Origin of the sequence: Butyrivibrio hungatei NK4A153, assembly GCF_000424465.1 — a bacterium.
GTDB lineage: Bacteria > Bacillota > Clostridia > Lachnospirales > Lachnospiraceae > Butyrivibrio > Butyrivibrio hungatei_A.
In genome coordinates this window covers 115,344-173,014 of sequence record NZ_AUJY01000011.1, presented here as the reverse complement: position 1 = coordinate 173,014, position 57,671 = coordinate 115,344, and the positions used below count along the sequence as shown (strand labels likewise).

Annotated in this window: 49 protein-coding genes and 1 tRNA gene (2 of these 50 cut by a window edge); 2 read left to right on the top strand and 48 right to left on the bottom strand. The window is 41.1% G+C overall.

The window, feature by feature from the left end:
* From G628_RS18105 to G628_RS0107485, 21 genes are all read right to left on the bottom strand, one after another.
* On the bottom strand, positions 1-2,553 hold the 5' portion of the coding sequence (locus tag G628_RS18105; RefSeq protein WP_051199085.1) for a flagellar hook-basal body complex protein. It extends 612 nt beyond the left edge of the window; the window shows 2,553 of its 3,165 coding nt (coding positions 1-2,553); the start codon lies at positions 2,551-2,553; its stop codon lies off the left edge, out of view.
* Positions 2,554-2,711: 158 nt separating this feature from the next.
* Positions 2,712-3,137, bottom strand: coding sequence for a TIGR02530 family flagellar biosynthesis protein (locus G628_RS0107580; protein WP_026654740.1), 426 nt, complete (start codon positions 3,135-3,137; stop codon positions 2,712-2,714).
* A gap of 24 nt (positions 3,138-3,161) precedes the next feature.
* Positions 3,162-3,845, bottom strand: coding sequence for a flagellar hook capping FlgD N-terminal domain-containing protein (locus G628_RS18100; protein ID WP_051199084.1), 684 nt, complete (start codon positions 3,843-3,845; stop codon positions 3,162-3,164).
* A 21-nt stretch (positions 3,846-3,866) separates the two neighbouring features.
* Positions 3,867-5,360 carry a flagellar hook-length control protein FliK gene (locus G628_RS18095; protein WP_051199083.1) on the bottom strand — a complete coding sequence of 498 codons (1,494 nt, stop codon included), beginning with the start codon at positions 5,358-5,360 and terminating at the stop codon, positions 3,867-3,869.
* A gap of 124 nt (positions 5,361-5,484) precedes the next feature.
* A complete protein-coding gene (locus G628_RS0107565) occupies positions 5,485-6,432 on the bottom strand; it encodes a magnesium transporter MgtE N-terminal domain-containing protein (RefSeq protein ID WP_026654739.1) in 948 nt (315 codons plus the stop codon).
* A 2-nt stretch (positions 6,433-6,434) separates the two neighbouring features.
* On the bottom strand, positions 6,435-6,893 hold the full coding sequence (locus G628_RS0107560) for a flagellar export protein FliJ (RefSeq protein WP_026654738.1): 459 nt from the start codon (positions 6,891-6,893) through the stop codon (positions 6,435-6,437).
* 18 nt (positions 6,894-6,911) lie between these two features.
* Positions 6,912-8,231 (bottom strand): flagellar protein export ATPase FliI, encoded by a 1,320-nt coding sequence (gene fliI / locus G628_RS0107555; RefSeq protein WP_420354237.1) that lies wholly within the window; start codon positions 8,229-8,231, stop codon positions 6,912-6,914.
* 56 nt (positions 8,232-8,287) lie between these two features.
* A complete protein-coding gene (locus G628_RS0107550) occupies positions 8,288-9,163 on the bottom strand; it encodes a FliH/SctL family protein (protein WP_026654736.1) in 876 nt (291 codons plus the stop codon).
* Positions 9,156-10,181 (bottom strand): flagellar motor switch protein FliG, encoded by a 1,026-nt coding sequence (gene fliG, locus G628_RS0107545; protein ID WP_051199082.1) that lies wholly within the window; start codon positions 10,179-10,181, stop codon positions 9,156-9,158. The genes G628_RS0107550 and fliG overlap by 8 nt, the downstream gene beginning before the upstream one ends.
* A 14-nt stretch (positions 10,182-10,195) precedes the next feature.
* A complete protein-coding gene (gene fliF / locus G628_RS0107540; RefSeq protein WP_026666843.1) occupies positions 10,196-11,812 on the bottom strand; it encodes a flagellar basal-body MS-ring/collar protein FliF in 1,617 nt (538 codons plus the stop codon).
* A gap of 46 nt (positions 11,813-11,858) precedes the next feature.
* Positions 11,859-12,200: a flagellar hook-basal body complex protein FliE gene (gene fliE / locus G628_RS0107535; RefSeq protein ID WP_026654732.1), complete on the bottom strand. Its 342-nt coding sequence runs from the start codon at positions 12,198-12,200 to the stop codon at positions 11,859-11,861.
* A 46-nt stretch (positions 12,201-12,246) separates the two neighbouring features.
* A complete protein-coding gene (gene flgC / locus G628_RS0107530) occupies positions 12,247-12,693 on the bottom strand; it encodes a flagellar basal body rod protein FlgC (protein ID WP_026654731.1) in 447 nt (148 codons plus the stop codon).
* Positions 12,694-12,738: 45 nt separating this feature from the next.
* The gene (flgB, locus tag G628_RS0107525; protein WP_026654730.1) at positions 12,739-13,134 is read right to left on the bottom strand and encodes a flagellar basal body rod protein FlgB; all 396 of its coding nucleotides are present in this window, start codon (positions 13,132-13,134) and stop codon (positions 12,739-12,741) included.
* Between the two features lie 313 nt (positions 13,135-13,447).
* The gene (gene codY, locus G628_RS0107520; protein WP_026654729.1) at positions 13,448-14,227 is read right to left on the bottom strand and encodes a GTP-sensing pleiotropic transcriptional regulator CodY; all 780 of its coding nucleotides are present in this window, start codon (positions 14,225-14,227) and stop codon (positions 13,448-13,450) included.
* Between the two features lie 138 nt (positions 14,228-14,365).
* Positions 14,366-16,480, bottom strand: a complete 2,115-nt coding sequence (gene topA / locus G628_RS0107515; RefSeq protein ID WP_051199081.1) for a type I DNA topoisomerase — start codon at positions 16,478-16,480, stop codon at positions 14,366-14,368.
* Positions 16,481-16,599: 119 nt separating this feature from the next.
* Positions 16,600-17,757 carry a GGDEF domain-containing protein gene (locus G628_RS0107510; protein ID WP_026654727.1) on the bottom strand — a complete coding sequence of 386 codons (1,158 nt, stop codon included), beginning with the start codon at positions 17,755-17,757 and terminating at the stop codon, positions 16,600-16,602.
* A 225-nt stretch (positions 17,758-17,982) separates the two neighbouring features.
* Complete coding sequence (gene hypB, locus G628_RS0107505) at positions 17,983-18,660, bottom strand: hydrogenase nickel incorporation protein HypB (RefSeq protein WP_026654726.1); 678 nt, start codon at positions 18,658-18,660, stop codon at positions 17,983-17,985.
* Between the two features lie 30 nt (positions 18,661-18,690).
* Positions 18,691-20,088 (bottom strand): coproporphyrinogen dehydrogenase HemZ, encoded by a 1,398-nt coding sequence (hemZ, locus tag G628_RS0107500; protein ID WP_026654725.1) that lies wholly within the window; start codon positions 20,086-20,088, stop codon positions 18,691-18,693.
* Between the two features lies 1 nt (position 20,089).
* A complete protein-coding gene (locus G628_RS0107495) occupies positions 20,090-20,743 on the bottom strand; it encodes an MBL fold metallo-hydrolase (RefSeq protein WP_034461953.1) in 654 nt (217 codons plus the stop codon).
* Positions 20,743-23,028 (bottom strand): RelA/SpoT family protein, encoded by a 2,286-nt coding sequence (locus G628_RS0107490; RefSeq protein ID WP_051199080.1) that lies wholly within the window; start codon positions 23,026-23,028, stop codon positions 20,743-20,745. Before G628_RS0107490 ends, G628_RS0107495 begins: the two co-directional genes overlap by 1 nt.
* 5 nt (positions 23,029-23,033) lie before the next feature.
* Positions 23,034-23,558 carry an adenine phosphoribosyltransferase gene (locus G628_RS0107485; RefSeq protein ID WP_026654721.1) on the bottom strand — a complete coding sequence of 175 codons (525 nt, stop codon included), beginning with the start codon at positions 23,556-23,558 and terminating at the stop codon, positions 23,034-23,036.
* Positions 23,559-24,028: 470 nt separating this feature from the next.
* Between G628_RS0107485 and G628_RS0107480 the strand changes: the two genes are divergently transcribed.
* A tRNA-Thr gene (locus G628_RS0107480) sits at positions 24,029-24,101 on the top strand.
* A gap of 224 nt (positions 24,102-24,325) precedes the next feature.
* Here the strand turns inward: G628_RS0107480 and G628_RS0107475 are convergent.
* The 19 genes from G628_RS0107475 to G628_RS18085 all read right to left on the bottom strand — a co-directional run bounded on the left by G628_RS0107475 (position 24,326) and on the right by G628_RS18085 (position 47,325).
* Positions 24,326-24,634 (bottom strand): hypothetical protein, encoded by a 309-nt coding sequence (locus G628_RS0107475; RefSeq protein WP_027208858.1) that lies wholly within the window; start codon positions 24,632-24,634, stop codon positions 24,326-24,328.
* Positions 24,635-24,832: 198 nt separating this feature from the next.
* On the bottom strand, positions 24,833-26,506 hold the full coding sequence (locus G628_RS18475; protein WP_081670599.1) for a pre-toxin TG domain-containing protein: 1,674 nt from the start codon (positions 26,504-26,506) through the stop codon (positions 24,833-24,835).
* 11 nt (positions 26,507-26,517) lie between these two features.
* The gene (locus G628_RS0107465) at positions 26,518-26,835 is read right to left on the bottom strand and encodes a hypothetical protein (protein ID WP_027208856.1); all 318 of its coding nucleotides are present in this window, start codon (positions 26,833-26,835) and stop codon (positions 26,518-26,520) included.
* Positions 26,828-27,475, bottom strand: a complete 648-nt coding sequence (locus G628_RS0107460; protein ID WP_027208855.1) for a DUF5081 family protein — start codon at positions 27,473-27,475, stop codon at positions 26,828-26,830. The genes G628_RS0107465 and G628_RS0107460 overlap by 8 nt, the downstream gene beginning before the upstream one ends.
* A complete protein-coding gene (locus G628_RS0107455) occupies positions 27,472-27,795 on the bottom strand; it encodes a hypothetical protein (protein ID WP_027208854.1) in 324 nt (107 codons plus the stop codon). Before G628_RS0107455 ends, G628_RS0107460 begins: the two co-directional genes overlap by 4 nt.
* 14 nt (positions 27,796-27,809) lie before the next feature.
* Positions 27,810-28,238: a hypothetical protein gene (locus G628_RS0107450; protein ID WP_027208853.1), complete on the bottom strand. Its 429-nt coding sequence runs from the start codon at positions 28,236-28,238 to the stop codon at positions 27,810-27,812.
* A gap of 298 nt (positions 28,239-28,536) precedes the next feature.
* On the bottom strand, positions 28,537-30,999 hold the full coding sequence (glgB, locus tag G628_RS16750) for a 1,4-alpha-glucan branching protein GlgB (RefSeq protein ID WP_051199079.1): 2,463 nt from the start codon (positions 30,997-30,999) through the stop codon (positions 28,537-28,539).
* A 128-nt stretch (positions 31,000-31,127) separates the two neighbouring features.
* Complete coding sequence (locus G628_RS0107440; RefSeq protein WP_027208852.1) at positions 31,128-32,369, bottom strand: DUF1015 domain-containing protein; 1,242 nt, start codon at positions 32,367-32,369, stop codon at positions 31,128-31,130.
* A gap of 2 nt (positions 32,370-32,371) precedes the next feature.
* Positions 32,372-33,541 (bottom strand): phosphoglycerate dehydrogenase, encoded by a 1,170-nt coding sequence (locus G628_RS0107435; protein ID WP_026666849.1) that lies wholly within the window; start codon positions 33,539-33,541, stop codon positions 32,372-32,374.
* Position 33,542: 1 nt separating this feature from the next.
* Entirely contained in the window at positions 33,543-34,625 is a 1,083-nt protein-coding gene (gene serC, locus G628_RS0107430) for a 3-phosphoserine/phosphohydroxythreonine transaminase (RefSeq protein ID WP_026654716.1), read from the bottom strand.
* 384 nt (positions 34,626-35,009) lie between these two features.
* Positions 35,010-36,599: a L,D-transpeptidase gene (locus tag G628_RS0107425; protein WP_026654715.1), complete on the bottom strand. Its 1,590-nt coding sequence runs from the start codon at positions 36,597-36,599 to the stop codon at positions 35,010-35,012.
* A 62-nt stretch (positions 36,600-36,661) separates the two neighbouring features.
* Positions 36,662-38,203 carry a L,D-transpeptidase gene (locus G628_RS18090; RefSeq protein ID WP_026654714.1) on the bottom strand — a complete coding sequence of 514 codons (1,542 nt, stop codon included), beginning with the start codon at positions 38,201-38,203 and terminating at the stop codon, positions 36,662-36,664.
* Between the two features lie 24 nt (positions 38,204-38,227).
* Positions 38,228-39,910: a biosynthetic-type acetolactate synthase large subunit gene (ilvB, locus tag G628_RS0107415; RefSeq protein WP_027208851.1), complete on the bottom strand. Its 1,683-nt coding sequence runs from the start codon at positions 39,908-39,910 to the stop codon at positions 38,228-38,230.
* Positions 39,911-39,943: 33 nt separating this feature from the next.
* Positions 39,944-41,620: a dihydroxy-acid dehydratase gene (ilvD, locus tag G628_RS0107410; protein ID WP_026666851.1), complete on the bottom strand. Its 1,677-nt coding sequence runs from the start codon at positions 41,618-41,620 to the stop codon at positions 39,944-39,946.
* Positions 41,621-41,640: 20 nt separating this feature from the next.
* On the bottom strand, positions 41,641-43,338 hold the full coding sequence (locus tag G628_RS0107405) for a glycosyltransferase family 39 protein (RefSeq protein WP_027208850.1): 1,698 nt from the start codon (positions 43,336-43,338) through the stop codon (positions 41,641-41,643).
* Positions 43,316-44,419, bottom strand: a complete 1,104-nt coding sequence (gene leuB / locus G628_RS0107400) for a 3-isopropylmalate dehydrogenase (protein ID WP_026654710.1) — start codon at positions 44,417-44,419, stop codon at positions 43,316-43,318. Before leuB ends, G628_RS0107405 begins: the two co-directional genes overlap by 23 nt.
* Before the next feature lie 122 nt (positions 44,420-44,541).
* Entirely contained in the window at positions 44,542-44,916 is a 375-nt protein-coding gene (gene yajC, locus G628_RS0107395) for a preprotein translocase subunit YajC (protein ID WP_026654709.1), read from the bottom strand.
* Between the two features lie 102 nt (positions 44,917-45,018).
* On the bottom strand, positions 45,019-46,200 hold the full coding sequence (gene tgt, locus G628_RS0107390; RefSeq protein ID WP_026666854.1) for a tRNA guanosine(34) transglycosylase Tgt: 1,182 nt from the start codon (positions 46,198-46,200) through the stop codon (positions 45,019-45,021).
* A 9-nt stretch (positions 46,201-46,209) separates the two neighbouring features.
* Positions 46,210-47,325: a M15 family metallopeptidase gene (locus tag G628_RS18085; protein ID WP_051199078.1), complete on the bottom strand. Its 1,116-nt coding sequence runs from the start codon at positions 47,323-47,325 to the stop codon at positions 46,210-46,212.
* A 227-nt stretch (positions 47,326-47,552) separates the two neighbouring features.
* Here G628_RS18085 and aroC point away from each other — a divergent pair, with 227 nt between their 5' ends.
* Positions 47,553-48,650 (top strand): chorismate synthase, encoded by a 1,098-nt coding sequence (gene aroC, locus G628_RS0107380; protein ID WP_026654706.1) that lies wholly within the window; start codon positions 47,553-47,555, stop codon positions 48,648-48,650.
* 42 nt (positions 48,651-48,692) lie between these two features.
* Here aroC and G628_RS0107375 read toward each other — a convergent pair whose 3' ends face one another.
* The 8 genes from G628_RS0107375 to G628_RS0107340 form a co-directional block, all read right to left on the bottom strand.
* Positions 48,693-49,757: a lactonase family protein gene (locus tag G628_RS0107375; protein WP_026654705.1), complete on the bottom strand. Its 1,065-nt coding sequence runs from the start codon at positions 49,755-49,757 to the stop codon at positions 48,693-48,695.
* A gap of 42 nt (positions 49,758-49,799) precedes the next feature.
* Positions 49,800-50,486 (bottom strand): hypothetical protein, encoded by a 687-nt coding sequence (locus G628_RS0107370; RefSeq protein WP_026666855.1) that lies wholly within the window; start codon positions 50,484-50,486, stop codon positions 49,800-49,802.
* Positions 50,487-50,557: 71 nt separating this feature from the next.
* Positions 50,558-51,610 carry a S66 family peptidase gene (locus G628_RS0107365; RefSeq protein ID WP_051199077.1) on the bottom strand — a complete coding sequence of 351 codons (1,053 nt, stop codon included), beginning with the start codon at positions 51,608-51,610 and terminating at the stop codon, positions 50,558-50,560.
* Positions 51,607-53,553: a class II aldolase/adducin family protein gene (locus G628_RS0107360; protein WP_027208849.1), complete on the bottom strand. Its 1,947-nt coding sequence runs from the start codon at positions 53,551-53,553 to the stop codon at positions 51,607-51,609. Before G628_RS0107360 ends, G628_RS0107365 begins: the two co-directional genes overlap by 4 nt.
* Positions 53,553-54,794, bottom strand: a complete 1,242-nt coding sequence (locus G628_RS0107355; protein ID WP_027208848.1) for a glutamate-5-semialdehyde dehydrogenase — start codon at positions 54,792-54,794, stop codon at positions 53,553-53,555. Before G628_RS0107355 ends, G628_RS0107360 begins: the two co-directional genes overlap by 1 nt.
* Positions 54,795-54,812: 18 nt before the next feature.
* Entirely contained in the window at positions 54,813-55,415 is a 603-nt protein-coding gene (locus tag G628_RS0107350; protein WP_027208847.1) for a 5-formyltetrahydrofolate cyclo-ligase, read from the bottom strand.
* A 23-nt stretch (positions 55,416-55,438) separates the two neighbouring features.
* On the bottom strand, positions 55,439-57,145 hold the full coding sequence (locus G628_RS0107345; RefSeq protein ID WP_027208846.1) for an NAD(P)/FAD-dependent oxidoreductase: 1,707 nt from the start codon (positions 57,143-57,145) through the stop codon (positions 55,439-55,441).
* A gap of 24 nt (positions 57,146-57,169) precedes the next feature.
* Positions 57,170-57,671, bottom strand: the end of a protein-coding gene (locus G628_RS0107340) for an aminoacetone oxidase family FAD-binding enzyme (protein WP_026654697.1). The gene runs 728 nt beyond the window's last position; 502 of the gene's 1,230 nt are visible here — the last part of the coding sequence; its start codon lies beyond the right edge, outside the window — the gene reads right to left on this strand; it ends in the stop codon at positions 57,170-57,172.

Here is a 57,671-nt window from a genome sequence, read left to right as displayed (position 1 = left end):
AGGATCAAATGCAATCTGGATTGTACGGTTACCTATTGTAAGGTTAATCTTACCTTTGTCAGTACCCTCTGCTGTGATAATCTCATATGTACCGTCAAGCCCGTATGCATCTGCGGCTTCATCACTGATTCCGTATACTTTAGAAAGAAGCTCTTTCTGAGGGCTATCCTCCGATACGGAAAGAAGATCTGAAATTTTCCCCTTTACAGGTACGTTCTTATATGCTGATGTTGATGTATACTTATATGTTCCATCATCATTTCTCTCTGCCTTAAATCCTGTCGCAGCTGTCTGAACCGGGAAATTTGTTGAATCTTTCACATCATGACTGAGCGTAAGCTCACCTTTTTGTGAAATACTCATTTTATATTCTGCATTAGAATCAAATGTCATATTCTGTGTATCATCAGGGAATACATTCTTTATAAAATCAATAACATCCTGATTGTTTCCTTTAAATGCTCTTGAAAGCAGATCATTGGCAACATAATATGACTTTCCGTAGTCATCTCTGTTCTTAAATACATATGCAGGTGCAGATCCGTTAATCGTATAGCCGTTTTTATAATCATTGGCAGAAAGAACTTCTTTTGCGTTGCGCTTATAATTAGTATTTCTGTTTGAATCGGCATTAGGGAAATTTCCGTCTTTTGTTTCTGCTGAAGTATATTTTACGATAAGTCCGCCATCGCCACTTATATCAACCAATTTAAATGAGTCTGGTTTAGCTTTAGCTTTATCATTAGTATCAATTGCGTCATATTGAGTATCAATTACACTCTTAATTGCTTTCGCAGCATCAATCTGATCCTGAGTAAATGTTCTTCCTTCTTCGTTTGCTGAATCTGCAGTTGAACCTGCAATTTCTTCAATAACTTTATAACCAATCTCACTTGAATACTGGGAGCCAAAGCTATAATTTGCCCCATCAAACTTAGCAAGCATATTTTCAATTGCATTTTTAAATGCAGTTTTTTTGTCTTCATCAAGCTCGCCAAATTGTGTATTTTGAGTATCTATTTCTTTTTCTTTATCGACATTTACGCTCTGAGTAATTGTAAGTGTTCCGTCAGATTTATATGTATATTTAAGCTTATCGTAAGATCCGCCACCGTTAATATAGTCAGTTACTGCGTCAGTAAGTCCGGCGAACTGCCCAAAATCTCTTGAAACCAGGTTGGGTGAAACTTTTCCTTTATCTTCGAATGACTCTGTCAAAACAGTTTCATCCTTAAGATATGTGAACTTCTCATATAACGAAAGATTACCGCCTGCATATTTAAAGCCACTATAGCTACTCAAATCAGTCTTTCCGAATACATCTTTGAGCAATCCTGAAATTCTCTGAACATTATCCTTCAAATTCTCATCAGGAACTTTGTAAGCTTCCTGTGTTTGCTCATTTATAAAATAATTATCACTGTTCGGTGTTGTAAAATCTATCTTATTATTATCAAAATCACCTGAATATATACCTTCCGCAACATCTACTGTGGGATATGTTACTGAAAGAACACCATTTGCACCAATCTGATATGTTGCATTCGCAAAGCCCTCTTTGGTATATCTATTCTCAAGTGAAGTTCTGCTAAGTCCATATGCACTTTCAAGAAGCCCATTATTATAAAGATCAATAAGATTTCCTGTTGCGCTTACACTTGGATACTTGACGTCCCCATCACTTTTAATAATATTGATAAAGTTTGAATCTGTAGTTGCCTCGATAGAGAATCCGCGAAGAGCATCATTTTTTATAGTTCTGCTGTTACCGGAAACATTACCGAATGTAATCTGGCTCATAAGATCCACTTTATCTTTGTTATCATTTATTGTTTTTCCGTTGGAATCAATAATATCTGTAAGTGACAATGCAAAGAGATCCGGATCATCTGTATTCTTAAGTGTAAACTTTCCTGTATACAGATATCCCTTATTGTCATAGAACTCAAGTGTAATTGTCTTTCCGTCTGCTGAATTTACATTTGAATCATTGTCATCAATATTTCCCTGGAAAACAGCAGCTGTAGTTGAAGCAGGTGCATATGTAAAGTTAGCGGGACTCATGATCTGAAGACTTGAAAGTCCGCCATTCCTATTTACTGTAATTTCACCGGTCTCTCTGTCTTCTTTTGCAGCCCATCCCTGAACGAGATATCCATTTGACTGCATTGCAAGGTTTCCCGCACCGTCAACATAAAATGATCCGTCTCTTGTATAGAGGTTCTCAACACCGTTATTTACAACAAAGAAAGACTTACCTGTGATCATGATATCAAAAGGGTTATTTGTAGTCTGTGTTGTTCCCTGAGATGTAATTGCTGTATTTATAGCTCCCGACTTAGTACCAAGACCAATCTGACGAGGGTTGATACCACCCTTTGTCTCTGTTGCTCCTGAAGCTGTCTGTGTTGTCTGATACATAAGATCAGAAAATGTGATTGACTGAGATTTGTAAGAAGTTGTGTTTACGTTAGCGATGTTGTTACCGATAACGTCCATTTTGGTCTGGTGTGTCTTAAGTCCGGCAACACCGGAGTAAAGAGATCTCATCATAAGGCAAAGTCCTCCATCATAAAAAAAGAAATAAAATAAATAGATTGATTTTGGACGGATGCGTCGTGATTTTCGTCAAAGAACTTCCTTCTGTCGGTCGGGAAGTTAAGATTTCCTGACGGCAGGGCACTTCGGGCCTGTCTGCCGCTTCGGTCCAATCATACGATCACTGCACCGTCTATGTTTGTGAAAACATTGTTTTTGTTTTCTGTCTGATCCATGGCTGTAACGACCATGTTATTGGGAACGTTCACTATAAAAGCAAGCTGGTCAACCAGAATAAGTGACTCTTTAATTCCCTTTTCACCGGCCTCAGCTTTTCCACGGTTAAGTCTCTGCATCTGTTCCTCAGAAAGCTCAATGTTTCTGTCGCTGAGTCTGTTTACGGCATGCTTAGAAAATCTAAGATTCTCCGTGCTGATATTATTATCGGCAGACTCTTGGATTTTGTTTAGAACAGATGCAAAAGAATTTTCACCTGTTGGAATATTTTGTTTGTTCTTATCCGTTTTTGGTACAGTACCGTTTAAATATTGGTCCTGCACCTGCCCGATGGACATAAACTGACGACCATCCATTGTCATAGCTTATACCTCCTATGCATTTGTTTACTTATCTTTATTAAATGTTCGATGTTCACTATTATTAAGATCATCAATTCTATTTACATACTGAAGAAGCGAAGTTACATAGTCTTTATCCATAAGCCTTTTCGCTTTTTCATCCATGTTCATGTAATAGTCATACATAGAATCGATTGTCTTTTCGTGCTCCTCAAGAGTCACAAGCGAAATATTATCAGGAAGCTTATCAATATTCTCCTGGAAATCCTTCACTGTATTAAGTGCATTCTCATAGTCTTCACCAAGTATCTGAGTAACATCGTCAACATTATAGTTAGTTCCGTTAATGTTAAGAAATGCCTTATTTCCGCTGTAGGTAACAAAGTCTACAACACCCTGAACCTCAGATTTAGTTCCGGTTTCAGGATTGGTCTGAGTTATTGTAACAGTCTTTCCAACCATCTCAGATGCTCTTGAAAGGCTCATAGCGTTAGCCATGTTGTTCATCTGCTCAACCTGAGTGAATGTAGCGTACTGTGAAATGTACTCAGTATTTGAAGTAGGCTCCATGGGATCCTGATATTTCATCTGGGCGACAAGGATCTTAAGAAAAGAATCCTTGTCGTAGCCCTTAGCCTGTGTATTTTTTTCTTTCGACTCGGTTTTATTTGAAGCGTTCTCAATCTTGCCGTCTTTAACTATTGCAGTAACAGAATTTACATCTGCCATAATAACCTCTTTCCGGCCGGCTTACGCACTGAAATCAACAGTGTTTCCGCTCATAGCCATCATCTGTGCCGATAATCTCTCGGCTTCGTCCATATCCGTTTCGCTTGCAATATCATCTGCATCCATCAGATTGATCCTGCGAAGTCCTTTTCTGCCCTTTGAAGCCTGTTCGTTATTTCCTTCGCTTCCGCCCTGCTGCTGAAGATTCTCTTCAAACGCGTGACTGGAAACGGTAACTTCTATGGAATTAACTTTAATGCCCTGTGCTTCAAATTTCTGCTGAAGCTGGATCATCTGGCTTTCAACCGCTTCTTTTACAATCTCGTTCTGTGCCGTGAATCTTGCAATAATACCGTCCTTACCGCTTGTAAGAAGGATATTTACATTACCGAGACTTGCCGGATGAAGCTGAAGTTCCATCTTGGTCACATCTTCGCTTGCAGAAACTGTTATCTTTTCCGTGATCTGTCTCACGATGTTCTCCATCTGAGCTCTGTCGGTATATGCAAGCATCTCTTCAGCCGCCGTCGAACCGTTTATCGCATCCGTAACTCCGTTAAGGAATTGATTAAATACGGTTGTTCCCTGTGATCCGTGATCATAGTTTCCTGACTGATTGTTGTTTTTTGTTGTGTTGTTGGAATTTTCAACGGGTTTGAATTCATCCTTGAATACATCAGCTCTGTCTACAGAAACCTCTTTTTGAACATCCTTGTGGATTTCCTTATCTATAGGTTCCCTTACTGCTTTTTCAGGTCTAAGATCGTTAATTTCGATCAAAGGCTCTGCTTCTGCCTTAGGCTGTGCATCTTTTTCCGTTACTTGAGAAAATTCCTCATGCATGTTGCTGACAACGGTTTCAAAATCTTCCTCAGTTAAGCCAAACTCATTCATAAGTTCGCTTCTCATACCATCCGCATCCTCCATGAGGTCCTGCAATGATGTATAGAGGTCTGAGTCTGTGATAAGATTTACTGCCTGTTCCTGTCCTCCTACAGTAGAAATAAGCTGTATAAGATTTTCAGGTTTAAACAGGTCCACCGCCGTAATTCCCAGTGCCTGCATAGCATTCACGATATCTTCCTCAGATACGTCAAGCTCTTCTGCAATCCTGGTGATCAACTTTTTGCCTTCTTCTGCAATGGCATCCTGCAGCTCTTCGCCGGCTTCCTTGCCATTTGTTTCTTCCGCAACCACTTTGTTGTCTGTATCAACGAGCTTATTTTCCGTGCCCGTGTTGTCGTTTGTTACATCCTTTGTAGCGACACTTGCAGTTTCCTTCTGCACCGATACATTCAAGTCTGTCTTTTCCTTCGACACAGCCACATCTTTTGCTGTATTTACAGAATTAAGCTGTGTAACCGCATCGTTTGCCTGATTCAAAATAGTGCCAAAGTTCATTGAAACATTCGCGCTATATCCTTCAGACATTGTTACGACTGAAACATTTGAGGCTGCAGTGCCGGTCGCCATAATATTCATGGCTGCACTAATTGGGTTTGCCGCACTGCTCATAGCTTCCTCCTTATGTATTTAATTTCCGAAATGCATGATCCCATAAAGATACCATGGCATCTCATACATTATATCGGCTTAATATCTTAAACCTTTATACATAATTCAAAAGATTTTTAGGAAATCATCCCGTAACTTTGGTTGATTTATTCTTAAGTGCATTAGGTTCCAACAGCTGAGTGAGTTTTGCGGCATTTTCTTCCTTCATCTGGGCAAGAATATCTCCGCGGTTTTCTACGCTCATCTGAGCCAGAATCTTTGAAACAAGTTCGATCTGATTTTCATTAACCATCTCATCAAAGATCTTGGCAGCCTGTTTAGCCTTCATTCCCGAATATGTCGTAGCAAAAGCCTTAATTGCAGCTTCTTCACCTTCATCGCGCTTGATCTTCTCATAGATCTTCTCAGCAGTATCGGGATCGATCTGCTCAAAATACTTAGCATATTCTTCAGGATCCGGCGCATTGTCGTTATAGACAATACTGTTGTAAAAAGCCGCTCTCTCTTCATAGAACTCTTTTTGCTGCTGTTCGAATGGCTCAAGTCTTTTCACTTCCGCTTCAAGCCTGTCTATCGTGGACGCATAGCTGCTGTTCTGGTTCATTTCATCCTGAAGAGCCTTCTCAAGCCTCTTTATATATGCATTAGCTTCATCGATAGTCTGAATTCCGCCGGCTTCGCTTCCTTCTGTGCTGAAGTCAATCGGCTCATCAATCTTTGCATCCGCATCATTTCTTGCTTCCTTGGGCAAAATGGCGTTAATTACAGGAATATCCTTAATAAGCGGAGCCATGATATCGGATCCGAAATTTCCTACGTTGAACTTTATAAGAAGTGCCATTATAGCAAGCCAAATAAGAACAATGAAAAAAGTGATCACGATGGTGGCAAGTCCGCCCGCATCGTCTCCGCTAAGTTCCGCCGACCTCTCGGCAAACTCATGCAGCTTTTCCTTATCAGCTTTCCTCTGTTCTTTAAGTTTCTTCCTATATTCTAATTTGTCAGCTTTTAGCTTTGCCTTCGCCGCCTTCTGATCCTCAAAAGGGGACATCGGCATATCCAGATCAGCCATATTTACTTCTTCTCCTGTTGTCTCTGTCCGTATGTGAAACTACTTCTCTGGTCGTTCTCTTTGGCTTCTTCCTGCTTTTCTTCCTCGAGATACTCCGCATAAGCCCTGTCGCGAAGGGTCTCCTGCATTTTTCTCTCCTGAATGGCTCTTGTAAGCTTTACTCTGACTTTTTCGACCTCAGCTTCATATTCCTTGATTACCCTCGACTGGGAAGCAATCATAACATCCATCTGAGCAGTGGCATACTGATTATCCAATATATCCTGAAGTCTCAGACTCGCTTCGTTTCTAAGCTCCTCAGCTTCGATAAGGTAATTCTCTTTTCTTTTTACATACTCATCCAGAATATCGTACTGCTTGTTAAGCTCCGCCTGGGCTGCGGCAAATTCCATCTTAACCTGCCCTTCGGTCTTTTCCTTGATATTCAGGATGCTCTGCATCTTATAGACAAATCTTGCCATAATAAAACCGCCGATTTATCAAAATCTGAACATATTGATAAGTTGATTCCTGATCTCTTCAAACGAGAATTTCTCATCAGTCTCCTGCAAAAGAAATTCATTTACCATTTCAATCTTGGATATCGCATAGTCTATGTTCTTGTTTGCCCCCATTCTGTACGCGCCTATATTTATAAGATCCTCGGCGTCATTATAGGTGGCAAGGACATTTTTAAGCTTTCCTGCAGCCTTCTTGTGCTCCGGATCAGCGATTGCGGACATACATCTTGAAATACTCGCAAGAACATCTATAGCCGGATAATGATTCTTCTGTGCAAGTTTTCTGTTAAGCACTATATGCCCGTCCAGAATACCTCTCGCGGTATCCGTTATAGGTTCGTTCATGTCATCACCGTCAACAAGAACGGTATAAAGACCTGTTATCGAGCCTTTCTTTGACTTTCCGGCCCTCTCAAGAAGCTTAGGCATCTCAGCATATACACTGGGCGGATACCCCCTTGAAACAGGCGGTTCGCCGCTCGCAAGTCCTATTTCTCTCTGAGCCATTGAAAAACGGGTAAGAGAATCCATCATGAGAAGGACATCCTTACCTTTATCCCTGAAATATTCAGCTATCGAAGTAGCCGTCTTGGCTGCCTTAAGTCTCTCAAGAGCAGGCCTGTCGGAAGTCGCGCAGACAACAATCGAGCGCTTCATACCTTCTTCACCCATATCTCTTTCGATGAACTCTCTAACCTCCCTGCCACGCTCTCCGATAAGCGCGATAACATTTATATCCGCCTGGGTATTTCTCGCAAACATACCAAGGAGTGTACTCTTACCAACACCTGAGCCCGCAAAGATTCCGATTCTTTGTCCTTTCCCGACTGTCAAAAGGCCGTCAACCGCCTTAACGCCAAGCGGAAGAACATCCGAAATCGGGTCTCTTGTCATGGGATCCGGCGGTTCATTCTCAACCGAATATGCAACTCCGCCTTCAAGTGCGGTTCCATGTCCGTAAGAAATACCGTCAATCCTTCCAAGTCCGTCAAGTGTCTTTCCAAGAAGTCCTTCGCCCACATTTACTCTGAGCGGTGAGTCCGTATTCTCAACGATACTTCCGTTTCCTATGCCACTTACATTCTCATAAGGCATAAGCTGAACGTGATTGTCCTTAAATCCCACAACTTCAGCCATTGCAGGCTTAGCATCAATGTTAATCGCAAATTCGCTGTCTTTTTTCTTTGGGTAAATAAGGCAGATATCGCCGAGTTTCGCATCGGGTCCCGCCGATTCGATAGTAAGACCGATAACATTGACAACCTTGCCCCTCATGCGATAATAAGGAGCATTTTGCATTTTCTTGTATTTAGATATATCAATTGAAGATGTGAGCATAATTTATAACCTACTCTTTATCTTTTCTTTCTGTCAAAAGAAAGAAGTCTGAGTTTTCTTGTGAGCTCAGAAAGCTCAACTCCGAGACTGCAATCAAAAACACCGCTGTCCGATTCTATCATGCATTCATTTTTCTTAAGAAGCGGATCTTCGATAATCTCCATAGTCGTACTCGGAGAAGAAATACATGCGTCGATAGAATCTTTTTCATCCATAACATCGTCGTAATCATCGGGGGAAATATGCACGATAAGGTCGTTACCGGGCTCGATTCTGGAAAGCGTATTCTTAAGAAGATGAAGTATGATTCCTTTATCTTCCCTGAGATCAACACCGAAAACATGCTCATAAATCTGAGTCAGCACATCAACCATCTCAGGTTCAAGTTCATCGACGATCTGCTGATACTCTTTGTCGAGTTCTTCCTGCTTTTGAAGCGTTTCCTGTTTTATCTGCTCAACAGCAGCAAGGCCTTCCTGATATCCGGCGTCATACCCTTCCTGTCTTCCCTGATCCATAGCCTGATTTCTGATATTCTCAGCCTGTTGCTGTGCATCATTTATAATCATCTCGGCCTGTTCCTGAGCCTGCTGGAGTTTAAGGTCTATCTCAGCCTGCATGGCTTCCATATCAAACTGAGGGTCCGGAAATGATCCCAGCATATTCTGGTCCTGAGTAAGCTGATCGATCTGTTCAAGTCCTATCCCCGGAACAAAATCTTCAACACCCTCGCCCTCTTCGTAGCCTTCCTCCTGCATCATTCTGGTTCTCTGACGCTTAAGTTCTCTTTCCTGATATGCCTCAATCTTTCTGTTTGAAAGATCGTTATTATCTATTATTCTTGCATCGCTCTGATCAAAACTCACAAAGCCGGCTTTAAAAAGATTAGACAATTAGCTCATCACCTCCGCCTCTGGAGATTACAATTTCACCGGAATCCTCAAGCTTTCTGATGACATTGACGATCTTCTGCTGAGCCTCTTCAACATCCTTCATACGAACAGGTCCCATGAAATCCATATCCTCACGGATCATAGCTGCAAGACGCTTTGAAAGGTTGTTGAAAATAGCGTTCTGAACCTGCTCCGTAGCACCTTTACATGCAAGAGCAAGATCGCTGTTCTCAACTTCACGCAGCACTCTCTGAATGGATCTGTCGTCCAAAAGAAGAACATCCTCGAACACAAACATCTTCTTTCTGATCTCGTCTGCAAGTTCGGGCTCTTCGATCTCGAGAGTCTCCATGATATGCTTTTCTGTAGCTCTGTCTACCGTATTCAGGATTTCTACAACAGCATCTACGCCGCCAATGATTGTGTAATCCTGGTTTACAAGAGAAGAAAGCTTTGATTCAAGCACTTTTTCCACTTCCTTTATGGTATCCGGACTTGTTCTGTCCATGGATGCGATACGCTTTGCAACATCAGCCTGCCTGTCAGGCGGAAGAGCTGACAATACCATTGCGCTCTGAGACGGTGACATATATGACAATATAAGTGCAATCGTCTGCGGATGCTCGTCCTGAATGAATGTAAGTATCTGAGAAGGTTCTGTCTTTCTGATAAACTCGAAGGGCTTAACCTGAAGCGAAGCTGTAAGTTTACTGATAACATCAAGAGCTTTATCTTCACCGAGAGCTTTCTCAAGAAGCTCCTTAGCATAATTGATACCGCCTTCTGCGATATACTGCTGAGCAAGGCAGACTCCGTAGAACTCTTCAAGGATTGCTTCCTTGATCTGCGAAGTAACGCTTCTTGTATTGGCGATCTCGAGGGTAAGTTCCTCGATCTCTTCCTCTTTCAGATGCTTAAATATGGCGGATGATTTCTCCGGTCCCAGTGCAATAAGGAGAATCGCCGCTTTTTGTGTGCCGGTAAAATCCGAAGTTAAAGGATTTGACCCTATATCCATATTATTTCACCCCATCATGTATAGTCTTCGTTCAACCAGTTTCGAAGAAGCGTTGCGGCCGCTTCGGGATTCTCGTCAACGAATTTCTCGATAAGTCTCTTTGTCTCTGATCCCGTATCCATCTCGATATCTTCGAGAAGCTCCTCGGGCTGTGACTCAAGCAGTGATTCAACAGACAAAGGCTCGGGTTCTTCCACTTCCTCCGTCTTCTTGGTCGTCCACATGCTCCTTATGATGATAAATGCAAGAAGCCCCAAGATCACAAGGATAAGAACTATCTGAAGGATGTCCGAAAGCGTTACCGAAGATCCTGTCTTATCAAAAAACATGTACTCCGTAGATGCCACTATAGCAACATTCTCAGCAGGAATTCCCGTAGCCTTGGAAACAACATTCACGATGTTTTCGGGAACTTCCTCTGTTGAAGGAGTTTTGTTCTGTGCCTTAAATTCAGCCCATGTAAGATTTTCATGATCTGCGCTGTTGTAATCTTCCTCATTCATAACAACGTAGTTGATCGCTGTAACGGATATCGAAGAAGATGCGTATTTAACAGCACCCGGCTGATTTGTAGTTGTTGTTATCTTCTCATTCGGAAGATAATCTCTCGACTCCTCGTTAATATTTGAACTTGAGTTATTATTGTCCTGAGTTACGTATGTAGTCTCATCATCGGCATTTGTATCCGTTCCCGGTATACCACTGATGCCGTTTACGTTTTCTGCGGTATAGATATCCTCATGACTGAGCACACCCTGAGTCTGATCTTCAGCCGGTGTATAGTCATGCTGAACAACCTCTTCATGAGAAAAATCCATGTCAAGATTACTTGCAACCTCAACTGCGTCATACAACTTGGTTCCAAGTATAACTTTTTTGACTTCGTTTTTTACAATCTGTTCAGCCTTGGACTTAAGCGAAAGCTGTGTGCTTGCAAGTCCCGTAACGGTAGAATCTTCATCTCCCGAAAAAAGAAGGTTACTTTGGTTGTCTACGATTACAATATTCTTTGTATCCGAATTACCCAAAGCCTTCGCTACCGCTTTTGCAAGGAATGCGGCATTATCCTCGGTAAACTCTGCTCCCTCTGCAATCTCAAGCATAATGGTTGCGGAAGCTTCCTCTTTATTTCCGATAAGGGTTCCGTCATTATCCGGTATATGCAACTGAACATGCGCAGCGTCAATCGTTGTAAAATTCTGGATGAAGTCAGACTCCAGCTGCTTCTCCAGATAAACCACATACTTTTTTTGCTTGTCTGATTCTGTCGTGGAAAAACTTCCGTTAGTTACGTTGTCGATACTGTATGCGTATGATTGTATATCATTAGCACCTAAAAGAAGATTGGCATTAGCCTGATCTTTTTTGAGAACCTTAAAGTCAAGACCGTCATCAGACATCTTGTAGTTGATGGCATTTGAGTCCAAAAGGTCCTTGATCTCCGATGCCTCTTTTGTAGAATTGGCACTCGCCAAAAGAACATATTGAGGCTGATTCAAAGCAGATAACAAGATGATAAGTGTGAGAAGAACTACTGTCCCCGCTCCAACAACCAGCGTTTTTTGTTTCGCTGTAAACTTGTTCCACCAATCGAGAATTTTCTGCCACAGCTCTTTAAACCTGTCAGCCATTTATTCTCCCTCCCAAAAAAACTAAAAAAATATTAAAAATGAGCGATCAGATCTGCATTTGTGTCAGCTCTCTGTATGCAGCCAGGGCCTTGTCACGCACAGCGATAGTATACTGAAGCGCAGTCTGAGCCTTCTGAAGCGCGATGGTAAGGTCATGCGTATTGTCAGTCTTGCCAAGAGCCCATCTTATCTCTTCATTCTCGGCATCTGAAAGATATGCATTTGTTGTATTTATGTTCTGCACAGCCTGATCAAAGATCGAAGAAAAAGAGTTTGCCGAGTCATCATTGTTCCCCAAAACGTTATAGACTCTGCTGTTTGTCTTCTCTGCATTCTTGATTGCCTGTGAAGTTACATTCCTAAGTTGTGATATATCAAGTGAAGCCATTAAATACTACCTCCAAAATTAACGGTTTAGTTTAAACCATACCGTATCAGCCGTTTCCTATCTCAAGACCTCTGGTAGCAAGATTCTTGCTTGCATTGAAAGCTGTAGCATTTGCTTCGTAAGATCTGCTTGCATCAATAAGGTTTGTCATCTCTGTAACCGTATTGACATTTGGATAAGTCACATATCCGTTTTCATCGGCATCGGGATGTGAAGGATCGTAGACAATATTCATCTGTGTCCATGTGTCATCCTGAACCTTAGTAACCTTGACACCTCTTCCCGAATAGTGGTCAAGTCTTTCGTTCAATATCCTTGAAAAAGGAGTCTGTGAGCCTTTCTCTGCAAATGTAACTACCTTTCTGACATAAGGAGTTCCATCCTGTGTTCTTGTTGTATTTGCGTTGGCAATGTTTTCAGAGATAATGTCCATTCTGAATCTCTGAGCAGTCATTCCTGATGAGTTGATGTTGAAAGAATCGAAAATACTCATACCGGTTACCTCCTATGAAATAAATAAAAAATAATGTATGAATGATTACGAAGACTTAGTAACAGCAAGAAGATTCTTGAACTCAGAATTAAGTCCTGCCATAAGTCCCTGATATTTAATCTGATTAGCTGCAAGTGTGACATTCTCAGTATCTATGTCAACATTATTTCTGTCGGTCCTGTAAGAGAAACTCGAGTAGTCGTTGACAACTCTTGCTTTTAAATGCTTATCCTTTAAATCCGAAACTTTCTGGTCCATGGTCCTGTATCTTGAATGCCCGAGTGCTCTCTCAAGCTCATCCTCAAAATTCAGGTCCTGTCTCTTGTACCCCGGAGTGTCTACATTCGCTATATTGTTCGCGATAATCTCATTTCTTGTCCAAGACGCGTCAGAAGCCTTATCCAAGACATTGATATAATCAAAAACACTGCTATTGATCATCTTCTTCCTCCTTAAATCATAAAGATGGGTACACTTTATGTATCATACTTATATTTATAATAGAATTTTTTTAGCTAAAATACAAGTAAAATATACTTTATATTGTGCCTAATTTCAAAATTAACTACTAAATGAAGTACGAAAACTTATTTTAAACACAACTTAATTAAACATAAAAATTAATATTAATATTAAACAAACGTTTTTCTATGTTATTTTTTATCCAAATAAAAGAAGGGGTCTACCTTTCGATAAATCCCTTCATCACTGATACTATCCGTATTTTATGCTGTTCTATATATATATCGGACAATTACATCTCTTGTTTTAGTTTCTTGATCTCGCTGAAGACAACATCGTTAATTACTTTGATATATGTTCCCTTCATTCCCGAAGATCTGGATTCGATAACGCCGGCACTCTCAAATTTTCTGAGGGCATTGACGATAACGCTTCTTGTGATTCCGACTCTGTCCGCGATCTTACTTGCTACAAGCACACCTTCCATTCCGTCAAGTTCATCAAAGATATGGATGATTGCCTGCATCTCGGAGAATGACAATGTTCCGATCGCTGATTTTACAACCGCAAGCTTTCTGCTCTCTTCCGCATTCTCTTCATTTACTGCGCGGAGCATTTCAAGTCCTACAACCGTCGTTCCGTATTCACACAGAATAATATCATCGATATCATAAGGTTTATCCGTCTTATAGATAAAAAGAGTACCGAGTCTTTCTCCGGCAATCTCTATGGGAGTAATAATCGCCTGAAATTTACTGCTGTCAATCCCTTCGAAACCAAGAGTCTCGAGATTGACATTCTCCTTTGTTGAAAGAATGGTAAGAAGTCTCTCATTGAGCATCGGGTCGATAAAAGAACCTACGCTGTCAACGAGCAATCCGCTTAACGATTCAACGCTGGCACTCTCTCCGATTCCAAGAACCTTTCCCTTCTTACTGATGACAAACATGTTTGATGAGAGAATATCACATAAAACCCTGCAGATATCATTAAATACCACTTTACCCAAGTTACTGTTATGAAGCAGTTTTCCGATTTTTCGGGTTTTATCCAGTAGTTGAACACTACTCATAAGAATCTCCTTCTATTATCAAAAAGAAATGTTTACACGGTGTCTTAACGTAATCTTAGCATAAAAATATAGGCGCTTCAAACAATAAAGCGCCTACAATTATGAAAAAAATCTAAATTTTTCTAAATATTCAATCAACTAGTTTTTCTTCTCGAGTTCGTCCTTGTTGCACACAAATCCGCAGTCTGTATTTGTGCATGCCAACTTGCTGCTCTTAGCAACCATAAGGCTTCCGCACTTAGGACATTTAGTTGCAACAGGTCTTGCCCAGGACATAAAGTCGCACTCGGGATTGTCGATACATCCGTAGAAAATACGTCCCTTTCTTGTGCGCTTCATTACGATATCTTTGCCGCACTTAGGACACTGTACACCTATCTTCTCATAGTAAGGCTTGGTATTCTTGCACTCGGGGAATCCGGGGCAAGCAAGGAACTTACCGTGAGGGCCGTACTTGATAACAAGATTTCTTCCGCAAACTTCGCAGATCTCATCTGTCACTTCATCCTGAACCTGGATCTTTTCCATTTCCTTCTCCGCATCGGCAACAGCCTTATCAAGATCGGGATAGAAGTTTCTGATAACAGTCTTCCACTTAACTTCTCCGTCGGCAATTCCGTCAAGGAGTGATTCCATGTTGGAAGTAAAGTTAACATCAACAATCTGAGGAAAAGCGTCATTCATCATCTTATTTACAGCCTGTCCAAGCTCTGTGATGTAAAGACTCTTATTTTCCTTTGTAATATAGTGTCTTGCAATGATCGTAGAGATTGTAGGCGCGTAAGTACTTGGTCTTCCGATACCGAGAGCCTCAAGATCATGAACAAGAGAAGCCTCTGTGTAATGAGGAGCCGGCTGTGTAAAGTGCTGGTCTTCATCGAATGACTCAAATGTAAGCTCAGAATCTACATTAAGATTGGAAGAAATAACATTCTTCTCAACCTGATCGTCCTCATCGGTATATACGTTAAGGAAACCGTCAAATACAGTCTTGGACGCAGCCATTGTAAATCTATGTTCTCCGGCATCTATCTTAACCGATGTTGTCTCATATTTAGCGGCAGCCATTCTGCTAGCCATGAATCTTTTCCATATGAGCTGATAGAGTCTGAACTGATCCTTTGAAAGATATTCTTTTACAGTAACAGGATGTCTGTCAATATAAGAAGGTCTGATCGCTTCGTGAGCATCCTGAATCTTAGTTTCCTGCTTCTTGGCACCTGCTCCCGAAGCAAGATACTCTTCTCCGAAATTCTCGGAGATATAGTTATTTGCAGCTGCAACAGCTTCATCAGATACACGTGTGGAATCTGTTCTGAGGTATGTGATAAGACCCACAGTGCCTTCTTTTCCAAGGTCGATTCCTTCGTAAAGTTGCTGTGCAACACGCATTGTCTTCTGTGTAGAGAAGTTGAGCGATTTGGAAGCTTCCTGCTGAAGTGTTGATGTTGTAAAAGGAAGCGGAGCCTTCTTGGTTCTCTCGCCCTTCTTTATATCCGTAACCTTGAACTTCTTGCCCTTAAGTGAAGCGCAGATAGCATCAAGGTCTGCCTTACTCTCAATTTCTTTTTTCTCTTCGGTTGTTCCGTAGTAATGAGCTACGATAGGCTTCTTTTCGCCTTTAATCTTGAGATTGACATCAAGTGTCCAATATTCCTTGGGAATAAAAGAATCAATCTCTTCTTCTCTGTCTGCTATGATCCTGAGCGCAACAGACTGCACTCTTCCGGCACTTAAGCCTCTTTTTATCTTAGACCAGAGAAGAGGTGAAATGCTGTAACCAACCATTCGATCAAGCACTCTTCTTGCCTGCTGTGCATCAACGAGATTCATATCAATGTCTCTTGGATGCTTCATTGCTTCCTTGACGGCATTCTTGGTGATCTCATTGAATGTCACTCTCTGTATCTTAACATCTGATTCGTTTAATTTAAGAGCCGAGATAAGGTGCCATGAAATTGCTTCACCCTCTCGGTCCGGGTCAGTTGCGAGATATACGCACTTGGCCTTCTTAACCTGCTTTCTGAGAGTAGCGAGAACATCGCCCTTTCCCCTGATGGTTATATATTTAGGCTCGAAGTCATTATTAATATCTACCCCCATCTGACTTCTCGGAAGATCTCTGACATGACCGTTACTTGCCGCAACTTCATATCCTGAGCCCAAAAACTTCTTTATAGCTTTAACCTTTGTGGGTGACTCAACAATAAGAAGCGAATTTTTCTTATCCGCTGTACGCTTGCTACTTGCCATTGTTTAAATTATGCCCCTTCATATATATTAATTGTTAATTATGTTAGTTCCGCTTAAAACTCACGTTCTTATTAATATACATTTTTAAAGTTTTCGTCAACCCCTTTAATAAATTATTATCAATTTGCTGCCACCTTAACCTGCTTGGACAGATGATGAAGCGCCTTTTCCTCATACATTCTGCTGTCAACAAATTCCATGAAATCTTTGCCGTGCATATCCATTTCCTTGCTGTAAATGGCAATTCCGGCACTCACTGAAAGATCCATTTTACCACGGTTGCTCCACTCAAAATCTTCAACAAGTTTTTTAACCTGATGAATTCTCTTTTCAATCTCGAGTTCATCGGTCATATGAGTTATAATGCAGAACTCGTCTCCGCCATATCTTCCGACTACATCCTTCTTGTCAAATGTGTTAAGAAGAATAGCCGCGATACCCTCAAGAACCTCATCTCCGACCTTATGTCCAAAATTATCGTTTATGAGCTTAAAGTAATCAATATCGATCATGACCGCACAGAAAGGATTCTCGGCACTGTCGGCCATAGCCCTTCGAAGCGCGGCATCTATTCCTCTCCTGTTCACCGTACCCGTCAGGTAATCCATATGGATATCTCTTCTCTGAACATAAATAAAGAGAACCATAAACGCGAACACAGAAGATGCGTAGGCGAAATTGATATACGGAATAAAATACTGCAGAAATTCTCCCGTGACTAAAATAACCGGAAGAGCCTGTATCGGAGCCACGTACCATTTGTGAATGTAGCTCTTATATACAGTTATAAACGCGAAAATTATCGCACATGACATGATCTGCATAAAAAGTCTTAACATATACAAACTTCCCTTCTCATAACCCGTCTTGTAGCTTATATAAAACCACCCTTTGGACAGATGCGCATCGAGAGCGACAAGTATGCAGTTAAAGATCGCATAGATCATAATAGGGTTAATATATGCGTTTCGGCCGTTCCTGTCATCGGCGGTAACGAAACTGTCAATATATTTAATTGCAAACAGGAAGCTGAACGGATCCAGGGCATATATCAGATAATTGGACAACTTCGAAAGGAATATGAAGTTTCCGTCTGAAAGACTTGCAACGTCTCTCAAAGCGGAAACCCCGACCAAGATGGCCAGTATTCCGATCAACCTGATATAAGCTACACTGGAATGTGACTTTCTGCCCCTCTCCTGGAAGAACAGTAACATAAGAGACAGAAACAATGTGTAGACATTAATCACTAAATCCCCTAAGAACGCCATATCCATAGCAAATCCCCCTATTAGTTTAAGAAAAAAACCATGAAACACATGCCACAATTTCCTAAACAAAACCCTTATACATTTTTACTACGGGGGTCTATTTTTTTCAAGACGTCTTAGTCATAATACACAAATGTCAGTGTAGGATTTGCGAGTATTGGTGCAGATTTATGCATATTTTATAAAAATTCTCTAAACAAAAACAGTAGATATTATAAAATTGCATCAATTCTAGTTCCGACCATCGATTGCATTGTCTATGTTTTCAGAAAGCCAGGAAATCCACTCATCAAAGCCCTCACCGGTCTTCGCACATATAGGAATTATCTTGGCTTTGGGATTTCTCATCCAAACGTATTCTTTGCATTTTTCGAGGTCAAAATTAAAATATGGCATGACATCGATCTTATTTATCAAAACCACGTCACATATAGAAAACATCAGTGGATACTTAAGAGGCTTATCATCTCCCTCAGGCACAGAGAGGATCATGGCGTTCTTGGTACTTCCGGTATCAAACTCCGCGGGACAAACAAGATTTCCGACATTCTCAAGTATAGCAAAATCAACGTCTTCTACTCCGAGAGCATTGATCCCCTGCCTTGTCATGTCGGCATCAAGATGACACATTCCGCCGGTATGGAGCTGGATTGCCTTTACGCCCGTCTCCTGTATCTTAAGTGCGTCAACGTCTGAATCTATATCGGCTTCCATAACGCCAATGCGGTATTTATCCTTAAGTTTGGATATTGTCTGTGAAAGAGTCGTTGTCTTTCCTGCTCCCGGGGATGACATTAGATTCAAAAGAAATGTCTTGCTTCTTTTTAACTCTTCTCTTAACTTGTTCGCATCCTCGTCGTTACTCTCAAAAATACTTCTTTTAAGATCTATAATTCTTACATTTCCCATAAAATAAAACCTCCGTTTTTTAATTTTAAATTATGAAAATAGATTTTTCTTTCTCTGAATCATTTCATCAATCTGCGACATGTAGAGTTTAACATCTTTAACATTATCACATCTCTCTATTCTGCCGTCATATCCGTACACTCTCTTTGTTACGGTTCCCGCACCAAGTGCAACAATTGACTGAACTTCTTCATTAATAAGTATATTGTAGATTCCCGCTTTTCCCGAACGCGCATAACCCGTATTTTCAAAATTACCGCTTATATTTTTCTGCCTGTACAGATAATACGGTGTAAGCCCCATGAAAAGTGCTCCCTCGGATGCAATCTTCATCATCTCTTCAGTATTTTGGATAGATGAAAAGACATCTCCTTTTAGTTCACCTTTTAATTCTTTTTGCTTCAGAACTTCGGCAAGCCTGGATCCTCTTTTGATCGCAAGAGAATGAACCGTAAGGTCGTCGGGATCAAGCTTTTTTATCTCATCCATGGTATATCTGACATCATCTGCAGTTTCATAAGGAAGTCCAAGGATAATATCCATGTTAATATTATCAAAACCTTCTTCTCTTGCCATATTATAGGCATCGATAAGTTGACTTACAGTGTGCCTTCTTCCGATGAGTTCAAGCGTCTTATCCCTCATAGTCTGGGGATTTACGGAAATTCTTGTAACGCCCATTTTTTTCATGGTCGCAAGCTTTTCTCTTGTGATCGAATCAGGACGTCCCGACTCAACCGTAAGCTCTTTTACCTTTGACACATCAAGCTTATCGTAAACATATCCAAGGAGCCTCTCTATCTGCTCCGGAAGAAGCGTTGTGGGTGTTCCCCCTCCGACATAGATCGTATCAAGTGTCTTGCCCTTGAAATTCTCAGCCACATAATCAATCTCTTTCATTATGCACTTAAGATAATCATCAACTATATTCGCATACGAGCAGATCGGATACGACGTAAACGAGCAGTAAAGACATGTTGTCGGGCAAAAAGGAATACCGATGTAAAGACTGTAACCGTTGTCATAATCGATATTTTTTAATATCTCTTTTTCCCTGTGTGCAATCGAAAGACTGAGCGCAGTTTTCTCATCACTCGTATAATAATTGTCTTTCATATACATAAATATATCCTCATCGCTCATATTCTGCTCGATGAGGTTCATAACAATTCTGGTCGGCCTTATACCCGTAAGATTCCCCCACGGGAGCTCTTTTTTGGTCTCAAGACTAAGGAGCCTGTATATATTCTTTTTAAGATCGTTTTTCGAAACGGAAACATCTATATTATAGATTTTATCGCCTTCTTCAGCCTCGTAATTTCCGTCGGGAGAAACAATGACTTTAACATTCTCCTCAGGAAAAAAAGCTTTAAAAAGCGAATGTATATCATATCCGTATTTATCTTCGGGAATAATTATCTTGATCATATTATGCATAAGGATTGTACTCTTTTTCATGTCCGATACTGGTCATCTCTCCGTGTCCCGGATAAACGATTGTTTCATCCGGAAGGATAAATAACTTTTCTCGTATAGACCTTACAAGCTCACTTGTAGAACTCGTAGGAAAATCGGTTCTTCCGACCGATTCTTCGAATAATGTATCTCCGCTAATAAGTACATTATCATCTTCAAAGTGATAGCAACATCCGCCCGATGTATGACCGGGTGTAGCGATAAGCTTGCAGGAAAGTCCCGCAGCTTCGATAACATCGCCATCTTTATATGTAATATCAGGCTTAACGCCAAAATTACTGCCAAAAGAAACAGAAAGGTTGAGATGAGGATCGCTGCATATAGCAGCTTCCTTCTCATAACATCCAACCTTTGCACCCGTAAGTTCTTTAAGCTCAGGAATTCCCATTATATGGTCAAAATGACCATGGGTTAAAAGAATCAGATCAACAACAATATCATTTTTCGAAAGTTCATCATAAATCTTCGCACCGGCGTCCGCAGGGTCAAAAACGATAGCATGCTTTTTGCCGTTTTCATCGGTATTATCCGCATCAAAAACAAAATAGCAGTTTGTAGCCACCATTCCCAGAGTCAAAACTCCGACTTGTATATTATGCTTACTCATCAACCCGTAGTCCTTTCGATGTCAATTACGCTTTCGATCATTCTGATCTTATCGACAATGCCGCGAAGCTGTCCTCTCGAAGAAACCTTGAAAGACATCTCCATTGTGGCAAGTCCCTGTTTACTTGTTCTTGTGTTCATTGAAATGATATCAATATCTTTTTCCGTAAGTGCCCTGGAAATATCGGCCAGAAGACCGTTTCTGTTATTGGCAAATATCTTGATAGTCGCAACATACTTTCCACCGCTCTGGGAATCGGACTGCCACTTTGCTTCAATAAGCCTTGTCTTGTCCTCTTCCTGCATCTTAATAACATTGACACAATCTCTTCTGTGAATCGACACTCCGCGGCCTCTTGTTACAAAACCGCATATCTCATCGCCGGGAACAGGATTGCAACACTTTGAAAATCTGACCGCAACATCATGAACGCCTTTAACGATGATGGCATTATCGGAACTTGAAACCTGAGGCGTGATATTTGACTCGGCAACTGCTGCAAGAACCTCTTCATCAGTCATGTTGCGCTTGTGATCCTTTTCACCAAGCTCAAGCATCTTGTTGATGATCTGGCCCTCTTTAAGTCCGCCGTGTCCAACAGCCGCAAGCACGGCATTCCAATCATGGAATCCGTATTTATTTATTACTATAGCCTGGAATTCAGGCTTGGATATTGCAAAAAGATCTATTCCCTTACTCTTACAATACTCGATGAGAAGGTCTCTTCCTTTTGCGATATTCTCTTCCTTAAGTTCATTTCTGAACCACTGATTGATCTTGTTTTTGGTTGAAGTAGCCTTCGCAATGGCGAGCCAGTCTCTGCTGGGCCCCCTTGAATTCTGGCTGGTGATAACCTCAACTCTGTCGCCGTTCTGAATCTTATAATCAATCGGAACGAGCTTGCCGTTGACCTTGGCACCGATCATCTTATTACCCACAGCGGAATGAACGCTGTACGCAAAGTCGATAGGTGTGGAGCCTGCCGGCAGATTCTTAACTTCTCCCGTAGGAGTAAAGCAATAAACATCCTCTGAAAAGAGATTAAGATCACTCTTCAAGAGATTCATAAACTCCTGGTTGTCAGACATGTCCTGTTGCCATTCCAAGATCTGACGAAGCCATGTGAGCTTCTCCTCTTCGCCGTTTTCAGCTTTTTTGCCATCCGAAGCTTCTTTATACTTCCAGTGCGCAGCGATACCGTATTCAGCAGCTCTGTGCATGTCATAAGTTCTTATCTGAATTTCGAAAGGCTGTCCTGTCTGACCGATAAGTGTCGTATGAAGTGACTGATACATGTTTGGCTTAGGCATTGCGATGTAATCTTTAAATCTTCCGGGAATCGGTTTATACATCTCATGAATAACACCAAGTGCCGCATAACAATCCTTAACGGTTCCGACAATGATCCTTATTGCGAAAAGATCGTATATCTGATCAAGAGTCTTGTTCTGATTGCGCATTTTCTTATAGATGCTGAAAAAATGCTTAACTCTTCCGTTTACTTCTCCGGAAATACCGGCGTCTGCAATAGCCTCTCTTACCTTAACGCAAATATCCTCAACATACTTTTCTCTCTCGTTTTTTCTGATCGCAACCTTTTCAACAAGATCGTAGTAAATGTCGGGCTTAAGATATTTAAGCGAAAGATCGTCAAGTTCAACCTTGATACGGCTGATACCAAGCCTTCCGGCTATAGGCGAATAAATATCAAGAGTCTCCTGCGCTATCCTCGACTGTTTCACGGGAGGCATATGCTCAAGCGTGCGCATATTGTGAAGTCTGTCCGCAAGCTTGATAAGAATAACTCTGATATCCTTTGCCATAGCAAGAAACATCTTACGCAGGTTCTGCGCCTGCATATCAATCTGTTCCTGAGTCTTGTTGCCCATATCGCTGTTGGCATGAAGCTGCAAAGCAGTCAGCTTTGTAACACCGTCAACCAAGAGCGCAACATCGGCTCCGAAACTCTCTTCTATCTGCTCTTTGGTAAGTATGGTATCTTCAACGACGTCATGAAGCAGGCCCGCAGCTATAGTCTCTTTGTCCATTTCAAGATCTGCCAAAATTATGGCAACACAAAGAGGGTGAATTATATATGGTTCACCCGATTTTCTAAGCTGCTCCTTATGAGCCTCAGCCGCTTCCTGATACGCCTTTTCAATTAGAGTAATGTCGTCGGACGGATGGTATTTTCTTACCCTCGCAATAAGTCCTTCATATAGTTTGTCAGGCGATTGGAATTCCTCAATGGCTTCAATTTTTCCATCATCGAAGTCCTGTGGCATGCAAATTACTTCCCTTCGTAGCTTATTGCAGAATCAAGTCTGTACTTACTGAGCCTCTCTCTGCCCTTTAATCCCTTAAGTTCCATGAGAACAAGGATTCCTGCAACTTCACCGCCAAGCTTCTCAACGAGCTTGATCATAGCCTCGATTGTTCCGCCTGTAGCCATAAGATCGTCTACCAAAAGAACCTTCTGTCCGGGCTTGATAGCATCCTTATGAAGTTCGAGTACAGCCTTTCCGTACTCAAGGTCATATTCAACTTCAATAGTCTCGCAAGGAAGTTTTCCCTTCTTACGAACAGGAACAAGTCCCTTTCCTCTTGCATATGCAATAGGTGCACTGAAAATGAATCCTCTTGACTCAGCGCCCAAAACAACATCAAAATCAAGATCCTTTACAAGGTCCATCATCTCATCGATGGCAAGCTTGAATCCGTCGGGATCCTGAAGTACCGATGTAATATCTCTGAACATAATACCTTCTTCAGGGAAATTGGGAATAGTTCTGACGTAATCTTTTAATTCTTTCATTGAATAGTCCTCTCTGAAATATGCACCAAACGTGCGTTATCACATAAAAATAATTTTTCAACTTAAAATTATATCACAAATTGCGGCTTTCCGCGAATATTGTTTATCTTGCACAGGCTGTTTGCGGTGTTATAGTCCTCCCAAATGGCAGGAAGGTATATATTTAAACTGTTCCATCGCTTGTTTTCATGGTTTTCCAAAAATGTCACAAAAATTCTATCGGCTCAAAACTCCGGTCGACTTCTACGAAGTCGGCCGTCAAACAGTGAGCCTCAAAGCAGAATTTTTGTGGCATTTTCGGAAACCTCATGAAAAGCTAAGCTCTCTCACAATGTTTAAAAATATGCCTTCCTGCCATTTGGGAGTTTAATGAACATATCAAAAGCTGTGCATACTAAGCATTTTCCACCTTGCAAAAAGCCATTAAGGATTGTATAATCTCTTTTGTGTGAATTTTATGACTCACATGTGCTGGAATAGCGCAGTTGGTAGCGCAACTGATTCGTAATCAGTAGGTCGAGGGTTCAAGTCCCTTTTCCAGCTCTAAAAAAAGATAGCAACCATGCCGGAAGTTTATTAAATGCTGCATGGCTGCTATTTTTTGATTGTTTTTTAATTCAAAAATCTGATTTCAAAGCATGAATAATTGTGTTTCCTAATACATCGTTACTTTAAATAACTATACCAAATCCATTACTACTTACTCGATAGCATTCAGCAAATTAATCCAGTTAATTTTGCTAACAATGTACTAGTATATTCAACTTCTAAGCACCATATTCTCTTACTATCTCCCATAAGCTATCATGGATTCTATCAAATGGTTCATTTATTTCCATTCTCTTTTCATAGTCATTATCCCAAACATAAAACTCCGAAAGCCCACCTTTTCCTGGATATAACTGATTATATCCTCGTATAAAGAAATCCTTTTTTTCTGATTCTGTCGCTTCTGAATTAAGTATTTCAATTAGATTTTGAACAATCCTATATGAATATATAATCGAATTATCCCCGTATTTTTTTAGCAATAATTCAAGCTCTTCAAGTAAAGTTACTATTTTTTTATATTCCATTTTCCCTTCCCTATTCTGTCGAGTTCTCAACAATAAGATTAAAAATCTATGACATCTTGAATCAAAGATTCAAGATGCTTGTAAACAGGCCATTCAAAGCGACTTCGTCGCAGGGCCTATTTGCCACCTGAATCATATTCTCACGAAATCCGCATCCAGTGCGGATTTCTGTAATTTCATCTAAGATATCATAACACTTTAATTCAAAGAATGTGCACTAATAATTTCAACTCCTTTAATTTTCCACGGTTCTTCAATAAATGTCTGATTAAAATCGTAACCTCCACAATACGTTCCACCTTGTGGTCCAACTGGCCCTGTATATACTTTAGTTCCTTTTGGAATCTTAACCGCATAAACAGTATCAACAACAGATTTTCCCTCTAGCTCTCCAGTTTTAATTGAAATCCATTGTTCTTTAACAGCAGTATCTATTCTTACCTTCGTGACAGATTCCGGCGGTAAAGATGTAAACCACTGTCCTAATGGTTTTCCATTTTGCCCTCCTCTATAATATATTCTATCTTCAGAAAGAATTTCCACATTATATCTTCCACCAAAAAAATTCTTAGCAGGATTATCCCTTATATCTGCTAATGGTCCGGGATTTTCAACCATATTATACAAATAATATGACATATCATTTGTTCCATATGAAATTTTTATACTCGTATCATCTTCAAGCTCCTGCAACTGTCTCAAGAAGTCTTCATACGCTATATTCACATCTCTTTGCTGATCATTAATGCAAACATACAGCGATGTGTCATACTCTTTGTCAATAGCTGTCGGCGCTATTCTACTGAACTTTTCATTCCTAAGCTCTGTCAGATCATCCAATTTTCTTACTTCTTCACCTGTAGTTGCAAGTATATCTAAACTTTCCTCAAAGAAAGCCTCCTGCAACACATCACTTGTGCCTTTACCTGCCATTATAGCGAAGAGCAATGTCAACGGCATTGGAACTTTCATCTCATTGCATGCATATCCTGTCCAGTACGACATCTGGTTTGATGCAACTTCAATTCCAATTTGCATACCGAATCTTTTTATGGCTAATTTTGCTGGAAGTTCGAATATTCCCGACTGTCCGAATGATACAACATCTACAACAGCACCTACACCTTTCATTCCTCGTTCAAAGTCCGAAAGATCTTCACCTGTAATGATGTCTTCGCCTATGCACACTTCAAAAAGCGGCTTTATGATAGTAAGGTCAAGAAGGTTTGAGAAAGCCTCCGCAAAAGGCTGATTCTTTTTGTGATTAAATTCGCCAGCAATTGTAAGCTGCTTAAGATATGCTTCAAATGGAATCGGTTTGCCGCTGTCATAAACTAATTTTTCTTTTATTTGATTATAGACATTCACATAAAACCTAGAAAAATCAATAAACTCCGAAGGAACATTTGAAAGCCCAGCTCCGCCATTTACGCTGTATGGTCCTATGAAATCAGAAAGTCGAAGATTCTCTTTAGGTCCAGTGAACTTCTGACCATCTTGATCATAATAGCTATTCATTATTCCGATAGTGTTTTTGGTCGAAAAATCCTCAACTTTTATTCTACTTATATCTTCAGTTGCACGCAAATTGAAATTTTTAAAAAGTGGTTTATCAATATGCTCTTTTGAATACGTCTCAAGAGTATCTGAAAACTTCAAAAGCTCTGCAAGCATGCCTACGCTATATTCAATATTGTCTGTCTGATCGATGTGCTGTATACTTTCTACTCCGGCATCAAACAAAAGCTCATCTATTATAGCCAACTCATTATTAATCGAATGCAGGGTATCAGCTAGATCACTCGGGCAAAAGCAGATAGCACTGTTACCGATAAATCCCCCGTCAACCTGCTTATTTTCTTCTCTATTCATTCATTACCCTCTTACACAAAATCATTTCTGTGTTCTCTTATCCACTGACTTATCGCAGCATCTTTTTCATCCATCTTGGAAAGTGTAACATCAATGTACGATAACAGGCTTGCATACATCGTATTTATCTTGTCGATATGCCTATATAAAGAGGAAGCATAACTTTGCATCTCAACCTGTGCACTTCCGATATACGCATCATTATTAAGGTATTCCTCCACCTTACTCACATGCGTAAGTGCATCCGTAAGATCATACATTATATTCTGGATTTCAGACTCATAGTCAAGAAGAGTAACGCCTACTTTAATTTCTTCTTTATCAGCCATTTGCATATTCCTCCATGTTTATATCGAGTTTTTCCATAAGATATTTTCTTGCTGACGAAGGGTTGACAATCCGTTCCGTCTTTGTATGCAGGTTGTAATGATAAATTGTTTTTTTATCATAATAAAAAAAACCTTCTTCGCCCGGCTTCCTTCCTTTAGGGAAAACACCGACGTTCATTGCATTTACGCCTAGTTCATGTATCTTTTTCACAATATCATCGTACTCAACATCTTCTTTTAAAAACTCTGGCACAGTCTTATCATCAGCCCGCCGCAAAAAATCATATTCTTTAAGGCATGCATAAATTATCTCCGCCTTGTCGCCACTTGCAATTTCATAACCGGCACCGTCTCTGTACACAACAATGCATCTACGTTCATCTATAAGTCCAATAAGTGTTCTATTTATCACAAGATATTTGTAGGCATTACAGTATTCGCCCCAAATTTTAATCATACCAAAGCCAAATGCGGTAATTCCCTTATCAGTAATAATTCCCTTCTTTATAAGTTCTGCCTTTGCAATTTCAGCCTTCTCTTTTCCATCTTCTTTTTTTATCTTGTTAAAGAATACACCAAACGGTGCAGATTCCTGCGTTATTGAATTAAGAAACAAAAGCTCGTCAGATGTAAACCTCATAGCTTTCTTGCCTCCAAATCTTGATACTCCTTCCAACTTTCATAATAATCATCAAGATTCTTATCAAGTTCGTTAAGCGCTTCAATAGCTTCTGCCTGAGGAGCGTCAGGACCGTGGAGCGCAGTCTGATACTGAATCAGTATATTAAGGAAAGCCTCGGCAACCATTTGTGTTTTACCTGTCCAGTATTGCTTTCCTACAATTTCTTCCTGAAGTTTTAGACCTGCAAAATATGCTTTCATCATGCTAACACGCGCATCAGCAAGTTCCTTCTTTACTGCATCCATGCTTGTTCCATCACATTTAAATACTGTCGACATATAACCTTCTCCTGTTATCTATATTCATTTTCTCGATGGGATTCTATTTCTTCCAGCTTATCATCAAGATCGTCTGCTTCATTATCACGAACTTCTCTCCAGTATCTAAGCTTACTTGCTACAATTGACCGCATTACAAAAGCAGCTTCAATTTCACTTGAAATCCTGCCGTAATAATCATCTTTATATGCCCACCACTGGTCTACTTTTTTTACATAGAAATCTAAAAGATGCCCTGCAGTTCCAGCATTGCATGAAGACAGAGTACAACGCACATTTGTGTAATAATCGTCAACGTTTTCTCTGTAGAACTTTATATAGCCCAAATGTTCATCAAGCTTATCAAGAAGTTTTTCAAATTTCTTAACATTTGCATCAGCCTCATCAAAATCAGATGTATCAAGCCCCACTCGTCTCCACTTCCATATATGATATCCCACCATTCTCTCCTCTGTAACATCTTATTTTGTAATAGCATGTATGAACAGTTGCCAAAACAGCACTATTAGGCAACATTATTAGATAATGCAATTTTGATTCCCCTAATTATTCGACTACTCCCATACGCTTTTACATTACATACAATGTAACATTTATTTGAACCACAGTCAATTAATTTTGAAGTTAAATTAAAGTGTTTTCATATGACACATCTACGCTATGGGGGTACATTTGGAGGTATAAAAAAGTCGGACAGACAAAAAAGAAATTTCAACTTTTTTATCTGTCCACTCACTTATTCTAATTCAATTTCTTTTTACTTTTCCCCGAACCCGAAGACTTCCCGCGTTTCGACTTTGACTTTGAAGAAGACGAAATACTCTTTATCGCCTCCTTAGAGACAATATCGCAGATTCGCTCTTCCTCTATCTTTTCGTACTTTTCTTCGATAGCCCGCTCCTGTTCCGCAAGTTCTTTTTCATACTTGAGCTTAAGCTCGTTCAAAAGCTTCCTCTCTTCTTCATTCTGTTTTTCCTTCAAAGCCTCAATCTTTTCTTTGCGCTCCTGTTCCTTCTTTATCTCTTCCTCTTCCTTTATCGCACGGATTTTCTTTTCCTGCTCGGAATAAGGAACGTAGCTGAAAATCGCAAGGGTAACAGCGGCAAGTCTAAGTTTCAAAGAATAATCTCTTCCGTCAACTTCTTTTCTGACAGCAGCAAGCTTGCCTTCGTTAAGCATTCCGCTTCCGCCGTAAGAAATATCATCACTGTTAAAGACCTCCGTATATCTTCCGTCAGCGGGAACACCGACCTCAATCTCTCTCTCGATTCCGGCCATATTGGCAACAACGATAAGCATCTCTTTTTCATCGGAACTCTTCCTTGCAAAAGAGACCATACATTCATCGGCCGCCATATTGTTGATCCATTCAAAGCCGTCGTTTGAGCTGTCCGCCTCGTGAAGCGCCGGCTTAGCCTTGTATATCTCATTCAGCTTACTGAGCATATTTTCAATATAAACCGCCTGGTCGATCGTAAGCGCATCAGGCTCCATGTAAATGTGCTTTCTGCCGGGATGCACCATCATATAACTGAGCGCAAGTCGCAAATTTGCAAGCTTCTGATAGGAATCTCCGGGCATCATATAATACAGCCCCTCAAGTCCTTTCTCAAGCTCCTCATGCGTAAATGCAAGAACAAATCGCTCAGTATAGCAATAGATCATGCTGAATGTCAGCTCATCGTGATGTCCCGCCCTAAACAGCGGATCGTTCCTCATATAGCTGAGGAAATCCCTTGTCCAGCCGTTGTTCCACTTATAATCAAAGCCAAGTCCGCCGTTCTCAACAGAATCGGTAACCTGAGGCCAGCACGCAGTCTCTTTTGTGATCAAAAGGACTCCCGGATTATTCTTATGCACATTCTCCGTCAGCTGCTTAAGAAACTCAAGCGCCTCCAGATTCTCGTTTCCGCCATAAATATTCGGCATCCACTCGCCGGGCTTTCTGTCATAATCAAGATAAAGAATCCTTGAGATATCCGACGTTCTGAGACCGTCCACATGATAGTTCTCAATCCAGAAAAGAGCATTCGAGATAAGGAAATTCGTAACTTCTTTCCTTCCGTAGTCAAAAATAAGATCTCCCGACTTAGGACGGATGCCCACTCTCGGATCCTCATATTCATATAAAGTTTTTCCGTCAAAATCACTAAGTCCAAACGATGCCTTAGGGAAGAATGTCGGAACCCAGTCAAGAATCACCCTGATACCTTCGTTGTGCATCGTATTTACAAAGTTCATAAAATCTTCCGCAGTTCCGTTCGACTCATCCAGCGCATAGAAATTAAGAATATGATAAAAATGCTCCGGCACATGCTTCATTACAGGCATAAGCTCAACCGTATCAAAGCCGTGATTTTTTACATATTCCAATATATCCGCCGTAATCTCTTTAAATCCGGTCTTGCCGTTATGCCTGTCCGCAAACGCCTCAATAGAGATCTCACAGATAGAAAGAGAACTCATATCCTTATCAAACTTTCTGCGCTGCGTCATCCACTTCTGGTCCGTCCACGCAATAGATCTCGGCTTATTAATTACAGAAATAATACCGTTTTCGCCCTTCGACTCAGTCGCATAAGGATCGGGTCTCTTAAACACAAGACCGCTTCTTGTCTTTATCTCGAACTGATAGCCGTCATTTTCTTTTGCTCCCGGGATAAATATCTCAAAAATACCGATAGGATCGAGCCTTCGCATCTGGCAAAGACGTCCGTCCCAATTATTGAAATCTCCGATAACACTCACCCTGGCTGCAGAAGGTGCCCAGACAGCAAACTGCGTTCCGTTCACACCTCCGCGCCTCATCGGATGAGCTCCGAGTTTTTCATAGATATGATAATGAATTCCGCTTCCAAACTTGATAAAATCTTCGCGCTCAAGAAGCGGTTCGAAAGAATAAGGATCTACAACGGTAGTCTCGCTACCGTCAACACCCTTAATAATAAATTTGTATTTTAACTTCTCAACATAAGGAACGATCGCAGCATAGAATCCCGCCTCATCGGCAAGTTCCATCTCATACGACTTCTTATGATTGTCGACATACACGCTTACAGATACAGCATCAGGAAAAAAAGCCTGAACAAGATAATTGGAACCCACCTTATGCGCTCCAAGTATTCTGTGAGGATTATCTCCGTCAGAGTAGATAATTTCCTCAATTTCCGGCCAATTCATCATCTTGTACAATTTACTGTTCACTGTGATGCCCTCCAAATCAAATACAATCTAAATACAATCTGAATATAACCTTTATTTAGTTAATTGTACCATTAATTGCATGATTTGCTCAGACAATTTTACATGATATCTGCATACATGCTTTGATTTTATATCAAAGCATGTATAAATAATCCGCTGAGAAGCTTTGGTTCAAACCATGTTGACTTGGGAGGCATGAGCCTTTCCGCGTCCGCAACATCAAACAGTTCAGCAATTGATGTCGGATACATCGAAAACGCAAGCTTCATATCCTTGTGGCACCTGTCCTCAAGCTCTTTAAGTCCTCTTATTCCGCCAACGAAATCAATTCTCTTATCCGTCCTCGGATCACCGATTCCAAGAATAGGAGAAAGGACCTCATTCTGCAAAAGAGATACATCAAGACCTTCAACCGCATCGCTCTTTTTTATATGCTCTTTTGCAACAAGCTTGTACCAGTTATCTTCAAGGAAAAGGCCAAACTCGCCCTTGCATGATGGCTTAACCGCGTCAGAAGCTTTTTCGATATCAAACATATCTTCAAGCTTACCAAGGAACTCACCGGCCGTAAGTCCGTTAAGATCTTTTACAACTCTGTTATAATCCATGATCATAAGCTCATTGTCAGGGAAAAGAACTGAGAGGAAATAATCATACTGCTGCTTTCCCTTTACCTTACCGGCGTTCTCTTCTCTCTTTTTAAGCCCAACTTTGACTGCAGAAGCACATCTGTGATGTCCGTCCGCAATATAGATACTGTCTATTGTTGCAAACACTCTGCAAATTGTCTCGGTTTCTTCAAGATCAGAAATGATCCACACTCTGTTTTTTACACCGTCATCAGATGTAAAATCATAAACAGGCTCATCAACCTCCTTGATCTTGTCTACAAGGTCGCTAAGCATCTTGTTATTTCTGTAGCACAAAAAGATAGGTCCCGTCTGTGCTTCACAGGTATAAACATGCTTTATCCTGTCTTCTTCTTTTTCAGCTCTGGTATTCTCGTGCTTCTTGATAACATTGTTCAGATAATCATCAATAGATGCACATGCAACAATACCTGTCTGTGTTCTGCCATTCATTGTCTGCTCATAAATGTAATAGCAGTTAGTTTCGTCCTGTTCAAAGACGCCGCTTTCAATCTGTCCCCAGAGCATATCATGTGCCTTCTGATACACTTCCGGAGCATACATATCGTAGTCCTCAGCGAACTGAGTTTCCGGTCTGTCTATAGCAAGAAATGAATCGGGATTCTTTTTTACCTCTTCATATGCTTCTTTCCTGCTAAAAACATCATAGGGAAGAGCCGAAACTCTTCCCACATTATCCTTTGTTGGTCTATACGCTTTAAAAGGTTTGATGTCTGCCATAATTATGCTTCCTTCTTTACAACTCTGACTCTGATAACACCGTCAATCTTTTCCATCTTCTTGATAAGTGTATCTGTTATCTTGTCTTCAAGGTCAATAAGAGTATAAGCAAAATCACCCTTTGACTTATTAGTCATATCTGAAATATTATAACCGGCCTCGCCGAGTACTGTTGTAAACTGGCTGATCATATTTGCTACATTCTTGTGGAAAATAGCAATTCTGGGCTTTGTTGCAATTCCCATATCACATCCGGGATAGTTAACAGAATTATTGATGTTACCGTTCTCAAGGTAATCCTTAAGCTCAAGTACAGCCTTAACCGCACAGTTATCCTCAGACTCCTCTGTAGATGCTCCAAGGTGAGGAATAACGATACATCCGTCGTGACCTGATGTTGTAGGGTTCGGGAAATCCGTTACATACTTGCGGATCTTACCTGAATTGATTCCTGCAAGAACATCAACTTCGTTGCAGAGGATATCTCTTGCAAGGTTGATAATGATAACTCCCTTCTTCATTTTAGCGATTGCTTCGGCATTGATCATTCCCTTTGTTGAATCAAGCGCAGGAACATGAACAGTGATGATGTCGCACTTTGAATAGATATCATCAACATTTGTTACGTGCTTAACGTCAGATGAAAGTCTCCAAGCAGCATCGATTGAAAGATAAGGATCGTATCCGTAAACATCCATACCAAGCTGTCTTGCAGCATTCGCAACTCTTACACCGATAGCTCCGAGTCCGATGATACCAAGCTTCTTACCAAAGATCTCAGTTCCTGCGAACTTCTTCTTTGACTTCTCTGTGAGCTTTGCAATGTCAGGATCGCCTGCATTGGCCTTAACCCACTCTGTTCCTCCGATGATGTCTCTTGATGCGATAAGCATTGCAGCAAGAACCATCTCCTTAACACCGTTAGCATTTGCACCGGGAGTGTTGAATACAACAATACCCTTCTCAGCACATCTGTCGAGAGGAATATTGTTTACACCTGCACCTGCTCTTGCGATAGCAAGAAGGTTATCTGAGAACTCCATCTCAAGCATGTTGGCACTTCTAACAAGAATGCCTTCTGCGTCATCAACATTATCTACTGTCTGGTACTCATCTGTGAAATTATTAAGACCGATCTTTGCAATCGGGTTCATGCATTTATATTTGTACATATCAGCTGTTCTCCTTTTCAAACTTAGCCATGAATTCTACGAGCTTCTGTACACCCTCGATAGGCATAGCGTTATAGATGCTGGCTCTCATTCCGCCAACAGTTCTGTGTCCCTTAAGGCTTACAAATCCGGCAGCTGTAGCTTCCTTGATGAACTTAGCGTTAAGCTCCTCGCTGTCTGTAACGAAAGGAACGTTCATAAGTGATCTGTCCTCAGGTCTTACTGTTCCCTTGAACATCTTGCTCTGATCGAGATAATCATAAAGAACCTTAGCCTTAGCTTCGTTTCTCTTCTTCATCTCCTCAAGACCGCCCTGTTCCTTGAGCCACTTGAATACGAGACCACACATGTAGATACTCCAGCAGTTAGGTGTGTTGTAAAGAGATCCGTTGTCAGCCTGAGTCTTCCACTTAAGCATTGTAGGTGTGTATGCGGGAACATCATCAGTAATGAGATCTTCTCTGATAATAGCGATAACAAGACCTGCAGGTCCAACGTTCTTCTGAACACCACCGTAGATAACGCCATACTTTGTTACATCAACAGGCTCTGAAAGGAAACATGATGATACGTCGGAAACAAGAATATGTCCCTTTGTGTTGGGAAGTGTCTTGAACTTTGTTCCGTAAATTGTATTATTCTCACAAATATAAACGTAGTCAGCATCCTCAGGAATATCAAGATCTGAGCAATCGGGAATGTATGAGAAAGTCTTATCGGCACTTGAAGCAACCTCAATAGCCTCTCCGTACTTCTGAGCCTCCTGATAAGCCTTCTTAGCCCACTGACCTGTTACAATATATGCAGCCTTGCCGTTCTTCATAAGGTTAAGAGGAACTGCTGCGAACTGCTGGCTTGCGCCTCCCTGTAAAAAGAGAACCTTATAATTGTCGGGGATGTTCATAAGATCCCTGATATCCTGCTCTGCAGTCTGAATAACTTCATCGAAAGTCTTTGATCTGTGGCTCATCTCGTTGATAGACATACCACATCCGTTGTAATCAAGCATCTCTGCTGCTGCTTTCTTAAGCACTTCCTCAGGAAGCACTGCCGGGCCGGCAGAAAAATTATAAACTCTAGACATTTCTTTTTGTCCTCCTATAGACGATTTAATAGTTTAACTTACTAAAATAACTCATAAATTTCATTCTATACTCAAATAAAAAAATGTCAAGAACGTCATTCCATAATGCGTGTTATTTTATTATTTTTAGTCGCATTATTAATACACACTTTTTTATTCATCCGTGAATCATTTTTCTGCAAGTGCATATATTAACTGCGTTTGAGCAAATATATTTTTATTATATCTCTCAAAAACGTCCTCTCAAAAAATTGAAATTTTTCTCAATTATTTTAAATTTTTTCTGCATATTTTTAAAAAAAATTCTCTCGACAACGTCCATAAACATCGTCGAGAGAATTTCATAAATACATTCTCATATAAAACTTATGAATAATTTATCGATCATCTGTAATAAACAATTACCGGTGTCTTATTTTTTACATTGTTCCACAACAGTTCCGCCATGTCCGGAGGACAGTTTATGCATCCGTGCGATCCGTTATGCAAATAGACATCGCCTCCGAATTCATGCTTCCAGTATGCGTCGTGAATTCCGATTCCCGCATTATTAAGTCTCATCCAATAATGAACAAGTGTCTCATAATCATCGCCTTTAAGTGTCTTCTCTCTCTGCTTATCGTAAGCATTATAGAATCCACTCGGAGTTCCGTGTCCCTTGGACATATCACCGGTAACAATATCTGTCTCGATACTTACCGCTCCGTTCACATAGTAATACAAATGCTGATTGGTAACATCCACTTCAATATATGTATCACCAAGATCTTTTTTGGCATCGATGCAATCGACCTTTTTCTCATTGGTAAGTTCCCTTACTTCTTCTCCGGTCTCATCGTTGTTTTCTTCTTTTTTATCGTCCTTCTTGTCATCTTTCTTTTCGTCAATCTTCGTATTGCCCGCTCCTGAAATAAATACCTTCTTCAGGTAATTATATTCAGCGACGTTATCAAAGATTTTCGGATTTCCGGCACGATTATTCTTGGGAACCATTATCTCAACATCCTCGCCGTTCTTGTAGCGTTCAAGAGCGTCTGCGGTATAACCGGCCTTAACCATCTTATAAAAGAAATCATAAATTCTCGCTTCGGAGATCAAAGGATCACCATTCTGAGTAACCGCGAATCCCTGAAGATTACGAACATCCGAAAGGCCCACTTCTGAGCTGCCCGCAATATAACGGCCGCGTCCCGGATTATCGTACTCATAATCTTCCGTGCCTTCCTTCATTTCCTCGTTCGTAAGCAAGAATTTACTTGCGGTTCCGTCTTTCAAAGGAATCTTTTTACTTCCATACACATAAGTAATATTGCAGTTAATGATCGGTTCAATCTTCGAATAAAGATCGATAACTTCCTGCTGCGTGGCATTAGGTTTGATAGGTCCGTAACAGTCCTTATACTCCTTTGCATTAAGATCTATATCTTCCGCAGCATTAAGCGCAGCGACATCTACAGCCTTAATAATATTGTCCTTATTCGGAACCGACAATAATTCGTTCTTAAGCTCGTACCCTTTATCGTTTTTAACAATGGACACATCCAGAGTATCCTGAGGTACAAATATTTCCCAATCCCCAACTATCTTTGCAAGTTTCTTCTCGTCACAGGTAATGTTGGGCTCAACCTGGCCGGCAAGTCCCTTAAAAATATATATTCCCCATGACAAAGCATTTTGATTCTTAATAAACTCTTTGAGCGCATCCGTATAATCTATATTAAAATCCATATCCTCAGCGCTTACAAAAAGTGTTGCACCGTTCTGATCCTTAATGGTTATTCCTTTATAATCAAATTTACTGCATAATTCGGAATTAACCTGTTCAACACTCTTTCCCGTGCAATACACCCCATTAACCCAGGTGCAGCAAGGGAAACCTTTGCTGTAAAAATATCCGATGATCAGATACAGCACAACCAATCCGGCAAAAGCCGGGGCTGCAATTCGCACGATTAGTTTAGTCTTATCTTTCATTCACTCTCTCGTATTCTTTAAGTGATCCGCCCGACTGACCGTCCGATCGCCCTGACAGAACACTAGTATGAGTAAGTCACCGAGCTTCTGTAATAAACAATAACCGGTGTCTGCTCTTTAACATTTTCATAGAGAAGACGAGCTATGTAAGGAGGGCAATTTATGCATCCGTGCGATCCTGATTCACGATATATCTCACCGCCAAACGATTCCTGCCACCAAGCATCATGAATGCCTACTCCAGTGTCGGTCAAACGCATCCAATATTCAACCGGACATTCATAGTCCTCTCCTACTAATACTTTGTTTCTTTGCTTATCATATACATGGAAAAGACCTGCAGGAGTACCGTGACCTCCAAGCATAGTACCGGATACTATCAAAGTATCTATATAGACTTCTCCATTCCTATAATAATACAGGTGTTGGTTCGCTATATCAAGTTCAATATATGTTCCACCAAGTGCTTTCTTGGCATTGAAGAAATCAACTTTCTTCGGATTCGTAAGATTTCTGGTCTCTTCCTGTTCAAACGATCCCGACATAAAAGCTTCCTTCAAGTGTTTATATTCGGCATTATGATCAAATACAAAAGTACTGCCGTTTCTGTCTTTCGGGCAAATTATATCGACATCTTCACCGTTCTGATACCTCCTAAGCATAGTCGGCACATCGCACAATTTCTGCTTCTGGTAAAAGAAATCGTAGAGTCTTGCCTCAGATATAAGCGGCTCATTGTCCGAAGTAACGGCAAAGCCTTCAAGGTCACGAACAGTGTCCGCCGAAATGCCAACTTCATTACTTCCGGAAATAAATCTTCCAAGCCCGGGATTCTCATAGTCATAAACATCTCCCGAGAGCTGATCATAAGTCAAAAGAAATCCATTAACAACTTCGCCCTTAAGCGGAATTGTATCATTTCCAAACTGATAAGTAATGCCGCAATTAAGGATTCGCTGTAACTTTCCGTAGAAATCAACAATTGTCTGCTGTTCTTCCGTAAGCGTAACGGGTTCATAGCAGTTTTCAAACTGTTCGGAAGAAAGATCCAGCTCACCTTGCATCTGCATAGCTGCATCGCCTACAACCTGAGCTATATTTTCCCTTATGGGAGTGCTCAAAAGAGTATTCTTAAGTTCATACCCGTTTTCTGTATTAACAATAGAGACATCCCTTGTTTCATCAGGAACAAATATATCCCATCCGGCGATTATATTATCAAGTTTTTCTTTATCATAACTGATACTGGGCTGTACAGAGCCTGTCAGTCCTTTAAAAACATATACTCCCCATGATAAAGCATTCTGCTCGGAAATAAACTTATTGAGTTCTTCGGTATAATCCACTGTAAACCCAAGGTCCTCAGCACTGATAAACAATGTTGAACCGTTTCTGTCAACAACATTTATTCCCGGATACTGAATTGTTTTACATAGTTCGGAATTCACCTCCGCTACGCTTTTTCCTGTGCATTTAATTCCGTTTACTTTAGCTGCACAAGGAAATCCTTTGCTGTAGTAGTACCCGATGATCAAATAGAGCACTAACAGCGCCGAAATAATCAGGAGCACAATGCGCCCGATTAATTTTGTCCGTACATTCATTTACTCTCTTTCCCCAAAACATAATTACTTCTCCCCTTCTATATCGCTTGCATCGAAAGCTTCACTAATTGAAGCGCCTGCAGGTACCATCGGAAATACCTTGTCATCCTCTTCAATAACACAGTCAAGGACGATCGGTACTTTTGAACTTAATGCCTTCTTAAGAGCAGGTTCAACTTCCTCCTTCTTGGTGATCCTGACAGCCTCACAACCAAGTGCTTTGGCTACCATACAATAGTCAACCTTATCCTCAAATACCGTCTGAGAATAATGCTTTTCATAAAACAGTGTCTGCCATTGTCTTACCATTCCCAGAACTTTGTTGTTTATTATGATCTCAACAATAGGAAGGCCGTAACCCGATGCAGTCGCAAGCTCCTGCATGTTCATCCTGAAGCATCCGTCTCCCGTAATATTTACGCAGACTTTATCAGGATTTCCTACTTTTGCACCAATACATGCTCCAAGTCCGTAACCCATAGTTCCAAGGCCACCTGATGTAAGGAACGTCCTTGGCTTTCTAAACTTATAATACTGGGCTGTCCACATCTGATGCTGTCCTACATCAGTTGAAACAATGGCATTACCCTCAGTAAGCTTATAAAGTGTCTCGATGATATACGGGCATGTGAGCTTATCCGTCTCATAGCTCAAAGGAAACTTTTCCTTGTATCCGTTTATCTTTTCCTTCCATTCGGTGTGATCCATCTGATCAAGCTTAGCGTTTATCTCAGAAAGAACCTCCTTCAGATCTCCGACTATGGAATAACTTGTTCTGATATTCTTATTGATCTCAGCAGCGTCGATATCTATCTGAAGAATCTTCGCTTTTGATGCAAAAGTCTTAGTGTTACCGGTTACTCTGTCAGAAAATCTTGCTCCTAAAGTAACCAGCAGGTCGCACTCACTTACGCCGTAATTGGAAGCTTTTGTGCCGTGCATACCGATCATGCCGGTATAAAGGGGATGTGTACCGTCGAAAGCCCCCTTGCCCATAAGTGTGTCGCAAACCGGACAATCAAATTTCTCGGCAAACTCCAATACCTCTTTGGAAGCGCCGGAGATAATAGCACCACCTCCCACATATATGAAAGGTCTTTTTGCTGCTTTTAACATTTTGATTGTTACATTAATGTTATCATCAGTATATGTCTTTATCGTCGATTTGTCAGCAACTTTTTTTATTTTTTTAAATTCACAGCTTTTTGCTGTTACATCTTTTGTAATATCTACAATAACAGGCCCCGGTCTTCCGGTGCTTGCAATCTTAAATGCTTTCCTCAAAGTATCAGCAAGTTCTTTTACGTCTTTTACGATAAAACCATGCTTTGTGATAGGCATAGTTATTCCCGCAATATCAGCTTCCTGGAAAGTATCTTTTCCCAAAAGAGGAAGATTTACGTTACACGTTATCGCTACCATAGGAACAGAATCCATATATGCCGTAGCAATACCTGTTACAAGATTCGTTGCTCCGGGGCCGCTTGTCGCAAAACATACGCCGACTTTACCCGTAGATCTTGCATATCCGTCTGCAGCATGGGCAGCTCCCTGCTCATGAGAAGTTCTGATATGAAGAAAATCATCACTCTGCTTGTAAAGTTCATCATAAATATTAAGAATACTTCCGCCGGGATAACCGAATATGGTATCAACTCCCTGCTCTTTAAGACACTCTAAAACTATCTGTGACCCGTTTAACTGCATTTTAAATGTACCATCCTATAAGATTTATTCGAATTATTTTGAAGTTCCGGGAATCTCAAGGATTGCTCCTCTGTTTCCGCTTGTAACAAGTTCTCTGTATCTTGCAAGATAACCTGTTGTGATCTTAGGCTCTCTAGGCTGCCATTTTTCTCTTCTCTTGGCAAGTTCTTCGTCAGAAACCTTAACATTAAGTGCATTGTTAGGAATATCGATGCTGATGATATCGCCTTCCTCAATAAGAGCGATCGGTCCGCCGACAGCAGCCTCAGGAGAAACATGTCCGATTGACGCTCCTCTGCTGGCTCCTGAGAATCTTCCATCCGTAATAAGAGCAACAGATGATCCGAGTCCTCTTCCGGCAATAGCTGATGTAGGATTGAGCATCTCTCTCATTCCGGGGCCGCCCTTAGGTCCTTCATATCTGATAACAACAACGTCACCTGCCACAATCTTACCTGTAAGAATTGCCTCGATAGCATCTTCCTCACAGTCGAATACTCTTGCAGGTCCTTCATGAACAAGCATCTCGGGAACAACAGCAGACTTCTTGACAACGCCTGTATCGGGAGCGATGTTACCCTTAAGAACGGCAATTCCGCCCGACTGCATGTATGGATTCTCAATAGGTCTGATAACTTCGGGATTGAGATTCTTTACACCCTCAAGGTTTTCTTTAATTGTCTTACCTGTAACCGTGATAAGATCTGTATTGATAAGGTTCTTTTTAACAAGCTCAGACATAACCGCAAGTACACCGCCTGCTTCGTTGAGGTCTTCCATATATGTGGGACCTGCAGGTGCAAGATGACAAAGGTTAGGTGTTCTGCTTGATACTTCATTAGCGATTTCCATATTAAGATCAACGCCTGCTTCATGCGCGATCGCAGGAAGGTGAAGCATTGTATTTGTTGAACATCCAAGAGCCATATCCATTGCCATGGCATTCATAAATGCCTCTTTTGTCATGATATCTCTTGGTCTGATATTCTTCTCGATAAGATTCATTACCGCGTAGCCGGCATGCTTGGCAAGTCTGATACGAGCCGAGTATACAGCGGGGATTGTTCCGTTTCCGGGAAGTCCCATACCGATTGCTTCTGTAAGACAGTTCATTGAATTTGCAGTATACATACCCGAACATGAACCGCAGGTAGGACAAGCCTTCTCTTCGTACTCACAAAGCTTCTCGTTTGTCATTTTTCCTGCAGAAACACTTCCTACAGCCTCAAACATTGAAGAAAGAGATGTTTTATGTCCATCAACTCTTCCTGCCATCATAGGGCCGCCTGATACAAATACTGTAGGGATATTAACCCTTGCAGCCGCCATAAGAAGACCGGGAACATTCTTGTCACAGTTTGGAATGCATACCATTCCGTCAAAAGCATGCGCTGTTGCAAGACACTCTGTGCTGTCCGCGATAAGGTCTCTTGTAACAAGAGAATACTTCATTCCGATGTGTCCCATTGCGATACCGTCACATACGGCAATAGCGGGAACAACAACAGGCATACCGCCCGCTTCTGCTACCGCAAGTTTTACAGCTTCCGTGATCTTATCAAGATTCATGTGTCCGGGAACTATTTCATTATAGGAACTAACGATTCCAATAAGAGGTCTTTTTCTCTCTTCTTCAGTAAATCCAAGAGCATTAAACAAACTTCTGTGAGGAGCCTGCTGAACGCCCTCCATAACTCTGTCACTGTTCATAGCCATAATCTTTTCTCCTTTTACTTGATATATAAAATAAATTTGTCATTCTCATATCTTACGTGCATTGAAGACAGGTAATCCCAATCAATCGTCCTGTATGTCTGATAAAACTTCCAAAGGTCGTCTCCGTTATAATTCGGATCAAACATATTCTTATCAAGCAGCACGCAATCGGCGCCTTCAACGTCTGTCTTGTCACAATCAATATCCCAGCCAAACTTTAGAAGATATTGCTGATCACAGTCTAACACTGCGATACTTTGTCTCTTTGTCACTTCAGCGACATAAAGCGTATTGAACACATTGTTTTCTCTTTCAGCTATCTGACAACTAAATCCGGGGTCAAAAAATCTGAAAATAAAAAGTATCACTATTACAATAACAGGTATATAAATTCCTATACCCGAATACCATTTATCGCCTTTTTCAACCGTCTCTATCTCTTCATGAGATTTTATTCCCTCATCACCTCTTGCGATGAATTTTCTGCGGTTATACAGTCTTATGCCCACATTTATTAGTCTTTCAAGCGCCGTGCAGACGCACAAGACAATAACAAATGCAACATAACCAAAAATGCGAAGATATGGCAATGTACGAAGTGAAAATAAAACAATGCCAAGAAACATCAGGTTTACGATAACAACAAGATTGATCACAGTCCTGCTGTATTCAAAATGTTTAAAGCATTCATAAAACAAGCATCCCAGGCTTATCAGCAGGAATAAAAGTGTCATGATGCTAAACTTCGGCACCAAAGAATTTAAAAGGCTCATAAACCATGACCATAACCCTTTCCCAAAAGCCGCCGAAGAAAGCCTTTGGATATAAGAATGAGACATCATATACCTCATTCCGGTCATGACTGATTTAAGAGGCGCTTTAATAATAACACTAAAATGAGATAATTCAAAAAATACAGAATCTTCTGAACTCACAAGTATGTTAGATCCGATCGCGAACCAAATTATCATATATAACAATATGACAATCGTCATAGAAACTACCGCTGTATCAAGCAGCTTACGAAGTTTCCCGTAATAGATATTTTCGGAGATTGAACTGTATACGTCCTTACTTCTCATCGCATTGATGAAAAGAAATATAGCGCCCGAAGCCCATACCGGCACAACCCAGTATATGCTGCTCGGAACAATATACATTCCAAGAACCAGCGTTCCTCCGAACAAATAGTAATACGACTTCTTATCGGCTCCCAGCCTGCAAATATAACCTATGTAATATATCGAAAGAAGAAAACATGTCGTAGCAAGTGTATATCCTCTTCCGAGCACGCTGTAATCATTCACTATCTGCATCGATGCATAGAGCACGACAGCTCCGAACGGAATAGCATGGGAATAATACTTCCTGCAGATCCTGTATACAAGGATCAGATTTACAATGGCTGCAACATATGACACACCCCTTAAAGCTATGTAAGAATTGCCGCAGCGATACAGCATCGCTGAAAGGATCGAATATCCCACATGATTGTTCGGAAGAGGCCAATGTATAGCTGAATACAAAGGGCCTCTCGAAACAAAATTATAATATGTGTAAAGCTCATCGTAATTCGGAGTTATCGCAAACATTCTCCACAGATAATAAGAAGCCATCGCGATCACAAAAAGAGTAACCGCCATTCCCTCTGGACTTTGCGGAAGAAGTTCATTTATTTTCTTTTCAGTTTTAGCAATTACCGATCCGTTCAACCAATAAGTCTCCCATCATGCGACAACCGACAAGTTTAAAGTTATCTTCCTGACCCTTAGGCAAAAGATCTGTTGTCCTGTAACCGTCTTCCAAAACCTTGCGAACGGCATTTTCTATAGCATCCGCTTCCTTATCAAGGTTAAAGGAATATCTGAGCATCATTGCCGCAGAAAGTACAGTGGCAATGGGATTTGCAATATCTTTTCCCGCAATGTCGGGAGCGCTTCCGTGACTGGGTTCATACAGTCCGAAGCTTGTATCGTTAAGTGAAGCACTCGGAAGCATTCCGATAGATCCTGTGATCATACTTGCTTCATCGGAAAGAATATCACCGAACATGTTCTCTGTAAGAACAACGTCAAACTGTGTAGGCTCTTTTACAAGCTGCATGGCACAGTTATCAACGAGCATGTGCTCAAGTGTCACATCGGGATAGTCTTTCTTTACCTCTTCAACAACTTTTCTCCAAAGTCTTGAAGAATCAAGAACGTTGGCCTTATCTACGCTAATAACGCTCTTTCTGCGCTTTCTTGCAACATCAAAAGCACGGATTGCAATTCTTCTGATCTCACTCTCTCTGTAAACAAGAGTATCTGTAGCTACAAGCTCTCCCTCTTCTTCCTTGGTAAATCTGTCACCAAAGTAAAGGCCGCCTGTAAGCTCTCTCATAATGAGCATGTCAAAACCTTTATCCGCAACAGCCTCTTTCAAAGGACATGCATCCTTGAGCTGAGGATACAGATATGCAGGTCTCAAATTTGCAAAAAGATTAAGAGCCTTTCTGAGTTTCAAAAGACCTGCCTCAGGTCTGAGTGAAGGCTCAAGTTTATACCAAGGAGATGTTGATGTATTACCGCCGATTGATCCCATAAGCACGGCATCGGCAGCCTTTGCATCTTCAATAGCCTCATCTGTAAGAGGCACCCCGTGAACATCGATTGAACAACCGCCCATCAGAATATCCTTATATTCTATGGAATGTCCAAATTCTGAAGCAACTTTATCAAGAACTTTCTTTGCTTCGGTAACAATTTCAGGTCCTATTCCGTCACCCGGAATACATGTAATATTAAGCTTCATACCCGTATCTCTTTTCTATAATGTATTTTTTAAGTCATAACTTAATGTTTTTCATCTCATTATGCAATAAAGCCCGATTGAGTGCGCAAGCACCAATCAGGCTTAACAGAATCAAAATTTAATTACTTTTTCTTTGAATTCTTTGAATCCTTGGTGCTATCGTTTGAAGAAGCGATTGCGTCCTCGGGCTTCTCAACTTCAACAATTGCATCCTTAACCATGGGGATACGACAATTCTTATTGTTACCAAACTCTACAATAACCATATCGTCGTTGATGTCAATGATAGTTCCGATAAAACCACCTGTGGTTCTTACGCTGTCACCTACAGCCAATGCAGCCAATACCTGCGCTTTCTGCTTACGCTCTTTACTGTTGGGACGAACAAGCAGGAAATAGAACACTGCCATTACCACAGCATAAAAAAGTAATGTCGGTACAATTGCAGAACCTGCAGAAACAGGCTCTGTTGCTGCTTCAGTAAAATATAATAACATAACATCCTCCAAAAACTTATTCTTTAATTATATACCAAACAATAATACTAGAAAGAAACGGCAAATTCAAGTAGTCAAAATTCATCCGGACACATTACAAATTTAACCTTTTCTCCAATTTCGGGCAATATTGTATGACTCACTTTTTGCCACAGAATCAAACTCCATCATTCCTTCTAAGGTTTTCTTCTTGTAAGCCTGATAATTGTTGTTTCTTATTGCCTCTCTGATCTCTTTTACCAGATTGTTGTAAAAGTACAGATTATGAAGAACACAAAGTCTCATTCCAAGCATCTCTCCAGCCTTAAGAAGGTGTCTGATATAAGCCTTGGAATAGTTCTTGCACGCAGGACAGTTACATCCTTCTTCAATAGGAGTGTCATCAAGTTCATATCTGGCATTTAATATGTTGATGTGACCTCTCTTGGTATAAAGATGTCCGTGTCTTCCGTTTCTGCTGGGATAAACGCAGTCAAAGAAGTCCACTCCTCTGTCAACAGCTTCAAGGATATTTGCGGGAGTTCCCACGCCCATAAGATATGTAGGCTTGTCCTCGGGAAGGAAAGGCACAACATTCTCAAGAACATCGTACATCTCCTCGTGGCTCTCGCCAACAGCAAGACCGCCGACCGCATATCCGTCAAGATCCATCTCTCTGATTCTCTTGGCATGCTCTATCCTGATGTCGTTAAAAATAGCTCCCTGATTGATTCCAAAAAGCATCTGATGCGGGTTAACCGTATACTGAAGGCCATTCAGCCTGTCCATTTCTTTTTTGCATCGCTCAAGCCATCTCGTCGTTCTATCCACAGACATCTGAACGTATTCGTGCTCAGCCTTTGCAGAAGGACACTCATCAAAAGCCATAGCGATCGTCGATCCCAGATGAGACTGAATTCTCATACTCTCCTCAGGTCCCATGAACAGCTTGTGTCCGTCGATATGCGAATGGAAGTATACTCCCTCTTCTTTTATCTTTCTCGTCTTAGCAAGAGAAAAGACCTGGAATCCGCCTGAATCTGTAAGAATAGGCTTGTTACATGACATAAACTTATGAAGTCCGCCCATTCTGTATATCAGATCATCTCCCGGTCTTAAGTGCAAATGATACGTGTTCGAAAGAACAACCTGAGTGTCGATTTCCTCAAGGTCTCTTGTGGATACACCTCCCTTTATTGCCGCAACGGTTGCAACATTCATAAATACGGGAGTCTGTACCTCACCGTGCACAGTGGAAAAAGTAGCACTCTTGGCGTTTCCGTCCTTATTTACAATTTTGTACATATAAATCCTCTAATTAACATAAGTATTCCAGAATTCTTCCAGACAGATACCATTTTCATGTATAACAGTCGCCGCGTCAACCCCTACATATCTAAAATGCCAGGGTTCGAATTCAATACTTGTAATATTCTCTTTTCCGGCAGGGTATCTTAAGATGAATCCGTACTTGTAACTGTTGTCTGCAAGCCACTTTCCAGCACGCGTATTGCCAAAGCCTTCATCAAGACTTGAATACCCTTCCGTGATAATGTCAATCGCAAGGCCTATCTGGTGCTCCGAAGATCCGGGAACAGTAACCGCCTGAGAAGCAAGATTATATGCTTCCATATAATTCATTCCGCCTTCCATGTACCTGCTGACCTTGTTGTTAAAAAGCATCGTCTGCCTGTCTCTGTCTCTGTAAGGAGAACAAATGATAAGTGCCACCCCGTCTTTATTTGCAGCTCTCATCATCTCAAGGAGCGGTGCAATAATTCGCTCATCGCATCTCATTGTTCCGCTGATTGTTCCAAGCGGAAAATCATAATCATCGGGAATCGGATGTTGCTTATTTACAAGCATTATCTTCCAATCGCTGCTGTCAAAGTTCGTAACCCCAAGATATGACAGATTAACACCGTCATCCGTATTTTCAGGCACTGCCGTGCCATCGTCCGTCGCTTCAAGAATCTGTGAAAGAGAAGCCTGCTTCTCGGGATCTAGGTGCTCAGCCTCCGCAACATCGGGATTCTCACTCTCCATAGCTTCTTTGATAAGCTCGGAATCAACATCCTGGCTTACCGCAAGCTCGGCATCGGACTCCGCAACTTCCTCACTTGAAAGCACTTCTTCCGTATCGGAAGAATACCCGTCTATACTCACATCCGAAGCGAAACTGATATTGAGTGACATCGCGGGATACGAAAAACTGCTGCTAAATACAAAAAACAGCAATCCGCACGCAAGACAAATATACCTCTTACTGCTTCTGTAGAAGTAAAAAAGAATATCGTAAAGTGCTATTGCCGTAAAAGCGTAAGCAATGCCCAAAAAGGTCAGTGCTTTGTGTTTTCTGTTAAAACTTTTCACCTTGGAAAAAATTTTATTTTTATAGGCAAGCTTCATCTGCAAGCTACTAGCGTTCATATCGGAAATCCCCTCTCATTTCGGATACTTGGCTTGTAATATGACAACGCATATAATATGATATGTTATGCGAATTGCTCCACGTTATACGCCATTTTTGTTATAACGTCTATATAATTATATAACAATTTAGCGTTTATTACATCATTTTTTATAGCAAATTACGCGCTGCAATGCGCTATATATAGTATATTCCAAAAATTCTCACACAATATGAAAGGATACCTATGTCAGGTTCAACACTCGGAAAAAACATAACAATATCAACCTGGGGAGAATCCCACGGCGAAGCACTCGGAGTCGTTGTTGACGGCTTCCCCGCAGGGCTTGATCTTTCAAAAGAAGATATTCAGAAGTTTCTCGACAGAAGAAAGCCCGGAACTTCATCTGCCACAACTTCAAGAAAAGAGGACGACGAAGTCCACATTCTTTCCGGAATATTTGAGGGAAAGACAACCGGAACTCCCATATCGATGATGGTAAAAAACACTTCTCAGAGATCCGCGGATTACAGCGAGATTGCAAGCTACTACCGCCCCGGACACGCAGACTATTGTTTTGATGAAAAATACGGTTTCAGAGACTACAGAGGAGGCGGTCGCTCATCCGGAAGAGAAACTATCGGAAGAGTCGCTGCAGGCGCTCTCTGTCAGAAAATGCTTGGCGAAATGGGAATCGATGTCTTTGCTTATACACGTTCTATCGGAGACGTAGAGATAAACGAAAGTAACTTTGACAGAAACACAATATACACAACTCCCACTTCTATGCCCGATGCGGACGCTGACAAAAAGGCAATGGATCTTATCATGAAATGTCGCGAAAACATGGATTCAATAGGCGGTGTTATTGAGTGTCGTATAAAAGGTGTTCCCGCAGGAATCGGTGAGCCCGTATTTGATAAACTGGATGCCCTCCTTGCAAGAGCCGTTATGAGTATCGGCGCAGTTAAAGCCGTTGAGATCGGATGCGGAACAAAAGCAGCACGACTCTACGGTTCAGAAAACAACGATGAATTCGTAATCGAAAATAATGAGATTAACAAAAAAACAAACAATTCAGGTGGAATACTCGGAGGAATGTCAGACGGAAGCGAAATTATACTCAGAGCTTACGTAAAACCTACTCCCAGCATTGCCCGTTCCCAGAACACGGTCAACAAATCCGGTGAAAACATCGAAATAAACATAAAAGGCCGTCACGACCCTGTTGTAGTTCCAAGAGCCGTCGTAGTAGTCGAAAGCATGTGTGCTTTCACTCTCCTCGATCTCCTTATCTCCAACATGTCCGCAAAGGCCCAAAACATAATCAATTTCTATAAGTAGTTAAAAACTGCCATATGCGTTCAGCATATGGCAGTTAGTTTCTTATCCCTCTAATTTGTGGAATACGATGCAGTTAGGTCTCTTTACGGGTTCTTCGGGTCCGTTCATAACAAGAGTTCCTGCCTCGGGATCCACTTTAAAGAATGTCATTGAATCCGACTCATGATTGAGTGATACAAGATGCTTATTGTCAGGGAACAACGCAGCATCCTTAGGATATTCACCCGCGATAGGAAGCTGGATCTTCTTTGTAAGAAGTCCCGTCTCTTTATCAACCTTGTAGATAATTACGTTATTCTCTCCCGCTGTTGAGCTTACAAGATAGTTGTAATCCTCAGAGAATGTAAGCGCACTGCTTGCAACACCGATAGAATCGGCTTCATCTGAATTTGATACAGTCTGAATCTTGTTAAACTCGGGATCTCCGTTGTTATCTACGTACTCATATACTTCTATGCCGCATTTCTGCTCAAGGCACACATAAAGAAATCTTCCGTCCTTAGAGAACTGCATATGTCTCGGTGATGACTCCTGATCGCAATGGATAACATCAACTTCTTTGATCTTGCCGGACTCTACATTGAGAGAATATACATTAACTCTATCCATTCCAAGATCAGCTGCAAGAAGATACTTATTATCCTTAGATACTTTAATACACTGAACGTGAGGCACGTGGTTTCTTCCGGCTGCCGTTCCAAGACCCTTGTGGTATCTCTCGTCGGTAATCTCACCGATACTTCCGTCTTTATTAAGCTTAAGGATTGTCACCTTGCCATCGTGATATCCGGCTGTCAAAAGGAAATTGTCTTCCTGATCCATATTAAGATAACATCCGCGCATTCCGTTGATAGAAGCCTCATTCAAAAACTCAAGGCCACCGTCGGGCAGAATATGATAAGCCTCAACGCCCGCATCCGTAATGGAATAAAGCGTCTTCTTATTGTGAGATATTCCAATATAAGATGAATTGGTTATCTCAACCTTCTGCTTCTCCTTAAATCTGCCGTTTTTCATATCAACGTCATAAATTTTAATTCCATATTTGGAACCAAGTCCGGAAGTGTAGCTAGATACATAAGCCACATACTTGTCTTTTCCAGCCATTTTACAACATGCCTCCTGAATGTTTATTGAAATATCTAAGAATTACCAATTCTTATACTTGCCGTTTACGCATACACCGGCAAATCCGTTTGCTGCCATAACAGCTTTGTCTGATTCTGAAATAACAGGTGTGGAATCTGTTGCAGAAACAACATCAAAGTACTTTGAACCCTCATTAACTGCAACGCCCTTTAATGAAAGTGTTGCCATCTGTCCGTTTCCGTTTGTAAGAGAGAATGATGCCATTGCAACATCCTTATCATTGTAAAGCATTGCAACGTTTCCGTTCTTCTTTACTGTTCCTGTTGCTTTCTTAGCAAGCTCAACCTGAACAGACTCAGAAACCTGAGCGGCATTTCCTACACGTACAAGAACCTCGTCATATGTGCCGTCTGACTGAACCTTTGCATCATCGATATAGAAATAGAAAGGTACGTCTTTAGCCTGTTCATCGGCGCCAACATGGAAAATAACATCCTGTGTTCCGCTCTTGAATGAGCACTCAAGGTACGTTCCTGCGCTTGTGTGAGGTCCGAGATGATATGTGTAGTTAAATTTGGACCTCATATGCATTGTGTGTTCGCTACCTGCGTTCATGTTAATTACAGTATCCCCAAAGTCAAAGTACATAGGGAGATCACTTTCCGCATGTGCATTAACCGACATGAGCGATCCCGCAACCAAAAATGTACTAAGCGCAGTAATAAGATTTTTTTTCATTCCAGTCATAAATTTTTCCTCCGTCTTATCTTAATCTTATTGTCTCTTCTCTTTTTGTTTTTATATTTATAATTATAACGTTATAAATATCCAATCTCAAGGTTATCGATATCTGCCGATACATTTGCTTTCGCACCCATTATAACGGGAAGCATCGGGTCGATATGTCCGATATCCGCATCAAAGATCATAGGAACACAGTATTCCTGCAAAAGATCCGTAACTGCATTGAACTTATCTACTCCCATGAGGTCACCTTCAAAGCATCCGTTTGATCTTCCCATGATAAAGCCCTTTGTATTTTCAAACCATCCGGCTTCTTTCATGTTCCAGATTGCCCTTCTGTAGCTCATTGGACTAAGCTCGCAGTTTTCAATAACCCAAAGTATTCCTTCATCGCATTTTTTTGCAAAATCTGCAACTCTGTCAAACCTTGTTCCTATCATATTAGCCATTACATCTATACAGCCGCCCAAAAGTATTCCCTGCATATTTATCTTTTCGCCTGTCTTCTCTGCTTTCTTTGAAGAGCAGTCGAAATTTGTCAGTACCTTCTTGGTATCACAGTTGTAAAAAAATGGCTTGGAATAATCAATTTCTTCTTTTCCTTCCTTGGGCTTTACAAACTTATCATATCCCTTGAAAGAAGTCTTTGTTCCCTCCAAAAGAGCAAAAGCATCACATTCCGTAGCTTCCCACTCCTTGGCATAGCCCGAAATGCACGGGCCGTAAATTCCACATGTATTTGCAATCGTAACAAGCGGCAGTAAAAAGCTTGTATTGTCGGAATATCCGACAAACCACTTGGGCTTACTGTTTTTTATAACCTCAAAATCAACATTTGAGATTGTCTCAACCATAAGCTCGCCGCCACCTGCAGATATTATCGCATCAATATCATCTCTTTTATAAAACTCCATAAGTTCTGCGCCGGTAACTTTCGGATCTGTGCTGATACCGAGTCCGTCTCCCAACCTGGCAGTCTTTCCCTCAATGATATTGTAGCCTCTTTCTTTTATTTTTTTCTCCGCAATATCTATCAGAAAACTGTATGGTTCTGTTGCCGCACCAAATGCCGGAGCCGTAATTCCTATGGTGTCACCTTTTTTTATGCTCTCAGGCTTTCTTATCATCTTCTCCTCGTTCTCTTGCTTGAATCATCTCCAAACAAGCCTCGTGAACCGCTTTTCCCTTTTGATCTCAATTTTGAGTAATCAGCTCTGAAATCATCGCCGAATTCTTCTCTGAATTCTTCTTCGAAATCGTCTCCGAAGCCCTCTTCAAAGTCGTCTTCGTACTCTTCTTCAAAGCCCTCTATATACTCTTCTTCGTAATCATCATGATCTTCGTCATCGTTAAAATCATTCTCGAAATCGTCTTCAAGCTCATCCTCGAAGTCATTTTCATATTCTTCCGAAAAACTCATTCTTGAAGCAGATCTTGTATTTTTTCTGAGACTCTTTATCGAATCATTGAAAGATTCTTTTTTTGAACTTCTCTTGGGCGTGAGCTCTTCTTCCTCAAAATCATCTTCGAAATCATCTTGCGATCTTCTGAATGATTCCCTCTTAGGTAGCTTTGAAAGCTCCCTTGTAGGTTCAGGCTTTCTGAGTGAGTTCTTTATTGAATCTCTTACAGCATTTCTTCTGGCGATTTTGCTTGAAGCTATTTCAGATTCCTCATCTAAATCAACATCTAAGTCAATATCTACGCTTCTCTTTGCCCTTCTGTCAGACTCTCTTCTTAACTCTATCTTGGGTTCCCTGACAGATTCTCTGGTTTTTTCTCTTAAAGAATCTTCATCTCTGAACGATCTTTTTCCGGTTTCTCTTGTCGTTTCTCTCTTTGACTCCCTCGATGATTCACGTGAATTTTCACGTGCGGATTTCCTTGAAGGTTTTCTTACGATATCTTCCTCTTCATCGTCTTCGTCATCTTCAAATTCATCTCTTTCATCTCTGTACTTCTCTTCAAGATAATCGGATGAAATTCTTGAATAAATCTTTTTATAGTACTTATTCATCTTAATGCAGTCAAAATATGATATGGGATGTCCCTCTCCATGACGAAGCGCCGCAAGATAAGCAATACATCCCTTATCGAGAACTATCGATGCGGCAACCGCATCTTCCAAAGTCTCACCAAGGCAATAAGCGCCGTCATTAAGCGCAAAAACTGCATTTGAATTTTTCTTGATATTATGATAACTGTGTCCGTCTTTTCCATGCTCGTTACTCGGAATCTTTACACTATATCCGACAAGCTCGGCAAAGTCGAACAAAAGAGGTCTTAAATGAGTTGCGGTTCTTGAAACCGTCATAACCGCATCAGACTTATTGTGGACGATATATTTTACATCCGGTCTTCTGTCATAGATTTCTCTGTGAATATGTTTAACACGCTCAGGTGTATCCTCGACATCATAAATAATCTCATCGTCTTCAATATGGCTTCCGAATCCCTCTTCAACACCATGATACATATCAGTCTTGCATACATCCATAAGGAAGTTATCACAGGCATCCTCTGTTCTCTCGATATTCTCGATTACTTCATCGGAAGTTGCCCCCATAAACAATGCACCGTGATTAGACAGGATAAAACTGTCAGACTCTCTGTTCTTCTTAACGGTCGCAGCAACATTTCCCGCAAGCTTGGCACTTCCGGGATAAGCATACGGAACACAAGGAATGACAACATCCTCGTCCTCAACATATGTGTATATTCTCTTAAGACCCAAAACTCCGGCACATGAAGCAAAAACCTGATGTGTAAGAGCGACAAACTCCACATCTTTTCTGGTTCTGTAGCAAGCTGCATGTACTCCCCTTTCAAAAGAGGGAGTAAACTCTCCCATAAAGTTCAGATTTTTGAGATTAACAAGACATATCATATCCGGCGTCATATCTTCATATCTGATCCCACTCGGAGTGATCACAAAGATTTCCTTGTTGACTCTGCAGCTCACGCTTCCCCATGTACGTGGTAAATAGCCCTTTTTGTGCAACTCATTTGCCACATCAATGACATGCTGTTTTGCCTCAAGCAATTCAGAATCTTCTTTTCTATTTTTCATTATCTGATCTGCCCCTCTCCGGTAATTTGATACTTGTATGATGTAAGCTCTTTAAGCCCCATAGGTCCGCGCGCATGAAGCTTCTGTGTGCTTATACCAATTTCGGCTCCGAATCCAAATTCAAATCCGTCTGTAAATCTTGTTGAAGCATTTACATATACGCAAGCCGAATCCACTCTGTCAAGAAATCTCTTTGCACTCTCTTCGTTCTCCGTGATAATGCAATCGGAGTGGCTTGTGTTGTACTTATTTATATGTTCAATGGCTTCATCGACGTTCTTAACCGTCTTTACAGAAATAATATAATCAAGGAACTCTTTTCCAAAGTCCTCTTCAGTAGCAGAAACAGCACTGTTCATAAGCTTGCGGCTCTCTTCGTCGCCTCTTATCTCAACGTTATGCTCGTTCATTGCTTTCTCAAAAAGAGGAAGGAATCTGTCCTTAATATCCTCATGGACAACCAGGGACTCAGCAGCGTTACATACGCCTATTCTCTGAGTTTTGGCATTGATAATGATAGGGATCGCTTTGTCAATATCGGCATCCTTATCGACATAGATGTGACAATTACCCGTTCCGGTCTCAATTACGGGAATCGTAGAATTTTCAACAACGGCATTTATAAGTCTTGCACTACCTCTGGGAATAAGAACATCTATGCACTCATTCATCTGCATAAACTTAGTTGTAACCGCTCTGTCCGTATCTTCAATGAGCTGTATCGCATCGGGATTGATGCCGCATTCCCCGAGCGCAGCTCTCATAACATTTGCAATTTGAATATTACTGTCTATCGCATCACTTCCGCCTTTTAAAACAACGGCATTACCCGCTTTAAAAGTAAGCGCAAAAGCATCCGCGGTAACGTTGGGCCTCGCCTCGTAAATTATACCGATAACGCCCATAGGAACCCTTACTTTTTTAATTTTAAGACCATTGGGACGCTCAAAGCTTTCGATTTCTTCTCCTACGGGATCGGGAAGGGCCGCAACCTGCCTAAGTCCCTCTGCCATGGCTTCAATTCTTTTTTTATCAAGAAGAAGTCTGTCCAAAAGGCCTTTATTCATTCCGTTTGAAACGCCTCTCTCATAATCCTTCGCATTTGCCGCGATAATGCTGTCCGCTTCCGCAACAAGCTTATCCGCAACCGCAATAAGAGCGTCATTTTTCTCTTTCGTAGTAAGACACTGAATCTCGTATTTTACTTTTTTAGCTTTTTTGCAAATCTCAATAAGTTCCATCTATGTTCTCCAGCTCCTTTATTTCTCGTGAATGATACTCTTTACGGGAATATCATGCTCACTCGGTATAATCTCATCAACAATCTGAATCTTATAGCAAAGTGCCACAGTATCGGCATAGTTTACTTTGGAGAGAAATCTGTCGTAGAAACCTCCCTTGTAACCTATCCTGTTGCCTTTCTCATCAAAAGCAACTCCCGGAACAATAACCATCGTCTTTCCGGCGTTCTCACCATCTATCCGGCGAACATTTGATTCATCGGCATAAAAATCCGGATCGAATATCTCGCTGTCCTCCTTAATCTCCGGTTCCATAAGACCATAATCACCGGGAACAAGGTTTTCTGGCTCATAAATTCTGACGAACTTCATTATGCCATTTTTCTTATCTGTAACCTTAGGGCAAAAAACTCTTTTCCCCAGCGCAAGCGCATCAAGGATAATCTCGTCCGTCTTAACTTCATTTCTGACAGAAGCATAAATAAGAATATTTGAGGCTTCGGCATACTCGGGTCTTGTGACAAGTTCCTCGAATATCTCCCTGCTTTTCACCTCAATCTTATATATACTGAGTTCATCTCTTTTTTGTAAGACATCTTTTCGTATTAAGTCTTTTTCCATCGGTACCTTCCATTGTATTTGAATCAGCGCAAAGTTTCTACTAATTTTTTTGCAATAAATTCGGCTATCTTGATACCATCCATCGCTGCAGACATGATTCCGCCTGCATATCCGGCTCCTTCACCGCACGGATAAAGTCCTTTAATATTTTCCGACTCACCGTTTTCTGTTCGATTAATCCTTACAGGAGACGAAGTTCTTGTTTCAACACCGACAATAAGAGCATCCGGTGAATCATATCCCTTTATCATTGTACCGAACTTCTCCATTCCTTCAACAAAGGATTTATTAAGATCGTCCGGTAATATCTCGTGAACATTTGAAAAAGTATACGCACCCTTCATACAAGGCTTGCACACATCCCTGAATCTCACAGGTTCTTTCAGATTTTTTTCTTCATGGTATCCATCACCGTCCGGTGCGACCGCCTTCTTAAAATCTTCGTAATACTCAACGGGAATCTTGCCTTTTCCAATCTCATACGCCTTTTCTTCAAGCCTTCTCTGAAACTCAACACCTGCAAGTATATCATCCGATCCGAAATCCTTGGGGTCGACCGTGATAATAATGGCGGAATTGGCATTCTCCGAATCTCTCTTGCTGTAACTCATTCCGTTTACCGCAAGTCTTCCCTCCTCGGATGAAGCATTTACGACATACCCTCCGGGGCACATGCAAAAAGAATAAACACCGCGTCCCTCTTTTGTATTCATAACAAGTTTGTATGAAGCTACGGGAAGAGACTTTGGTTCCTCAATTCCGTACTGGGAAAGATTTATCAGTTTCTGAGGATGCTCAACCCTAAATCCCACAGCAAAAGGCTTCTTCTGCATAGATACTTTTCTGTCTTTCAGCATTGAAAAAGTATCTCTCGCACTGTGTCCGATAGCAAGAACGGCTACGTCAAAAGGAATCTCTTCGCCGTTTGCAACGACCGCTTTTACGGCGCCGCTTTCATCCGTAAGGATATCAGTCACCTGCGTTTCAAACCTGAACTCACCGCCCAGAGAAACGATCTCATTTCTCATATTCTTAACGACGTTTCTAAGTACATCCGTTCCGATATGAGGCTTTGCGTCATACATTATCTTACTATCTGCGCCGAAAGTCGTAAACAAGGACAATGCTTTTCTTCCTCTTCCATCCTTGTCTTTTACCATCGTATTTAACTTGCCGTCCGAAAAAGTTCCCGCTCCGCCTTCTCCGAACTGGACATTCGTGCGGGTATCAAGCTTTCCCGTCTCCCAGAACTTTTCTACTATTTCCTGCCTTTTGTCGACATCTGCTCCTCTTTCAAACACAACAGGTTTAAAGCCGTTTGAAGCAAGCATATATGCGCAAAAAAGTCCCGCAGGCCCCGATCCGATAACGGCAATCTTTGCACCGGCTGCTCTTGAAGGTATCTCTCCCCCGATTCCCGCTTTTTCCAAAAAATTGTAAATAACGGGAGTCACAACCGAAATTCCTTTGTCTTTCGATCTCGAAACAATCTTTTCCTCAGATTTTTTATCCAAAGCTCTCTTTACGGAAACATCGACCATAAAGACATCCACTATCTGAGGTTTTTTCCTTGCATCAATCGACTGACGCATTATAACAAGATCTTCAATATCATTTTCCGTTATACGCAAAAGCTTTGCTGCCTTTTTCTTTAAGACATTGCAAAGCTCATTGTGACTACGTATATTATTACCGTCGTTAAGTATTTTTATCTGATTGATTCTTATCATATAATTCCTGATTTCTATGCTTTCTTACATCGAAGCGGCTGTACCGGCTATGCTTCCGCTCGTCCATGCAAACTGAAGATTATATCCTCCGCACCTTCCGTCAACATCAAGAAGCTCTCCGACACAGTATACTCCGGGATATCCCGCAACAGCCATATCATCGCCGATATCACCAAGGCTCATTCCGCCAGTCGTAACCTGCGACTGGATATATCCATAGCTATCCGTAAGATTAAAACGTATATCTCTGTACCTGTCCAGTATACAAGATACCATGCTGTCTGCAATATTCTTCATATGCATGGTCTGCGAAAGTTTCATCTTCTTAAGCACCATCGAATTTATATTGCTGTTTGCAAAACCAAGCAAAAACTCCTCAAGCGTCCTGTTATCACGAAGCTTATACATATCTCGTTTAAGAGCTTCGAAATCTTCTTCGTCATACTCGGGGAAAAAATCTGCAGAAGCAACCACAGGCTTTTTCTCGGTCACAAACTTTATTATCTCCCTGCTCGCCTGCATAACG

Bases quoted from the DNA above. Each gene is read 5' to 3' on its own strand.
- G628_RS0107580 (WP_026654740.1), bottom strand. From the start codon at position 3,137: ATGACAATGGATGGTCGTCAGTTTATGTCCATCGGGCAGGTGCAGGAC.
- G628_RS18100 (WP_051199084.1), bottom strand. From the start codon at position 3,845: ATGGCAGATGTAAATTCTGTTACTGCAATAGTTAAAGACGGCAAGATT.
- G628_RS18095 (WP_051199083.1), bottom strand. From the start codon at position 5,360: ATGAGCAGTGCGGCAAACCCAATTAGTGCAGCCATGAATATTATGGCG.
- G628_RS0107565 (WP_026654739.1), bottom strand. From the start codon at position 6,432: ATGGCTGATCTGGATATGCCGATGTCCCCTTTTGAGGATCAGAAGGCG.
- G628_RS0107560 (WP_026654738.1), bottom strand. From the start codon at position 6,893: ATGGCAAGATTTGTCTATAAGATGCAGAGCATCCTGAATATCAAGGAA.
- fliI (WP_420354237.1), bottom strand. From the start codon at position 8,231: ATGCAAAATGCTCCTTATTATCGCATGAGGGGCAAGGTTGTCAATGTT.
- fliG (WP_051199082.1), bottom strand. From the start codon at position 10,181: ATGGATATAGGGTCAAATCCTTTAACTTCGGATTTTACCGGCACACAA.
- fliF (WP_026666843.1), bottom strand. From the start codon at position 11,812: ATGGCTGACAGGTTTAAAGAGCTGTGGCAGAAAATTCTCGATTGGTGG.
- fliE (WP_026654732.1), bottom strand. From the start codon at position 12,200: ATGGCTTCACTTGATATATCACAACTTAGGAATGTAACTTCACAGGCA.
- flgC (WP_026654731.1), bottom strand. From the start codon at position 12,693: ATGAGTATTTTCGATTCTTTCAACATCAACTCATCAGGAATGACTGCT.
- flgB (WP_026654730.1), bottom strand. From the start codon at position 13,134: ATGATCAATAGCAGTGTTTTTGATTATATCAATGTCTTGGATAAGGCT.
- codY (WP_026654729.1), bottom strand. From the start codon at position 14,227: ATGAGTAGTGTTCAACTACTGGATAAAACCCGAAAAATCGGAAAACTG.
- topA (WP_051199081.1), bottom strand. From the start codon at position 16,480: ATGGCAAGTAGCAAGCGTACAGCGGATAAGAAAAATTCGCTTCTTATT.
- G628_RS0107510 (WP_026654727.1), bottom strand. From the start codon at position 17,757: ATGGATATGGCGTTCTTAGGGGATTTAGTGATTAATGTCTACACATTG.
- hypB (WP_026654726.1), bottom strand. From the start codon at position 18,660: ATGGGAAATGTAAGAATTATAGATCTTAAAAGAAGTATTTTTGAGAGT.
- hemZ (WP_026654725.1), bottom strand. From the start codon at position 20,088: ATGATCAAGATAATTATTCCCGAAGATAAATACGGATATGATATACAT.
- G628_RS0107495 (WP_034461953.1), bottom strand. From the start codon at position 20,743: ATGAGTAAGCATAATATACAAGTCGGAGTTTTGACTCTGGGAATGGTG.
- G628_RS0107490 (WP_051199080.1), bottom strand. From the start codon at position 23,028: ATGCCACAGGACTTCGATGATGGAAAAATTGAAGCCATTGAGGAATTC.
- G628_RS0107485 (WP_026654721.1), bottom strand. From the start codon at position 23,558: ATGAAAGAATTAAAAGATTACGTCAGAACTATTCCCAATTTCCCTGAA.
- G628_RS0107475 (WP_027208858.1), bottom strand. From the start codon at position 24,634: ATGGAATATAAAAAAATAGTAACTTTACTTGAAGAGCTTGAATTATTG.
- G628_RS18475 (WP_081670599.1), bottom strand. From the start codon at position 26,506: ATGAATAGAGAAGAAAATAAGCAGGTTGACGGGGGATTTATCGGTAAC.
- G628_RS0107465 (WP_027208856.1), bottom strand. From the start codon at position 26,835: ATGGCTGATAAAGAAGAAATTAAAGTAGGCGTTACTCTTCTTGACTAT.
- G628_RS0107460 (WP_027208855.1), bottom strand. From the start codon at position 27,475: ATGAGGTTTACATCTGACGAGCTTTTGTTTCTTAATTCAATAACGCAG.
- G628_RS0107455 (WP_027208854.1), bottom strand. From the start codon at position 27,795: ATGTCGACAGTATTTAAATGTGATGGAACAAGCATGGATGCAGTAAAG.
- G628_RS0107450 (WP_027208853.1), bottom strand. From the start codon at position 28,238: ATGGTGGGATATCATATATGGAAGTGGAGACGAGTGGGGCTTGATACA.
- G628_RS0107440 (WP_027208852.1), bottom strand. From the start codon at position 32,369: ATGGCAGACATCAAACCTTTTAAAGCGTATAGACCAACAAAGGATAAT.
- G628_RS0107435 (WP_026666849.1), bottom strand. From the start codon at position 33,541: ATGTACAAATATAAATGCATGAACCCGATTGCAAAGATCGGTCTTAAT.
- serC (WP_026654716.1), bottom strand. From the start codon at position 34,625: ATGTCTAGAGTTTATAATTTTTCTGCCGGCCCGGCAGTGCTTCCTGAG.
- G628_RS0107425 (WP_026654715.1), bottom strand. From the start codon at position 36,599: ATGAAAGATAAGACTAAACTAATCGTGCGAATTGCAGCCCCGGCTTTT.
- G628_RS18090 (WP_026654714.1), bottom strand. From the start codon at position 38,203: ATGAATGTACGGACAAAATTAATCGGGCGCATTGTGCTCCTGATTATT.
- ilvB (WP_027208851.1), bottom strand. From the start codon at position 39,910: ATGCAGTTAAACGGGTCACAGATAGTTTTAGAGTGTCTTAAAGAGCAG.
- ilvD (WP_026666851.1), bottom strand. From the start codon at position 41,620: ATGAACAGTGACAGAGTTATGGAGGGCGTTCAGCAGGCTCCTCACAGA.
- leuB (WP_026654710.1), bottom strand. From the start codon at position 44,419: ATGAAGCTTAATATTACATGTATTCCGGGTGACGGAATAGGACCTGAA.
- yajC (WP_026654709.1), bottom strand. From the start codon at position 44,916: ATGTTATTATATTTTACTGAAGCAGCAACAGAGCCTGTTTCTGCAGGT.
- tgt (WP_026666854.1), bottom strand. From the start codon at position 46,200: ATGTACAAAATTGTAAATAAGGACGGAAACGCCAAGAGTGCTACTTTT.
- G628_RS18085 (WP_051199078.1), bottom strand. From the start codon at position 47,325: ATGAACGCTAGTAGCTTGCAGATGAAGCTTGCCTATAAAAATAAAATT.
- aroC (WP_026654706.1), top strand. From the start codon at position 47,553: ATGTCAGGTTCAACACTCGGAAAAAACATAACAATATCAACCTGGGGA.
- G628_RS0107375 (WP_026654705.1), bottom strand. From the start codon at position 49,757: ATGGCTGGAAAAGACAAGTATGTGGCTTATGTATCTAGCTACACTTCC.
- G628_RS0107370 (WP_026666855.1), bottom strand. From the start codon at position 50,486: ATGACTGGAATGAAAAAAAATCTTATTACTGCGCTTAGTACATTTTTG.
- G628_RS0107365 (WP_051199077.1), bottom strand. From the start codon at position 51,610: ATGATAAGAAAGCCTGAGAGCATAAAAAAAGGTGACACCATAGGAATT.
- G628_RS0107360 (WP_027208849.1), bottom strand. From the start codon at position 53,553: ATGAAAAATAGAAAAGAAGATTCTGAATTGCTTGAGGCAAAACAGCAT.
- G628_RS0107355 (WP_027208848.1), bottom strand. From the start codon at position 54,794: ATGGAACTTATTGAGATTTGCAAAAAAGCTAAAAAAGTAAAATACGAG.
- G628_RS0107350 (WP_027208847.1), bottom strand. From the start codon at position 55,415: ATGGAAAAAGACTTAATACGAAAAGATGTCTTACAAAAAAGAGATGAA.
- G628_RS0107345 (WP_027208846.1), bottom strand. From the start codon at position 57,145: ATGATAAGAATCAATCAGATAAAAATACTTAACGACGGTAATAATATA.